Source organism: Candidatus Oscillochloris fontis, assembly GCF_004138135.1.
GTDB classification, from domain to species: Bacteria; Chloroflexota; Chloroflexia; order Chloroflexales; family Chloroflexaceae; genus Oscillochloris; species Oscillochloris fontis.
In genome coordinates this window covers 1-57,154 of the sequence record NZ_RYFD01000020.1, presented here as the reverse complement: position 1 = coordinate 57,154, position 57,154 = coordinate 1, and the positions used below count along the sequence as shown (strand labels likewise).

Sequence of the window (57,154 nt, the reverse complement as noted above, 5' to 3'; positions counted from 1 at the left end):
CTATGGAAACCGTCAAGGCGTGGATGAGCGCACCAGCCATCATCGCCCGTGACACGGAGACCTTGCCGCGCGCCCGTGAACTACTCATCGCCGCCGGAATCCGTCGCTTGCCGGTGGTAAATGCCACCGGAAATCTGGTAGGAATCGTCACAGAAGGGGACATCAACCGCGTTTCTGATTCGCCCGAACGGGACGACCAAGCCTATAATCTCTACTATCGCGTCCACGACCTCCCTTTACGTGAGGTGATGCGCCGTCCGGTCATCACCGTCACCCCGGACACACCGCTCCACGAGGCAGCACACCTATTGTTAGCCTGGCGGATCAGCGGGTTCCCGGTGGTGAGTGAAGGGCGAATCGTGGGCGTGATTACTGCGTCGGATATGTTGCGGCACATTATCTGGGAGACGGGCGATGCCGAGTCGGAGTTTCTCAAGGCCCAATCGGCAAGTGTTGGTTAGTGTTGGGGTGTGCTGAGTTCCAATGAGGCAGCTCTGCAACGGAGGTTCAAGATGTATCGGCATATTCTGGTTCCACTGGATGGTTCACCATTAGCCGAGCAAGTATTACCGCATGTCCATGGATTGGCCGCCAACGAAGGCACCACCAAGATCACGCTCCTGCGTGCGGTGCCACCCGTCTTTACGACGAGCGTGGACTACAGCGGGCTGATGGCGAGTGATATTTCGGATAGTATGGTGACGTTAGAACGTGAGGCCGAGACCTACCTAGAGGGAGTGGCGGAGACCTTCCGCAACGAGGGCTACACGGTGGAGACCGAGGTCAGCGCAATGCCAGCGGCAGAGGCCATTCTGGACTATGCAGAGAGCCATGAAGCCGATTTGATTGCGATTGCGACTCACGGGCGGAGTGGGATTAGCCGCTTCGTCTTTGGCAGTGTGACCCAGAAGGTAGTACAGATGGCACCCGTGCCGGTATTGGTGATGCGCCCGAAGGCGACTGAGTAGGAAAGCGGCACGCTGGAGGACGCGAATAAGGCAGTTTATCCGCAGTTTATCCGCAGATTACGCAGATTACGCAGATTATTTTTTCTATAATAATCTGCGTAATCTGCGTAATCTGCGGACACTCTTGGAGATCAACCCCAGCGTTGGCTTCGGCAAGCTCAGCCAACGCAGAATCATGTAGGCACTTGCGACAGAACCTCGCAGCCATCCTCGGTAATAATCGCCAGATCCTCAATCCGCACCCCGCCCCAATCATCCAGGTAGATCCCCGGCTCAATACTCACCACGTTGCCTGCCCGCAGACGCGGACCACTCGCTTCGTGGCCCGGTTTGGCGCGGCGCAACGAGGGGCCTTCGTGGATGTCGAGGCCGACGCCGTGGCCGAGGCTATGCCGGAAGGCATCAGCATATCCGGCGGCAGCGATATGATCACGGGCGATAGCATCGGCGGCGTTGCAACGCAGGCCAGCGCGGAGGGCGGCAATCGCCCGCTGCTGCGCCTCAAGCACAATCGCATAGATCTTCTGGAAGGTGGCGTCGGGGCTGCCCAACGTAATCGTGCGGGTCATATCAGCGTGGTAGCCATCCACGCGGGCACCCATATCAATAGTGATCGGGCGACCCTCACCGAGCGGCGCATCGCCAGGATGGGCATGGGGCAACGCACTATTCAGGCCCGCAGCGACAATGATCGGGAAGGCGAGCGCCTCGGCCCCGCGCTCACGCATGGCGACTTCGAGCATCCACGCCACTTGGCGCTCGGTCATGTCGGGGCGTAGGTGGGGCAACACCGCCAAGAAGGCCGCATCGGTCACTTCAACCGCACGCCGCAGCGTCGCCAACTCGTCGGCATCCTTCACTTCACGTAGCGCCTCGACCAAACCATCAACCGGCTCAAGTTCAACCGGGGTATCAAAAAATGACTTGGAGAGCGCGTAGTGCTCGGCCACACTGACGTGGGCGGCTTCAAACCCAACCAAGTCCAGGTTCAAATCACTGACCGTCTGAGTCAACAGCATATGCAGGCTACGCTCCGGCGCGGCTGTCTCGTGCAGCGTAAACGCAGGAGCCTCACGCGCCGCCTGGATGGTATAGCGCCCATCAGTAAAGAGCAGGGCGTGCTCAGGGGTAATCAGCAGGGTACCACTACTGCCCGTAAAGCCACTCAGGTAGCGGCGGTTGGCCGCAGCACTGACGAGCAGGGCGGGAAGGTTACGTTCGGCCATTGCAGCACGTAGCAGAGAGAGACGCTGTTGGAGCATGGGGAGATCCTTGTTTTGGTTCCCCGATCATTCCGTAGGGGCGAAGCATCGCCCACCAACCCCGTTGGTGTTCCCTAGATTATATAGCAAGCGATGCTTCGCCCCTACAGAGCGCCGTAGGATAAGATTTAGGGCTGGAAGGGATCAGCCTCAGGCACCGTGGCCTCATCCACATCGCCGGAGACCGGATCAACGCCAGTGGTCAGCGTACCATCAGCCAGAGCCTGCTGGATCTCCAGGATGCGTGCCTTGACCGCATCGGGGATGGCTGCTTCAGCATCGTGGTAGGGCGCAAAACCGACACCATCGTTGGCAGCTTCGTAGAGCGCAATACCATTGCCCTCGAAGGTACCCTCAACCACCGCCCTGATCTGATCATAGACGGCGACATTCACCCGCTTGATCGCGCTGGTCAGGATCTTGTCGGCACCCGGAGCGCTGCCACCCACGAAGGTAGTGACATACTCGTCCTGGTCAACACCGATCACGAAGGCACCCTTCTCAGCGGCAGCCTTGATGCCACCCGAACCGGAGGGACCACCGGCACCGAAGACCACATCGGCACCCTCACCGATAAACTGCTCGGCGGTCGAAGCGCCCAGGGCCGGCTCGATGAAGCTGGGCAGGTAGACACCCAGCAGGGTGATGTCGGGGTTGACATACATAGCCCCGTTATCAAACCCGTTCTTGAACTTCTTGACCGGAGGGATCTCCTGGCCAGCCACGATAGCAATCGTGCCCGACTCGCTCATCATCGCAGCCAGAGCACCGGCAAGGAAGCCCGACTGATCCTCACGGAACTGGAGACCAACTAGGTTGTCGGTAACTGTGCCTGGCTCGTAGTACTGGTCAACCCCGATGAAGATGATGTCAGGATTGGCCTCAGCCGCTGCCTTGGTGGCATCCTGGATCAGGAAGCCGACGGTGATGATCACATCGAACTTCTCATCAACGAAGGTCTGGATGTTCTTCTCGTAGTCAGACTGGGCCTGAGTCTCGATGTACTTGAACTCCAGGCCGAACTCATCGGCAGCCTGCTGAGCACCCTCATAGGCAAACTGGTTGAAGGTACCATCGTTGACCTTGCCCAAGTCGGTAACGAGGGCGATCCGCAACGCGGTGGGCGCGGCAGTTTCGGTGACCTCAGCGGTGGCCTCGGTCGGAGCGGCGGTTGCAACCTCAGTAGCGGCCTCAGCCGTCGGAGCGACGGTCGCTACAGGAGCGTCGGTGGCGGCAGCCACCGGAGCGGTGGTAGCCGCCGGAGCGGTCGGGGCGCTGCCACAGGCAGCGAGCATTGGCACCATCAGAACGAAGAGTGCCAGGACGGTCGCAAGAGACTTGCGCATGGTGGATGTGCCTCCTTTGTTCAGGACAATCCAGGGAAATCTGGCGTGAACAGAGTCACGCATAGCGAGGAATTATAGCATAGATACTACTGATGCGGCCTTGCCCTAGTTCATGGCCTAGGGCAAGGCCGCATCATTGGGGCTGTGCCCCAAACCTCGTTTTTGTTGTTGTTTGGCGGCTGCGCCGCCAAACAACAACAAAAACGATCTGCGGAGGCGGCAAGCCGCCCATAGACATGAACTTTAGGGCTACCGCCCTAAAAACCACGCTTGGGGCTGCGCCCCAAACCCGCTTTTTTCTCGTATGTTGGCGGCGAAGCTGCCCCCGAACCTCCACCGCCGGAGGCGAAGATCATCTATACCAATGATGCGGCCTTGCCACCACCCTTGCGCGCCGCACGCACGATGGCGTTGAGAAAGGTGGATTTGAGCGGGGTAATCGCATTGATCGCGGTGGTCATGGGGGTGCGTTCGAGTACCTGAAGGACGCGGGCGAGTGCCTCGTAGCCCCAACCTTCCAGGTTATCGAGCAGCAGATCGCCCAGTTTGCCGCGCTCTATCGCCATGGCCACGATGCGTTCAAAGGTGGTTTCGGGCGTGAAGACGCGCCGCTCGCGGGGCTGCATGGTGAGGGCACCGTGAGTGCATGCAGCATAACAAACGCCACAACCCAGGCAGAGATCGGCATCGCGCACGACCCACTTGCGTCTGCGGCCATCCAGTTCGCTCTGGTTGATCTGAAGGGCATTAACCGGGCATACCTTAATGCAGCGCCCACACCCCCGGCAGAGTTGGGGGTCAATCATAGCAATCCAGTTGGAGGTAACAATCGCCTTACGCAGATCGAAGCGCCGGATGGCATTGAGCATCCCACACGAGCAGCTACAGCAGTTGCAGATGTAGCTGACATTGCGCTGCACGTTATCGCCGGTCTGGACGAGGCCCGCCGCCTTGGACTGGTTGAGGATCTGCATGGCCTCGGTGCGGCTGATGGACTCGGCAATCCCTTGGCGTACCAGCACGCGGGCGCCCATATTCAGGCTCAGGCATGTACGCATGGGGTGATCGCAGGCATGGCCGGCATGCTGAGCATGGTTGCGGCAGGCACACAGCGAAACGGCGTGTTCGGTAGCATGTTCGACAATGTGCGAGGCGCGTTCCCAATCCAGAATCTCGGCATGATCGCCCACCGGCAGCGCCTCTTCGTGAACCAGTGCGCGTCCGATCTGGGTCTGACCAGAAAAGACCGCGTGAGCGAAGTCTTCACGCTCGAAGAAGTACTCATCAAAGAGTTGCGCCAATTCAGCCACGGGGGCATCTTCGCGCACGCGCATAAAGGTAAACTCGAAGAAACCGATCACGACCGGGGCCAGCGCAATATAGCGACGACCATCATGCTCAATATCAAAGAGCAGACCGCGTTCGGCCATACTCGCCACCATCTCACCCAGACGATCCTCAGCGATCTCGGTACGGCGGGCCAATTTACGCAGCGAGATGAAGGTTGTCGGGATACGGCGGGCCAGATCGGCTTCGGCGGGCGAGAAGAGCAGTTGCAAGATGCGCAGGAAGGTGGGCGAGTCGGGCGCACCGGTCACATTCCGGTCAAGACGTTGTTGGAGCAACTCGTAGGGTTGGGGCAGATTGATCGTCCGGGGGGCCATAGAGACCTCCATTCTGTGGAGGCAGGAAGAACCTGCCCCCCAAACCGTCGCCTACTTCCGACTAGACACGCTCAATATAATCGCCAGTGCGCGTATCAATCTTGAGTACATCACCCTCATTGACAAAGCCCGGCACCTGAATGACCGCGCCGGTCTCCAATGTAGCCGCCTTGGTCACATTGGTAGCGGTATCACCGCGCACCGCGATGGTCGTCTCAGTGACAGCCAGCATGACAAAGATGGGCAACTCAACCCCCAGCAGCACTTCGCGATCAGAGTCATAGACAAGATCAGCGTTCTCATTCTCTTTGAGGAAGCGCGCTCCGTCGCCAACCGCAGCCGAACTGACCTGGATCTGATCGAAGGTGTTGTTATCCATGAAGATAAAATCTTCACCTTCGCGGTAGAGGAACTGCATGGGGCGGCGCTCAATACGCACAATTTCGATGTCCGAACCGGCGCGCACGCGATCCTCAATCACCTTCCCATTGTTCAGGTTCTTGAGTTTCATACGCACGAAGGCACGCCAGTTGCCGGGGGCAACGTGCTGGAATTCAACCACCTGATACAAATCATTGTTGTAGCGCAGCACAATCCCGGTGCGCAGATCGGACGTAGTTCCCGAAGCCATGGTCCAAAACTCCTTGTGTATACCTATCACAGGCCATTTGATCAGGGGTGAGCCTATGCGGCCCCGCCCACAGAACATGATCGTAGGGCTGGGTGGTGGCCCAGCTATCGCTACCACTATAGTGGCGATTGACGATCTCGGCAAGTTGGTGGGTGAGCATGTGGTGGCTTCGACAAGCTCAGCCACCGCGCCGCTGGCGTTGGCTGAGCCTGTCGAAGCCAAGCGTAGCAGTATTACCCATGCCAGAATAATCCTGCTATGATAGAGATAGAGAAGTTATGGCACATGTTGGGGTAGCTGATGGAATGGCGTGAGTGGGCCACCTTGCTGATCGTTGCCGTCACCATTGGTGGGATTGCAGTGGGGCGTTGGCCATGGTTGCGGGCGGATCGCACGGGGATTACCCTGATCGGGGCGACGTTGCTGTTGGGCATCGGGGCGTTGAGCCTAGAGGAGGCGTATGCCGGAGTTGATATAGGTACGATCATCCTACTCTTCAGTATGATGGTCATCAATAGTAATCTCTATCTGGCTGGGTTTTTCGGGGTGGTAACACGCCATGTCGTGCGCACAGCGCGTGGCCCGCGCACGCTGCTGGCACTGATCATTCTCGCCTCTGGGGTGCTCTCGGCGCTCTTTCTGAATGATACGATTGTCCTGATGCTGACGCCGATCATTTTGGATACGACTCGCGCTCTTAAACGCAGCCCCTTGCCCTACCTGTTGGGGCTGGCAACCGCCGCAAATGTTGGCTCAATGGCAACGATTACCGGTAATCCGCAGAATATTATCATTGGGGGTCTTTCACATATCAGGTATGTCGAGTTCGTACAGCACCTCGGCCTACCCGCGCTGCTCAGTCTGGGCATCTGCTGGCTGGTGATTGTGCTGGTCTACCGCGAGGAGATGCGCGGCCCGGCCTTCAGGGTGCCCGATATGGTGCGTACCGCGACCTTGCGCCCACTGCTGAGGAAGAGTATGCTGGTCATCAGCGCAATGTTGCTGCTCTTTCTCCTGGGGGTACCGATCCCACTGGCGGCATTGTTGGCCGCCGCAACCCTGATGACAACACGACGCCTGCGCCCGGATCGAGTCTGGAAGAGTATTGACTGGACACTCCTGCTCTTCTTTGCCGCGCTCTTTGTGGTGACGCATGCACTGGAGACCCAACAACTGAGTGAGCGTCTGTTTGAGATACTGGCCCCGCTGGCCCAAGCGGGTCTGATTCCTTTCGGGTTGGTGACGGTGGTACTCTCCAACCTGATCAGCAATGTGCCAGCGGTCTTACTCCTGCAAGGGTTGGTGCCCGCCTTTGCCGAAACCCAACGGGCGTGGTTCATGTTGGCCGCAACAGCCACTCTGGCGGGAAATCTGACCCTGCTCGGTTCGGTGGCCAATCTGATTATGGCCGAACTTGCCGGGCGCTGGGGCGTCCGAATTACCTTTTTTGACTATGTGCGCGTCGGCATGCCGGTGACAATTTTGAGCCTCATGGTGACGATGCTGCTCATTTGAGCATGGAGTGGACCTATGATTGATCATCTCAGGCAGGTGCAACTCATTCAGGGTGGGATGGGTGTGTATGTTTCCAATTGGCGACTGGCGCGAGCCGTCGCGATGGCCCGCGAGGAGGTAACGGCGGGGACGGTATCGGGTACGGCGCTCGATATTGTGTATGTGCGGCTCCTCCAGCTTGGTGATCCGGGCGGGCATATCCGGCGCGGGTTGGCGGCCCTCGATGCCCAGTTTGGGGTCACTATGGGGCAGCGGATTTTGGAGCGCTATTTCATTGAAGGTGGGAAGGCCGCCGATGCACGCTTTGCCCCCGCGCCAATTATCAACGTGCGCACGGAGAATGGGAGTACCCAGATTCCCGCAACGAGCGGCGAGAATACGATCATCCCGCTCGTGATTGACCCAGAGATCATCGAGTTGCAGATCGCCACCGGCTTTGTTGAGGTCTGGTTGGCCAAGCAGGGCCACCAGGGGACGATCCTGATCAATTTTCTTAACAAAGTTGAATTGCCGCTGCTCTACATTATGTACGGGGCGATGTTGGCCGAGGTGGACGGGATCGTGGTGGGGGCGGGAAACCCCGAAGGGCTACCGGCGATCTGTAGCCGCCTCGCGCAGCACGAGCCGGTGAGCCGCGAGTTGGCGGTGCTCTACCAGGGCAGTGGCGAACACTTCAGCCTGCCCTTCGACCCGCGCCAGGTGTGTGGGGGGGCGCTGGCCCAGCGCCCGCTGAAGCGCCCAGCGTTCCTTGCTATCGTCACGCGCCACGACTTGGCCCAGGCGTTAGCGGCAAGTGGTACCGAGCCACCTGACGGCATGATCATCGAGAACCACACCGCCGGGGGCCACAACGCAAACCCGACTGGCCCGCTGCACCGCGACGAGATCGGTCAGCCGATCTATGGCCCCGACGACATCGCTGATCTCGCTGTGTTGCGCGAAATCGGGCTGCCCTTCTGGTTGGCGGGTGGCTATGGCAACCACGACCAACTGCGGGCGGCACAGGCGACTGGGGCGGTGGGGATTCAGGCGGGATCGATCTTCGCGTTGTGCGAGGAGTCAGGGCTGCGCCCGGAGTACCGCACGGCGCTCATGGATGCGCTGCGCGCCGGGATGGACGATAGCCAACTGGTACGCACCACGCTGGTCTCACCCACTGGCTTCGCCTTCAAAGTGGCCCAGATCGCGGGCACCCTATCCGACGAAGAGGTCTTTGCGCATCGCCCACGCATCTGCGACATCGGGTTACTGCAACAGATCGGCCTGAGCGCCCCCGATGGATCGGGGACACGCACGATCTTCCAGCGCTGCGCCGCCGGGCCAGTCGCGGGCTATGTGAGCAAACGCGGGCTGGCGCGCAACACCGAAGAGCGGCGCTGTCTGTGTAATGGCCTGCTGGCCTGTGTGGGCCTGGGGCAAGTCAAACCCATGGCAGGTGGGGTATTCGAGGAGCCTGCGGTCGTCACTTTGGGCGATCATCTGGACGGGGTGCGGCGGTTGTCGCGGAATGGCCAGATGCGCTACTGGGCGCATGATGCAGTGGCGGATATTCTGGGGGATGTAGTATGAGTATGGACATCCAGCAACTGACCGCTGTGATCAACCAGTTTGTGACCGACAAGGGTTGGTATGCGGAGGGCAGCCGTTACCCGCAGACGCCGCGTAATATTGCGGTTTCGGTGGCGGTCGAGGCGGCGGAGATCCTGGAGCACTTTCAGTTTGGGGATGCACCGAAAGACCCGCAGGCCATCGCCGGGGAGTTGGCGGATGTGGCCAACTACCTGTTTCAATTGGCCTATTTGTTGGAGATTGATCTGGAGCAGGCGATTCTGGAGAAGTTGCAGGTGAATTACGGGCGGGAGTGGGTGTAGAGACGCAAGATGTTGCGTCTCACGCCCACGAGACGCAAGATGTTGCGTCTCACGCCCACGAGACGCAAGATGTTGCGTCTCACGCCCACGAGACGCAAGATGTTGCGTCTCACGCCCACGAGACGCAAGATGTTGCGTCTCTACGTGTACCCGATTACGCCCGATCCGCCAGTGCGGCCACGCCGGGGAGCACCTTGCCTTCGAGCAGTTCGAGCGAAGCCCCGCCGCCGGTGGAGACGTGCGACATCTTGTCGGCAAACCCGGCCTGCTCAATAGCGGCCACCGAGTCACCGCCGCCGATGATCGTGATTGCGCCGTGGGCAGAGGCATCGGCCATGGCCTGGGCCACCGCGAAGGTGCCCTGGGCAAACGGAGCCATCTCGAAGACCCCCATCGGCCCGTTCCAGATCACGGTCTTGGCGGCCACAACCTCGGCGGCATAGAGCTTAGCCGACTCGGGGCCAATGTCGAGCATCTGCCAGCCGTCGGGAATGGCGTCTACCGGCACGACTTGGGTATTGGCGCTGGCGCTGAAGGCATCGGCCAGCACGGCATCCACCGGCAACATCAGGCGTGTGCCTGCGGTTTCGGCCTTGGCCATTAGATCGCGGGCCAGATCGAGGCTATCCGGCTCAACCAGCGACGTGCCCAACGACTTGCCCTGGGCCATCAGGAAGGTGTTGGCCATCCCGCCACCGATCAGCAGCGTATTGACCTTGCCGAGCAGATTCTCGATCACGCCGATCTTGTCGCTAATCTTGGCCCCACCGATGATGGTGACAAAGGGGCGCTCTGGGTTCTCCAAAGCCCCGCCGATGAAGGCCAGTTCCTTTTCGAGCAGGAAGCCCGCCACACCCTCCAGGTGGTGCGCGACCCCCTCGGTGCTGGCGTTAGCGCGGTGGGCCGCGCCGAAGGCATCGTTAATGAAGATGTCGCCGAGGCGCGCCAGTTCAGCGGCCATGTCGGGGTCGTTCTTCTCTTCACGCGGATCGAAGCGGGTATTCTCCAACATCAACACTTGGCCAGGGCGCAGCGAGGCAGCCGCCGCCTCAGCGGCGGGGCCGGTGATCGCCTCGGTCTTCTTGACCTCGGTAGCTTCGGGCAGCAACTCGAAGAGCCGCTCGACCACCGGGCGCATACTGTACTTGGGGTTGATCTTGCCCTTCGGGCGGCCCAAGTGCGACATCAGCACCACGCTGGCGCCTTCTTCCAAAAGATAGCGGATAGTTGGGAGGGCCGCACGAATACGGGTGTCGTCGGTGATCGCGCCATGCTCATCCTGGGGAACGTTAAAATCAACCCGCACCAACGCCCGTTTACCAGCCCACGCGACATCGCGAATAGTCTTCTTTGCCATAGGGGATCGCTCTCCTCACTTCGGTATCATCCCATGTCTGGTATTGTAGCATAGGCAGGAAGCCAATCCGGTGGAGGTTCGGGGGCAGATGCGCCGCCCTCGCAAATCTGTTTTTGGAAAAACAGGAATTTGGGGCGTAGGCGAGCGCGTATAAAATTTTGCAGATTTACATCTAAATATGAATCTGTAAAAAAAGTATGATTGGTTATTGTGCTGTGATACCATACAAGCATTTATCTCCCTTCTACACAAGGATCGGCGTATGCGCAAGTTCATCCCGCACATCCCCACACTCCTCGTCATGGTGCTCTTATTTGGAGTCAGCCAGGTGCTCGCCCGCCCGCAGCCCAACGCCACCCCCACGGCCCTGCCGAGCGCCTTTACCTACCAGGGCCAGTTGTTGGATGCGGGTCAACCGACGGATGGCAGCTACGACCTCACCTTTCGGCTCTATGATGCGCTGAGTGATGGCAAGCAGATCGGGGGTGCCGTGGCGCTCACCGGGGTTGCGGTGAGCCAGGGTATCTTCACGGTACAACTCGATTTTGGACCCGGCGCGTTCACGGATGCCCGGTACTTGGAGATCCAGGTCGGTACGACCACCCTCAGCCCACGCCAGCCGATCACGCCCGCGCCCGCCGCGCTCTACGCGGCGAGTGTGCCGTGGAGTGGGGTATCGGGGGTGCCCGCCGATCTCGCCGATGGGGACAACGTTGGGATGACCAGCGTCAGTTGGGGTGACATTAGCAATCGTCCTGCCGGGTTGGATGATGGCGACCAAGACACCACCACCATCCCATGGGCCAATCTGACCGACGTGCCCACCGATCTCGCTGATGGGGATAACGTTGGGATGACCAGTGTCAGTTGGAGTGACATTACCAATATCCCCACTGATCTTGCCGATGGCGACCAAGACACCACCACCATCCCATGGGCCAATCTGACCGGCGTGCCCACCGATCTCGCCGATGGGGACAACGTTGGGATGACCAGTGTCAGTTGGAGTGACATTACCAATATCCCCACTGATCTTGCTGATGGAGACCAAGACACCACCACCATCCCATGGGCCAATCTGACCGGCGTGCCCACCGATCTCGCCGATGGAGACAACGTTGGGATGACCAGCGTCAGTTGGGGTGACATTAGCAATCGTCCTGCCGGGTTGGATGATGGCGACCAAGACACCACCACCATTCCATGGGCCAATCTGACCGGCGTGCCCACCGATCTCGCCGATGGGGACAACGACACTACCTACAGTGCCGGGGTTGGCATGACCCTAAACGGCACCACCTTCAATGTTCACTACGCCCAGGTGATTGTCGTGGCCCAGAGCGGCGGCGACTACACCAGCATTCAGGCCGCGCTCGACAGTATTACCGATGCGGGTGTCGGCAAGCCCTACCTGGTCTACGTTGCACCGGGGGTGTATGAAGAACGGGTGACGATGAAAGCCTACGTGACCATCGAGGGGGCTGGGGAGGGGGCGACGATTATTCGTTGGAGTGGTGGGAGTACAAATCCTTTATCTGAAAGCGGAAGCGCTACGTTGGAGGGAGCGAATAATGCCACACTGCGCCACCTCAGCGTCGAGAGTATTGCTGGGGCGGGGACAGCGTATGCAGTCGGAATTCATAACAACTCCGTTGCCCCTACCATCAGCAACGTGACCGTTACGGTCTCTGGGGGAAATTTCAACTACGGAATCCACAATATATCCTCATCCTCCCCTACCATCAGTAATGTAACCATCACGATCCCCTCAGGTAGCGTGAGTGTCGGCATCTTCAACTACGCCGCCTCTCCCACCATCAGCAACGTGACCGTCGCGGCATCTGGGGAAATAAATAGCTACGGCATCGTCAGTTACTACTCCACCCCCACCATCAGCAACGTGACCGTCACCGCGTATGGGGGTACAAATAACTACGGTATCTCCAACACCAACGCCTCTCCCACCATCAGCAACGTGACCGTCACCGCCTCTGGGGGTACAAATAACTACGGCATTTTCAACATATTCGACTCTTCTCCCACGATCACCAACGTGACCGTTACGGCCTCTGGGGGAACATATAGCTACGGCATCCAGAACAACTTCTCCGCCTCCCCTACAATCCGCGACTCAGCAATCACTGGGAGTACGAATAGCGTGTATAACGACAACAGCACAGCGAAAGTCGCATATAGCATGCTGAATGGTCCGCTCTCTACAGGTATGACCTGCATTGGCAACTATAATGTGAACTTTGCATCGGTGACGTGCCCATAGGAGGGAAGTATGCAGCATCTTTATCTTCCACTGCGCCACTGGCTCGTCGCTGCCATACTGGTGCTGGTCTTGTTCGCCGGGGCGCTCGCGGCATCGGCTGGGGGCGACTTCACCCTGGTACGCTGGTCGTCCGATGGGGGCGGCGGGGCGAGTACGGGCGGCCAGTATACGCTGGTGGGCACCATCGGCCAGCCGGATGCCAGTACGTTCGCGAGTAGTGGCGGTGATTTCCAGGTGGTGGGTGGGTTCTGGGCAGGCAAGAGTGGCGTGTATCGGAACTTTTTGCCACTGGTTGCGCGGTGAGTGTATGGTGCAAGGAATAGGTAGGGGCGCATCGTGATGCGCCCCTACGCACGCATGGACGGTTCCGTGCAAACGTTACGTGACACCCAAGCACTCCACCCCCAACCACAAAAATAGATTCTTGCGCTATACTCTCGCATACAGCCATTTGTACCATGTTTAAGGAGCGATACCATGTCTCAGGCCACCATCGGCGTGATCGGCGGAAGTGGGCTTTATGCGATGGAGGGACTCACCGATGTGGAGGAGGTACGCCTCACGACTCCCTTCGGTGATCCGAGTGACGCCTTCATCATCGGAACCCTGGCGGGTCAACGGGTTGCCTTTCTGCCGCGACACGGACGTGGTCACCGCATCAACCCCTCTGAGTTGCCGAGCCGGGCGAATATCCACGCCTTCAAGCAGCTTGGCATCCGGGCGCTGATCTCGGTCAGTGCGGTCGGTTCGCTACGCGAGGAGTACGCCCCTGGTCATGTGGTTATCCCCAACCAACTCTTTGATCGTACCAAGGGCGGGCGACCCAGCACCTTCTTTGAGCAGGGGATTGTGGCCCACATTGCCTTCGACAAGCCCTTCTGCCCAGTGCTGACCAGCATTCTGTACGATGCCGCCGTAACAGCCGGCGCGACGGTGCATATGGGTGGCACAATGGTGGTGATGGAGGGGCCGGCCTTTTCGACCCTCGCCGAGAGCGAGGAGAACCGCCGCCGGGGCCATGATCTGATCGGGATGACCGCGCTACCAGAGGCCAAGTTGGCCCGCGAGGCGGAGATCGCCTACGGGACGCTGGCGATGGTCACCGATTATGACGCCTGGCACCCCGGCCATGACGCGGTGACAGTAGATGCGGTGGTGGCGGTGTTGCACGCTAACGCCACGCTCTCGCAGCAGATCGTTGCGCAGGCAGTGGCGCGCATTAGTGCGGACTTCAGCAGCGCGGCGCATAGTGCGCTGGCGACGGCGATCATCACCGACCGCAGCCGTATCGCGCCAGAGGTGAAGGAACGACTCGCGCTGATTGCGGGAAAGTATCTATGATAGCGTGACTGTTGAGCATCGGTTCTCACCCCCCAGCCCCTCTCCCACTGCGTGGGAGAGGGGGAATCGAACGCATCTCTCGGCGGAATGCCCCCTCTCCCGCGTGCGGGAGAGGGGCCGGGGGTGAGGGCCATCCGGCGGCAAGGTGTCAAGTGAATAGGGCGCGTCACCACGCGCCCCTATCTGATAATCGGTGAAGAGATATGGCAAACGAGATCCGTATCATTCCAGTTCGTGGCCTCCCAGAGATTGGCCCCGGCGACGACCTCGCGGCGCTGATTTTAGCTGCGCTTGCGCATGACAATCTGGTGTTGGAAGCGGGCGATATTCTGGTCGTTACGCAGAAGATCGTCTCGAAGGCTGAAGGGCGGCTGATTGACCCGGCAAGCGTCGAGCCATCTGCGTTTGCCCACCAGATCGCCGCGCAGGCGCGCAAAGATGCCCACTTTCAGGAGGTGGTGCTGCGCGAAAGCCGCCGCATCGTCAAGATGGCCAACGGGGTTCTGATTACCGAGACCCACCACGGCCAGATCTGCGCCAATAGCGGTGTGGACGAGTCGAATGTGTCCGGAGGCCGCATCGTCTGCCTGTTGCCCGAAGATCCCGACCATAGCGCGGCACAGTTACGTCACCAGATCGCCCAACGCAGCGGTGTTACCCTCGCCGTGATCATCTCGGACACCTTTGGCCGCCCGTGGCGCGATGGCCAAGTGAACGTGGCGATTGGGGTGGCCGGGATGCAGCCGATGAGCGACTTTGCGGGCATTGATGACCCGCACGGGTACACGATGCATGCCACGCTGATCGCCGTCGTGGACGAGATTGCTGGGGCAGCCGAGTTAGTGATGGGTAAGATTGATGGCGTGCCGGTGGCGCTAGTGCGCGGCTATGCCTATACGCCTAGTGAACGAGCGACATCGCGCCAACTACTGCGCGACCCGCGCATGGATCTCTTCCGTTGATGGATCTGATGCAGGCCATCCGTGGGCAGCGCTCGGTGCGCACATTCCGCCCCGATGCGGTCAGTTCGGCGCACCTCACAACGCTGATCGAGGCAGCAGGCTGGGCACCCTCGCCGCATGGCCGTCAACCCTGGCGCTTTGTCATTCTCACCCAACCCGACGTGAAGCAGCACCTAGCCGAAGCTATGGGTACCACGTGGCGCAACCATCTGGCCCAGGATGGCCAGGATGCTGCCAGCATTGAACGGCGCTACCAGCGTTCGCTGCAACGTATCACCCAGGCTCCGGCGATCATCATTGCTTGTCTCTACCTCGACGATCTCGATTCCTACCCCGACCCTGAACGGCAGGCCGCTGAGACCACCATGGCAATCCAGAGTCTCGGTTGTGCGATCCAGAATATGCTTCTGGCTGCCTACGCCCTCGGTTTGGGTACGGGCTGGATGTGTGCCCCGCTCTTCTGCCCACACGAAGTGCGCACCACCCTCAACCTCCACGCAAGCCTGCACCCGCACGCCCTGATCCCCGTCGGCTACCCGGCTCACGAACCGACTCGCAAATCACACCTCAGCGTAGAAGCGCTTGTGGTAGAGTGGAAATAGTAGTCGTAGCTGTATCGTTTGCTGAAGAGGTGCCGTATGTCCGACGAAGCCCTTTCGGCCCGGATGGCTGCCCAGATTGCTACTTGGCAGGCTACGGGTGACCGCCGCTCGATCTTCCTCTCGTGCTACGCGATGATGACCAGCAATATGTTTGCGGGTGTCACCACGGGCCGTTTTGCCGACCGGGTGTGGGTTGACCAACTCATCCACAACTTCGCCGACTACTATTTTGTGGCGCTCGACGCCTATGAGGCCCAGCACCCCCACCTGCCGGAGGTGTGGCGGTTGGCCTACGACATGGCGCGTCAGCCGGAGACGCCTGTGGTGCAGAGTCTCTTGCTGGGGGTGAATGCACACATCAACCACGATTTGGTACTGGTGCTGGCCGACATGCTGGAGCCGGAGTGGGCGGATCTGGCGCAGAGTAAACGCGAGGAACGCCACCGCGACTACTGCGAGGTCAATGCAGTGATTGCCGAGACCACCGACCGGGTGCAGGATGAGGTGGTGGAGCCATACGCCCGGCTGATGAACCTGATTGATGTAGTGTGCGGGCCGCTGGATGAGTGGTGTACGGCGAAGTTGCTGCGCAACTGGCGCGCTGATGTCTGGGAGCAGGCAATCAGGATCGTCGAGAATCCCGATCAGACAGAACGCCAAACATTGCGCCAGCAGGCCGATGCGCGGGCGTTGCGCCGGATCGAGTTGCTGCGCGATAGTGGGGATGTGGGGGCGCGGGTGTTTGGTTACCCGTTGCGTTGGTTGGGGCGTTTGCGGATGTTATGACCGGCGTAGCGTAGCGACGCAATATCTTGCGTAGCGACGCAATATCTTGCGTCTCTACCTACCGCAACCCCGCCCGCCGCATGGCCGCCGCCAAGGGGTTATCATCCTCGTCATCAGGGGCGGTCTCTTCCGAGCTACTCGCATAGAGCGAGGAGGTTGGGCGTGGCTCGACATCCTCCTCTGGTTCCTCGTCATCGGCGGCCCAATCGAGGTGCAGGTTTTCTGCCCCCACGATGGCGATGATCTCGTCAACCGTGAAGCAGCGCAGATCAATCCGCTCAGCATCGGGTGGGGTGTTGAGATCCTCCACCAGGCGCAGGATGGGTAATGACTCCAGCACCTCGCTGAGCAACTCCGGGCGGCGGCGGGGTGGCCGCTCACTCGCCATCAGCGCCTCGACCTCGGCCACATTCGCCGGGATTCCGGTATCCACCAGCAGAATTGTCACCCGCACATGGTGGCGTAGCAACTTGAGGATCTGGCGTGTCTCTTGGAGTTGGCCAACCGCCCGCCGCAGCGCACTGGCGGTACGGCTGGCTTTGAACTCAAAGGCCCAGATCTCCTGATCTTCCACCGCAAGCGCATCTACCTCACGGTACTTGACCATAGCGCGTTTGTTGCGCCGCTCCTCATACTCAATGATGCGCCGCTCGTCCAGTTCGACCTGGGGGGCCAGCCAATCACGCAGCGCCGCCTCAGCCTCGCCACCAAAGAGATCGCGCTGGCGGGGTGGACGGATGGCCTTATTGTTCTTGCGTTGCAGCTTAAAACCATCCACATACGCACGGTAACGCCGGTCGTCGGTGGTGATTAAGCGCGGGCGTGCATAGCTAATCATGACATGCCCAGTTCCACTGAGCGGCGATAGGCGGCCCAGATCGCATCGGCCAGCACGGTACGAAGCCCCCCGCGCTCCAGTTCGCTCAGCGCGGCGCTCGTGGTGCCTCCCGGCGAGGTGACAGCATTGCGCAGTTCTGCCAGGTGTTTACCACTCTGCTGGGCATAGCGCGCCGACCCCAGCATCGTTTGGATCACCAGTTCCTCCGCCACGCGACGGGTCAACCCCATATGCACCCCCGCGTCAACCATGGCCTCCATCATCAGGAAGAAGTAGGCCGGACCGGAGCCATTCAGCGCGGTAGACATATCCAGGTAGGTCTCGTTATCCACAAAGATCTGGTGGCCCAAGGCACTCAGCACCGTGCGCGCCCAAGCGCGCTGGCGCTCGTCCACCTCGGCATGCGCCGTCCAAACCGTCATACCCTCGCCGATCATGGCCGGAGTATTGGGCATACTGCGCACCACCACGGAGTGTTCGAGCGCCTCGGTGAAGGTCTGGATAGTCGCCCCAGCCACAATCGAGATCACCAGCGCATCGGAGCGCAACATCCCACGTAGGGGTTGAAGCACGGCTTTGAGGTGTTGCGGCTTGACCGCAAAGATCACGATCTGACCCCACTGCGCCGCCGCCAGATTGTCCTGGCTGGTATGGATAGCGTAACGGGCCTGAACCTCGCGGAGCCGGTTCTCGTAGGGATCAGTGGCGAGGATTTGATCAGGAGCGACCAATTCTCGGCGGAGCAAGCCACCGATGATCGCCTCGCCCATCGCGCCCGGCCCGATCACTGCAATACGGAGATCTTTAAGCATAGATGATGTTGTTTGTCTAGAAGCTATTCCTGCGGCGACAATAGCACGCAGTTGCGGGGATGTCAATGCGCCCAGGGGCGAAGCATCGCCCTCCAACCTCGTTCGGGTTCCCCTGTCACATGGAGAGCGATGCTTCGCCCCTACTAGGTAGGTGGCCCCTGGGCGATGCGTTGGCGTACTGCTGCTAGTCCGGCGGGAGTGTTGGGTATCTCCCACAGCGTCTCGATCCACCACGTGGCTCCGGCTTCGATCCACGGGGCCACCTGCTCAATCGCTCTACCCTGATCATCGCCCACTGTTTGGCCTTCAACCACAATATCGAAATGGGTCGGCAAGGTACGCTGCTCTGCCACATAGTCCACCATCGCACGCAGTTCCTCCGGGGTAGCTTGACGAGTCTTACCGTCAAGACCCAGAACCGAGGGCAACAGACCATCATAGCGCAAGACCCGTTGCATAGACTTCTCACTCGGCCAAACACCTACGATCCAGATTGGGATGCGCGGTTGCTGAATAGGCGGTGGGGGAGGGTTGAAGTTGCTAGGAGTAATCGTGTAATGTTTGCCCTGGAAACGGAAGGGCTGCCCAGCCCAAAGCCCGGTCAGAATCGCCAGACCCTCATCGGTCAATTCGGCACGCACTTTACGATCAATCACCTCGCCGAAGGCGGCGTAGCCTGTATCCGGCGCACCGAGGCCCACCGCAAGGTTCACCCGCCCATCGGAGAGATTGTCGAGCGTTGCCGTCTCACTCGCCAACTTCCAGGGGCGCATGCGCGCAATCGGCGAGAGCATCGTACCCAGCCGGATATGCTGCGTCACCATGGCTGCTGCTGCGAGTGCAACCCATGCATCTACACCCCAGACCGGCTCCCAGACAAAGATACCATCCCAGCCGGCTTCTTCAGCCGCCAGCGCGGCCTGAGCAATGGTGCGTGCATCGCCGAAAGGCATCACAAAGCCATAGCGCATAAGATACTCCCTCTCTATAGGCGCACGTTGTGACGCGCGCCTACCCCTCCAACAGATCCTGGGCCTGCTGCGGCCAATCCGGGTTATAGCGCAGCGTATGATCCAGCGCAACCAGATCAATACTCCCATCGCGGATCAGACTATCAGCAACATAATGATCGCCCTGCACCCCAAAACCAATCACCGGCACCTCCGGAGTCACCCGTTTGATACCATTAACCAGTGGCACGGCCCAACCGGGGAAACGCGCTAAGTTAAGCGCATCCTCAGCCGCCACCGTCACATCAAGCATCCGCACCCCCGCCGCGATCACCCGGCGGGCCACCACCCGCGCATCTTGCATGCCCATCCCCCCGGCGCAGAACTCCTCGGCAGGCAGACGGAAACCCACAATAAAGCGCGGGCCAATCCAGGTGCGGATAGCTTCGATCACCTCTAGGGCCAAACGCATCCGTCCAGCCAAGTCGCCACCATACACATCGTTGCGGCGATTACGACTAGGGGAGATGAGATTGTGCAAGATACCACCATCGGCTGATGAGAGCAGCACCCCATCGGCCCCGGCACAGTAGGCGCGCCATGCGGCCAGAATGAACTGTTCTCGCAGGGAGATGAGGGCCGCACTCGACAGCGACTCACTCTGCGTATAGCACTCCAAACTGAAGAAGAGCCGGGTATGGTGGGCGTGTAACGCTACGGCAAGTTGGTGCAAGCGGGGCACAAAGGCATCAGCATACAGCCCCAGATGGGCAACACCTTCGCTCAGCGGTGGTGGGGCCACAAGCAATGGTTCGCTAAGAATCAGCCCGACACCACCCTGAGCGCGACGGGCATAGTAGGCAAGCAGGTCTGCACTCACGAAGCCATCAGCCGTCGCAAAACCACTCGGCGTTGGGGCCATCACAATGCGATTGGCGAGCGTTTTACCCGCGATGATCAGCGAACTGAGAAGATCGGCCATACCACTCCACCTATGATGGATGTTGATCCAAGGCGACGAACGCCGCCCCAATCGCCTGCGAAAGTTCCCCCAGAGTTGCCGAAAGGATGCGCATGGATCTGCGCTGGCTTAGCTAAAGTGTAGAGTGCGGCATAGCGATCACCTTGCCTGAGCCAAGCCACATAGACTCACTACATGCTAATCGTATGATACACGATATAGTCCAGCGTAACCTCAACACAGGTTGATACGGTATAAAGAACGAGCCAGAATCATATCGCCCAACACCATCACTATGCCAACCAACAACACCCGTTACTATCTCGGCTTCAACCTCATCCCCGGTGTCGGGCCAGCACGACTGGCGCGCCTGATCGAGGAGTGTGGTTCACTTGAGGCGGCTTGGTCTGCCGACGAACTAGCGATGGCCATGGCCGGGCTGGATAAGCGCACCAGCGCAGCTCTGTGTGCTGGTCGTCAGCGAATCAACCTCGATCATGAACTGGAGCGCGTGGAGCGGGCGGGGGTCACGCTGCTGAGTATTGATGACCCGGCATACCCACATCTGCTGCGCAACATCCCGGCTGCGCCGCCGCTGATCTATGTACGCGGCAGCATCGAGTTTCACAACACCTGGACAGTGGCAGTGGTTGGGACACGTTCACCCACCAGTTATGGGCGCGAGGTGGCGCAGCGCCTCAGCTACGATCTAGCACAGAATGGCATTACAGTGGTGAGTGGCTTAGCGCTGGGGGTAGACAGCATTGCGCACCAGGCAACGCTCGATGCGGAGGGGCGCACGCTGGCGGTGCTAGGGAGTGGGGTTGATCAGCCCTACCCGGAGCGCAACCGCGATCTCGCGGCGCGCATTGTCAAACATGGCGCACTGATCAGCGACTACCCATTAGGCACACGCCCGGTGGCGATGAACTTCCCAGCGCGTAACCGTCTGATCAGCGGCCTCAGCCTAGCCACCCTCGTCATCGAGGCCGGTGAGCGCAGCGGGGCACTGATCACGGTTGACTTCGCGCTGGAGCAAGGCCGCGATGTCTTTGCGGTGCCTGGGCACATCTTCTCACGCCAAAGCATCGGCACCCACCGGCTCATCCGCGATGGTGCCAGCCTCGCCACTTGCGCCGCCGATATTCTAGAGAGCCTCAACCTGACGGTAGCCGCCGTTCAGCAAGAGGCGCGCAGCGAACTCCCCACCGACCCCATTGAGGCCAAGGTGCTCGATCTGCTCACCTACGAACCCCAACCGATTGACGAGATTGGGCGAGCAGTTGCGATGCAGGCGGGCGAAGTCGCGGCCACCCTCGCAGTACTAGAGCTAAAGGGGTTAGTTCGCCAAGCCGGCCCGATGGAGTATGTACGTCGGTAGCGACGCAATATCTTGCGTCGCTACCGATCAAACGCCGCCTCAACCCGCCCGGAAAGCGCATCGGCCAACATCCGTTTGGTGCGGGCAATCAGAGGCGGGAAGGCATCGGGGCTAAAGAAACCAATATTCACATTCTCGTGGCCTGATTGGCGCAACTCACCACCAACAATCCGTGCCGCAAAGAGAACCGCAATAATCTGGGCCTGATCGCCGTTGGGGTAGCTCCAATGGAAATCGGGGCCAGCATAGATCCCGATCAGGCGCTCGGCTTGCAGACTCAGCCCAGTCTCCTCCGCTACCTCACGGGCCAAGCCCTGCACCGGTGTCTCATCAAGGCTGATCGTCCCACCCGGTAGATCCCAGAGCATCACATCGGCACGGCGACAGAGTAACACGTCGCCGCACTCATTCTGCACAAACCCACATGAGCGCACCTGCATAATCCGCTGGTGACCAACATAGGAACGCAACCAACGGGTATATTTGATCGTCATTTAATAACTCCTTACACAATGAATTGTTCGGTGGGGGTTTGGGTGCGAATTTACTGCCCCCAAAGATCTTTTTTGTTATTTTTTGGCGACGAAGCCACCAAAAAATAACAAAAAAGAGAATTAGGTATCAGACCTTCTCTTTTTCATAGATTCGATCCAAACGAATAAGTTCCCGACTATAGATTGTCACGGCAAAATGATCAATCTCGTTGACATCACGCAAGGCCCGATAGCCCTTGAGTAAGAAGGTGTGTCCGGCCTCAAACCCGGCGAGGCGCGCAAAGAGACCCGAACTTTCCAGCGCCATCCCCAATAGGTGTGAACGTGAAAGTTGGTAGACATTCATCAGACAACTACGGATCAACTCCAACTGGTGCATCCGCAGATCATAGTTATCTGCTTCACGGTAGACTTGCTCATAGATTGCTTCATCAAACGTGATCGGGACGCCGAGGGCAATCAAGCGGCGCGTCAAATCATCATCGAGATCAGCCGTAAGGCTAATCAACTCCAGGATCTGCTCAATATCGTGCAGATGGACACCCGGCACAATATGGAGAAAGTGCTGAAGTCGGCGCGCATCATTATCGCGTTGACTAAAGTCACGTGGACCATACATCTCTTCAAAGAAGAACTCACCCACCGGCCCGTACATCGGAATGGCGGCCAGATCGCTAAAATCTCGGCGCAACCGACCCGACTGAAAAACTTGCAAGGCGATACGATACTGGAGAAACGTCTTCATAGACCCAAATCTATTCGATACGGTTGAGTTGATCGCGGGCACGGGTGGCCCATTCACCAGCGCCATCAGCCAAGATGACCGTTTGGTAGACGCCAATGGCCTCATCACGGTGTCCCAAGTCTTCCGCAGCGAGGCCGAGGTAATAGAGCGCTTCGGTATAGTTCGGATTGAGATCAACGGCCTGCTTGAAGGCCGTATGGGCCTGTTCGATCTGGGTACGTGCATAGTAGGCGCGCCCCATCCAGTAGTGGGCTTCAGGAAAATTGGATTGCAGCATGACCGCACGCCGCAGATCGCTGATGGCTTTATCATACTTCTCAGCACTGATGAGCAGCAGCGAGCGTCGGTAATAGGTCTCAGAAATCTGGCTACTCGCACGGATCGAGGCATCATAGGCAGCCAGTGCCTGATCAGTTCGGCCATACTCTTGGAGCAGTTTACCCTTAAAGAGCAGAGCCTCGGCATAATCGGCACGCTGAGTAAGACTCTGATCAACGGTGAGGAGCGCGGCAGCAGGATCGCCCTGGGCATACTGGAGTTGGGCGAGACCCAAGAGCGCTTCGGGGAAGGTCGGACGAATCTCCAGCGCACGTTGGTAGGCGTTCATGGCGCGATCCAGCGCCCCGATGCGCAACAGCCCCTCGGCCAACCAGAACTGCACGTCGGCATCTTGAGCACCTCCTGGGAGATTGGCGGAGGTCTCGAAGTAGCCGAGTGCCACCCCCCACTGGCCCTCACCAACCGCGACCCGCCCGATACCGAGTTGGGCACTGAGCATCTGCGGGTTGATCTGCAAGGCTTCAGTATAGTGTTGACGGGCGAGGCTCAGATCCGGTTTACGCAACGCCACATCTCCCAACAGCACCAATGCTTGGGCGCGCAGATCCACCGCCAGCAGATCCGCTGGTGGATCAGTACGAATAAGCACGTTCGTGGCCGAATCTTCTGCCGACTGGAGCCGATTGGTAGTGAGGTACGCAGTGGCCAACTTGAGATGCGGCAAGGCGTTATCGGGTTCGAGGCGCACGGCTCTACTATAGGCATTGATCGCTTGGTTAGGGTTCTGATTCTTCAGTGCGGTATCACCAATCAGGATGAGCGTATTGAGGTCATCAACCCCCTGATCAAGGGCGATCCCATACTCCTTATCAGCGCGGTCGGGTTGCGCCAGTGGCCCCTCATAGAGGCGCGCCAACGCCAAACGGGCAGCGATATTACGATCATCAAAGCGCAGGGCATCACGCAGAGATTGTTCCGCCGCCTTGAGATCGCCGAGCGCTGCGAGTCGCTCGCCCAATTCAAAGGCCGCCACACTACTCTTAGGATCAATCCGCAGTGCATCGCGGTACGCCTGAATAGATGCCTCAGGTCGGCCAGCATCGTTATAGAGGCGACCAAGCTCAATCGCCGCCGCCGGGCTGGTCACACTGAGTGGCAAGAGCACCTGTTCAGCTTCAACATAGCCACTCGGCCCGCTCAGACGCAACGCCTGCGCCAGCGGAATAGCCGCAGCCGGACCGGGGCGCTGGGAACTCACGCTGCGCCACTGGCTGATGGCTTCATTTAGATCGCCGCGTTGCTGAGCAATCCGCGCCAACTCGATCCGCGCCGGGAAGAAGGCCGCATCGCGTTCGATGGCCATGTGCAACAGGGCTAACGCCGTATTTACATCACCACGATCATTGGCAATCATCGCCTTACCAAAATAGCCCTCCGGGCGTTGCGGGATGAGTTGCAGCACCTGATCATAGAGGCGATCCGCATCATTCAGGTTATCGGCCACGCGATAGGCCCGCGCTTTGGCCAGCAGAATAGGCGGACGGTTGGGGGTACGCTGATCGAGGGTCTCCAGCAAACGCAAGCCCTCATCGGTATGGTTGGTGCGGCCAAAGAGTGCGCCGAGACCACCAGTAGGCTTATCGGCACGGGTACGCGCCAACTCAATCGCCAGCAGCGCCAAATGGTAGCGCTGACGGCGCGCATCACTCTCGGCACGTTCAGCCTGCCCGGTCGCGACCTGACCAGCACTCAGATCGGTGGCGCTATCCGAGGCTGAACGCTGGTTCCAACGCGCCGCGACATAGTCACTGGACTCAATCGCACTCCGCAACTGATTGTACTGGCTCTCGACATCAGCTTCGGGCAGAGCGAGCGCAACTTCCAACTCCCACATCAACGGCCCCTGGGCCGCCACACTGCGAGCGAGGCCAAGCATTGCGCGTTCTTCATTGATCGCCGCACGCAGGCGTTGTTCAAGCATCACTCGATAGAGTTGGGGCACCTCACGCACATCAAGTTTGATCTGACGTTCGGCGGCCACCAGCAGATCCTCAGCGCTACCCAGGCGACCACTCTCGCGGTAGGCATTGGCGAGCGAGATCAGCAATGTGGCATTGGTAGGCAAAAGATTACGCGCCTGTTCCAACTCAACCGCCGCGTCACTCGGTCGCTGATCCTGAAGCGCGAGCATCCCCAAGTTATAGCGCAATGCACCGAGATCCTGGCCATCAAGCAAGCGCACCGCATCGGCAAACGCATTGAGCACACCGGGATCACCGGCATCCAGCAGAATTGCACCCAGATTATTGGCCAACAGTGCCTGCTCCGGCGAAGGCAGACTCAAGGCAAGGCGGTAGGCATCAGATGCCGGACCATAGCTCCCACGCGCCCAGAGCACATTACCCAACAAGGCTTGGGGCAGTGGCGTGCGCAGCGCCGGATAATCATTCATCAGCCGGTCAATCGTCGCTGCGGCGCGATCCGGATAGCCCTGACTATAGTCAAAGAGCGCCGCCACAAAGCCAGGAAGAACCGCTTGACCATTAATCGGCTCGCTCGTCAGGATGGCGCGTTGGGGCAGCGCAAAGCGGCCCTGATAGCTCTCCCAGCCATTAGGCGCATAGGCACCATTGGGCGTATAGACCAGATTAGGCTGCAACGACTGACTATCGAGCAATGCGCCGGGTTCAACCTGGCCCCAGATCAGCAGATCACTCTGAGCCGCATTGGCCAAGGCCACTGCGTGTAGATCATCGGTAGGACGCTGGTCAATCAACCGCACCTCGATCCGAGCATCAACCTGCTGGATCACCTGTTGCGCCAACTCAACCGCGACATTGCGCCCGGTCTGGCCATCCCCTCCATCATCAAAGGGTGCAATCAACACCACAAAGCGATCAATACTACGTTGTTGGTTCAAGAAAAACCAAGCGCCAACTGCGATCAAGAGTACAGGGAGCGCAATGAGCACGACCCAGCGCAGCGACAAGCGCCGACGGGGCTGATCAGTGTGCCCTTTCTTCTCGCGGAGCCAGCGCACAAAGAAGAAGAGCGCAGTAGCGAACAGAAAGAGGGTGAGAGCGACGAGGAAGGGTAGGAGCAGCTGCGGATCCATAAATGGCTCCTCGTAGGCTTGGCCAGGCGTGATCCAGACAGCTTATTGTAAGCGATTTTAGACAGAGAGCAAAATCCTTGGGGCTGCGCCCCGCACCCCCACCGGAGGTGACTTTGCACATGCCCTGGCTGCGCCCCAAACAATACCAACTAAAGATCTTCGGGGAGGACTGTGCCGCCCAAGGACGTTGCCCATGCCGTCGCTACGGCTCAAACGCATGAAAGACATCCCCATCAACCACATAGTAGCCATACGGCAGACTCTTGGCCTGTCCTTTCATCTCGGCAGCACGTTGGCCAAGTTCATCTGGGCCAGCAAACTGCTCGTAACGATTCGTGACGCCACCGATAGAGAATGTGGTAATCGGGAATTGACGATAGATCCCGTGGCGATCCACCCCTTCAAGGTAGCCGCGTTCGAGATCATCCGGATCGTAGAGATCGCGTACCTGGGTAGCAAAGTCGGTCAAGATCGAGCGGCATATTGAACTGATCCGCTCTGGGATAGTAATGACGGCGAAATCATCACCACCGATATGGCCAACAAAATCATGTTCACCAATTCGGGTAACACAAGTAACAATACTCTCAGCGGCGAGACGTATAACGCGATCCCCACGCGCAAAGCCATAGATATCGTTAAACGGCTTAAAGTTATTCAGATCCGCATAGAGCAGAACAAACGGCTCTTCGCGACGCAGACGGAAGCGCAATTCCTCAGCAATGAGCACATTACCAGCTAACCCCGTCAGCGGGCTACGTACCGGCTTACGGGTGGCACGACGCAGTTGGCCCCGCACACGGGCGATCAACTCCGCAGTATTAAAGGGCTTGATCACATAATCATCGGCACCACTATCAAAGCCGTGAACCAAATCCTTTGGTTCACCGCGTGCCGTCAGCATAATCGCCGGAATATGTGCTGTTCGCGTATCGTTGCGCAACTGACGCAACGCCTCATAGCCATCCATATCCGGCATCATCACATCAATAAGAATCAGGTGGGGCATGACGACCTGAGCGCGTTGGATCAGATCGCTACCATTACCGACCAACTCGATACGGTAGCCAATACTACGCAGCAGGATCATCAACACCTGACGAATCGAATCGTCATCATCAGCGATCAGGATGGTCTGATTCGCAGCCGGGATGTCGCTAGAATCCATAGAGTATACTGACCAGTCAGAAGGTGTCACCTAAAAATGATACGCTGAAGTATTCATTGGCGTAGCATCCTACTCAGGATGGCGAAATAGCACCTTCATCTGGCCGTGGGCGGCGGCAAAGGCTTGCAGGCCGTCGCGAAGCGGATATTCAGCACTGATCAGAGGAGCGGTGGCGATTAGGCCACGCTCAAGCAGGCGCAGTGCGGGGGCAAATGGGCCGCAGCGTGAGCCAATCAGTTGGATTTCGTCAATCACCAGCATGGTTAGATTGATCTGCGAGGCGGCCTCGAAGGTACTCTTTAGAATTAAGCGACCCCGTGGGCGGAGCAACTGGCGCGCCGTGGCCAAGCCCTTCGGATTGCCTGTGCAGTCTACCACGACATCAAATCTATCGGTAGCCGTTATATCCTGACTATGACGACAGGTAATACCCTGCTCAGTATAGAGTGACCAGCGCTCAGGATGGCGGCCCACCAAGGTCAGATCACAACCAGTAAGGCGTAGCACCTGAACAATCATTGCGCCCAATTTACCATCGCCGACAACCGCCACCCGCTCAGTCGGGCGAATATGGCTCTGTTCAACTATCTCCAATGCAGCGGCGAGAGGTTCGGCAAAGACAGCCGCTTCATCGGGGACAGTAGAAGGAACGCTGTGCAGACAGTGAATTGGCAACGAGAAGAGTTCCGCCATCACTCCATCACGGCGATCAATCCCCAAGGTAGTACGATTCGGGCAATGGGTAGGGTCGCCGCGCAGACACGTAGGGCAGGTCGTGCATGAGGCATTGATCTCACCCACCACCCGGCGTCCGATCCATGACTGATCATGGCAGGCAACGACCGTCCCAACAAACTCATGGCCAAGCACCCCGCAAAAGCCCATATAGCCACGGGTAATCTCGATATCAGTATTGCATAGCCCGGTCACATGGGGGCGAATGATCGCCTCACCGGGGCGGAGTTCGGGGGCGGGGTAATTTTGGATCAGTTTGAGGGTTCCATCAAAAATGAGGGCCTGCATGATTGGTTCTTCTCCGTTGTGGGTTTGTGCGCAGCATGCCGAGCGCTACGTGTTCTGCGATTATACTATAGTGGTTTGTTGAGATGCAATAAGACCCTACACAGTAATTGTTCACACTTGGGGTAAAAGTTCACGCGAAGCCGCGAAGCCGCGAAGGTTTTGTTATAGACATTGCGCCTTGGCGTCTTTGCATCAAAACCTGGATGCTAGGAGAAGTGTGAACGGTTACCCGACACAATCATTATCATGCTATAGAGGAGTTGTGGGCAATGCGTATTGTATTTATGGGCAGCCCCGCCTTTGCGGTGCATCCGCTAGAAGCACTAGTAGCGGCGGGGCATGAGGTGGTCGGAGTGGTGACGCAGCCAGATCGCCCAGCGGGGCGGCAGCGCCAACTCACCCCACTGCCGGTGAAGGTAGCGGCGCAACGCTTGGGTTTGGCGATCCTCCAGCCGCCGACGTTGCGTGATCCTGCGGTGGTGGCGGCGTTAGCCGCCCTTCAGCCTGATGTGGGGGTGGTGGCGGCATATGGCGAGATTTTGCGCTCTAACGTACTAGAGATTCCGCCGCTAGGCTACTTGAACATTCACCCCTCGCTGTTGCCGCTACATCGCGGGCCAACCCCGGTATCGGGGGCGATCCTGGCGGGAGAACAACAGACCGGGGTGACGATCATGCGACTGGATCGCGGGATGGATAGTGGTCCAATCTTACGTCAAGTGGTGGTCGAACTAGCCCCAGATGCCTACGCTGGCCCACTCACCGATCAACTCTTCATCCTGGGGGCACGGCTACTGGTCGAGGTGCTCACGGCCTATGCAGCCGGTCAGATCGTACCACAAACCCAGGCGCATGCGCGGGCCAGTCTGACCCGGATGTTGAAGAAGGAGGATGGCCTGGTAGATTGGCAGCACACGGCGATCCAGATCGAGCGAATGATCCGCGCCTACGATCCGTGGCCGGGTGCGCAGACAACTTGGCGTGGTCAGGGGCTACGGCTGCTACGTGCAAGCGTGGTGGATGGTGCAAAAGCAGGAGCCACGCCGGGGCAATTGATCGGCCAGAGTGGGCAGCGCTGCCCACTGGTGGCAACCGGAGATGGGGTGGTAGAACTGCGTGAAGTGCAACCCGCCGGAAAGCGCCCAATGGAAGGGGCAGCATGGCTGGCGGGGCTACGCGAACGTGCGGGATGTTTTGGTACCTGATATTGACGCAACCGTGTGAGTAACCGTATAATTCGCCATATTCCAACCGGCACGAAGGGAGAACTTGATGCCCTACTTCAAAGATGAAGCCGAACTTCGCTCAATCATTGGGATGCTCTATGATCGAGTCAAAGTAGATGCCAAAATCGCCCCACGCATCCGCGATGGTAAAATCATTGTACAATTTCGCTATACCGAGCCATACGGGGTAGTGACGATCAATGCGTCCGCGCCGCCCACGCAAGACAACGCCTTCTACGATGTGGATTGGGGCGAAACTCCCAACCTCAAACCGCATGTCGAAATGAAAATGAAGGCCGATGTGGCGCACCAGTTCTGGCATGGCAAGGTGAATCTGATGATGGCACTCACCCGAGGTCAGATCATCGCTAAGGGGCCGATTCCTAAGATTCTCAAGCTCCTTCCCGCCGTCGAACCAGTCTATGCAATCTATCCAGAGATGCTACGCGAGATCGGGCGAGCTGATCTGATTATCTCCTAATGCCCAGTAACAACGAGATGTACGCGCTCGGAGCCAGTGATGCCGAGCACGATGATCTAAACACCTTCTACTACCAACACTACTACTACTACCGCAAAGGCTACGACACGGCCCGCCGCCAACTGCGCGGTGGGCTTCTGGCGTCGCGTCCAAGGTGGTTATTGCCGCTCGTCTCGTTTGTCGGGGGGGCGGTCACGCTGCTGCTGCTGATTCTGCTCATCTCCTGGTTACGCCCCGCGTCGCCGGTAGCTGAACAACCGAGTAACCTCCCCAGCCCGATCAGCACACTAGAGGATGCCGCAACGCCCACGCCCACGGACATCCCCACGATCATCCCGACGCCCACACCAACGCTACGGGTGGGCGGGCGCGCTGAGGTGATCAACCTGAATGGCTCAACCCTGCGGGTACGTGATAAACCGAGCCTTGCGACAGATACCCAAATAGTGGGCCGTATTCCCCAGGGCAGCCAGATTCAGATCCTCGAAGGACCACGCCAAGTGGATGGTCTGGTCTGGTGGCGGATCAGTGACCAAGCGGTGGAGGGATGGGTGGTCGAGCGTGATGCCGAGGGAGTTGTGTTCCTCCAACCGCGATAGGATAGGATAGAGACGCAAGATGTTGCGTCTCTGGAGACGCGAGGTGTTACGTCTCTGGAGACGCAAGATGTTGCGTCTCTGGAGACGCGAGGTGTTGCGTCTCTGGAGACGCGAGGTGTTACGTCTCTGGAGACGCGAGGTGTTGCGTCTCTGGAGACGCGAGGTGTTACGTCTCTGGAGACGCAAGATGTTGCGTCTCTGGAGACGCGAGGTGTTGCGTCTCTGGAGACGCAAGATGTTGCGTCTCTGGAGACGCAAGATGTTACGTCTCTACCGATACGGCCCGCGCTGTTCCGGGGGCAAGAGCGCCGCTATCTGGCGCATCATTGCGGTAGTATGGCGCTCCATGACATCGGCGGGGTACTTGCCAGTCTCGCTGGGAGGGATGAAGAGTGGTTTGCCGATACGCACCAGCACCGGGCGGCGTAGGCAGGTACCCTTCAGGCCATGTTCGGTGCCCATAATTGCAATCGGCACAATCGGCACCCCGGCCTGGATCGCCATGCGCACCGCCCCACTACGGCCCTCTTGAAGTACCCCATTCTGGCTACGATGGCCCTCTGGGAAGACCAGCAACGTATCCCCGGCACGCAGCGCATCAATCGCGGTATTGAGCGCAGCCATGTCGCGGCGCCCACGGTTGATCGGAATGACATGCATGGTACGGTAAAACCACGCTGGAATCGGTTGCTCAAAGATCTCGGCCTTGCCTAGCCACGAAAGACGGTACGAGAAGGGCAGCATCGCCCCAATCGCCGGAATGTCGAGGCCATTCACATGATTCATCGCCATCACCATCCCACCCGACTCTCTGGGTGGAAGGTTCTCCCATCCCTCAACCCGCCAGCGCCACCAACCAATCAGGCGAAAGAAGTGGATGGAGATATAGAGGATGCCATACATCAACGTGCGCACCAACAGCCTCCCTTAGTGATGATCTTGATCTAGCCCTGCGATTATACCAGAGCCTCGCCTGCTACCCTAAGCCAACATGGTATAATCACCCCATCACAACGCTGCACTCAGAGGAGACTGCGCATATGGATCGAACAATTCGCGTCCTCGTTGCTAAGCCCGGCCTTGATGGGCATGACCGTGGTGCTAAGGTGATCGCCCGCGCTCTGCGCGATGCCGGTATGGAGGTGATCTACACTGGCCTCCAGCAGACTCCGCAGATGATCGTTGAGGCAGCACTCCAAGAGGATGTTGATGTCATTGGCCTCTCTATCCTCTCAGGTGCACATATGACCCTGCTGCCCAAGGTGTCGCAGTTGTTACGCGAACAGCAGATGGATGATGTGCTCGTGGTGGCCGGCGGGATCATCTCTGATGATGATGCGGCAACACTGAAGAACGTGCATGGGATTGCCCAGGTCTTTGGCCCCGGAACTAACACCAACGATATTGTCGCCTATATCCGCGCCAATGCCGGGGTGGCCCGCGACTAATATGCACATCCCTGATCTTCTTCCACGTCTGCTCCAAGGTGATCGTCGGGCGTTAGCCCGTGCCATCTCGTTGGCTGAACAGGGAGGCTCCCGCGCCCGCGATCTGCTGGCCGGAGCCTACCCGCATGCGGGTCGTGCCCATACGATTGGAATTACCGGGCCTCCCGGTGCCGGGAAGAGTACGTTGGTGAATGCGCTGGCGCTTGAACTGCGCCGCCAGAAGCGCACGGTGGGGATTGTGGCGGTTGATCCGACCTCGCCCTTTAGTGGCGGAGCTGTCTTGGGAGATCGCATCCGTATGCAGCCACTCGGCGGCGATGCGGGGGTCTTCATTCGCAGCATGGGCAGCCGGGGCCGCTTAGGTGGTCTCTCGCGGGCTACCGCCGATGCGATTGCGCTGATTGATGCGGCAGGTTTTGATGTGGTACTGATCGAGACGGTCGGTGCCGGCCAGGGTGAGGTGGATATTGCCCGCACTGCGCAGACAACCATCGTGGTGGAAGTCCCTGGCATGGGCGATGATGTACAGAGCATCAAGGCCGGGGTGCTCGAAATCGCCGACATCTTTGTGGTCAATAAGGCTGACCGCGAAGGTGCCGACAAAACCTTGCGCCAGTTGCGTTCGATGTTACACCTGGGTGGTCCGCCGGAGGATGGTTGGGAACCCCCGGTGTTGGCCTCGGTCGCTAGTAATGGCCAGGGTATCCCGGAGATTATCGCCGATGCTGACCGCCACGCCGAACATCTGCGTGGTGCGGGCTTCGCCGATGCTCACGCCCGCACGGCGGCTGAGGGTGAGTTGCGCGCCGCCGTGCAAGAACTGGTGGTTGAGCGCCTGCGTGGTGCGGCCTGGGATGCGTTGGTAGCGAAGATTGCGGCTCGCCAGGGCGATCCCTATTCGGCAGCGGAAGAGTTGATCAATTCGTTGTGATGGCGGCGGCGTAGAGACGCAATATCTTGCGTCGTTACGTTGTGATGGCGGCGGCGTAGAGACGCAATATCTTGCGTCGTTACGTTGTGATGGCGGCGGCGTAGAGACGCAATATCTTGCGTCTCTACGCCGCCCTAACCCCAACGCCGAAGAACAAACAATCAGGAGCGCATCCTTGAGGAACTTGCTCGGCGAACGGCTAGGCCGCTACGAGATCCAAGCTGAGTTGGGCCGTGGTGGGATGGCCCGGGTCTACCGTGCGCTGGATACGCTACTCCAACGTCCGGTGGCGATCAAGGTGCTGGCGGCGCAATTGAGTATGGATGCCGAGTTTGTGCGCCGCTTTGAGCGTGAGGCGCGCACCGCCGCTGCGCTACGCCATCCCAATATCATCACGATCTATGATGTGGGTGAAGTGCAGGGTCTGTACTTCATTGCGATGGAGTTGATCACTGGGCGGAGCCTGCATAGCATCCTCACCGAGCAATCGGCGCTGGGGCTTGGTTATGCGATCAGTTTGCTCGACCCGATTGCGCGGGCGCTCGATTTTGCCCACTCGCAGGGTGCTGTCCACCGCGATGTGAAGCCACATAACATTATGGTGGATACGCAGGGGCGGGTGGTGCTGGCTGATTTTGGGATTGCCCAAACCCCCGATGCGGATAACGAACGCCTGACGCGCACGGGGGTCTTTATGGGTACCCCGGAGTATATCTCGCCCGAACAGGCCGAGGCACGCCGGGTTGATGGCCAGAGTGATCTCTATTCCTTAGGGGTGGTGGCCTACGAGATCATTACCGGGCGGGTGCCCTTTTCGGGCGCAACCCCCCAGTTGATCGTCTCGCACGCCCAACTTCCACCGCCGCCACCTACCAGTGTGGTCGCGCATCTGCCCAGTGAGTTGGATCTGGTGTTGGCGCGTGCCCTAGCCAAACGGCCCCAGGGCCGTTACCCCAATGGCAGCGCGATGGTTGATGCACTACGTGAGGTGGCGCAACGCTACGGCACCCCCATCGCAGCCCGCGAGCAACTCGCGGCGCTGGTTGATGCTGGCGTGGCCACCGAGCAGACCCTTCCGCAAGCTGCGCCCCAGGTGGTGCGCCCGGCCCCGGAACCGCGCCTAGCCCCGGAGCCGCGCCTAGCCCCGGAGCCGCGCCCGGCCCCGGAACCGCGCCTAGCCCCGGAGCCGCGTCCGGCCCCAGTTCCGCGCCCACTGCCTGACCATGCGCCCGTGCAGAGTGCGAGTGCACTGCCGGTGTTGATCATTGGTGGTGTCTTGGTTGTGATCACGTTGCTGCTTCTCTTTTTTGTCGCCCAGCGTTTTGCCGGTGGTAGCCCGCCCATGCCCACCGTAACCAGTAGTGTTCCAAGCCCGACAATTGCGATCCCGCTGGGTTCACCAACGTCAACACCGACACCAAGCCCCACGGCGGTACCGACCGTCACGCCCAGCCCCACGTTAACGCCAGAGCCACCCAGCCCCACGCCGGTACCGCCACCACCGGTCTTCTTCACCGAGGTGCCGCCCACCGAGACGCTCGTGCCGCCCACCGAGACGCTCGTGCCGCCCACCGAGACGCTCGTGCCGCCCACCGAGACGCTCGTGCCGCCCACCGAGACGCTCGTGCCGCCCACCGAGACGCTCGTGCCTACACCTACCGTGTAGGGGCGAAGCATCGCCCAGCAAGTGGCATGGGAAACACGGACTCTATTGGAGGGCGATGCTTCGCCCCTACAATGCATCAACCATGTACATCTCCTTCCTGATCATCGCCCATGCCCCCTACCTCCGCCGCGCCGGTCGCCAACCGAGTGGGGAGGAGCCACTGCACGAGATGATCGCCCAGGGCTTGATTCCGCTGATTGATCTGCTGAGTGACTTCCAGCGCAGTGGCCTCAAGCCGCAGGTGGCACTGGCATGTTCGCCCCTGTTGATCGAGCAACTGGCCGATCCGGTACTTCAGAAGCACTTTATCCTCTGGATGGAAGAACGCCTCGAACGGCGTAGCGAGGAATTACACCGCTTTGAGAGCGAAAATGATGCCCACAGTAGCTACCTCGCACGCTTCTACCTGGAGTGGGGGCGCCAGAAGTTACAGACCTTCACCAGCCGCTACAATCGCAACTTGATACAGCGCCTGCGCGATCTGGTGAGCGCACAAATGGTGGAACCGCTGGCTGTGCCTGCCACCCATGCCTATTTACCCTTGTTGGGGCGCGAAGAGTCGGTGCGGGCGCAAATTGAACAGGGCATCCTGCATACCTCACGCACGCTGGGGCGACCCGATGGGATCTGGTTGCCGGGTGGGGGCTGGCGTCCGGGAATCGAGCAGGTGATCAGTGATGTGGGCATCAACTACATGGTGGTTGATCCGAGTTGTATGCCCAGCGAAACCGAACAGCGCCCGATCAATCTGCTCAAGTACCGACTGGCGGCGCTTGCCCCCGATGAGAGCCTCGCTCAGCATATCTGGACGCCCGAACTGGGCTATGTGGGTGATCCGCTCTACCGTAGCCCCGATGAGCCGGGGGGCTATGCGGCAATTGGCCTGCGTAGCCCGCAACCCTACGATCCCTACCACGCTCTGCGGCGCGCTCAGGAGCACGCGACCCACTTTGTTCAGTTGTTACTGGCTGAACATGAACGCCGTGCCCCTGATGATCTCGCGCTGGTGCTGCTTGATGTGGCCATGATTGGGCAAACCTGGTTCGAGGGTACCACCTGGCTTCAGGCGGTGTTGATGCTGTGTGCCACCCATCCGGCGCTGCACCTGACCACGCCCGCAGCATACCTGCGCACCCAGACTACCCGGCAACAATCGAACCTCCAGGCAGGTTCGTGGGCCGAAACCTGCAACGCCAACTGGCAGACAGCCACCACCGATGAATATTGGCGTGCCATCCACCACGCTGAAGCGATGATGGTGGCGATTGCGAGTGAGTTTCCGAGTGCGGAAGAGGATCAGGAGCGGGTACTTAATCAGGCCGCGCGCGAACTGATGTTGGCGCAGACCAGCGATTGGCCTGAGGCGCTGGTCGCTACCGGGGTGGCCGGGGAGCAACGCGAGCGCTGGCAGATCTACCTGGGGCGCTTCGAGCGGCTGATCGAGATTGCCCGCCAACCTCAGATGAGCCCGACTGACTTCTTCTTGCTCGATCAGCTTGAGGAGTTGGATGGGCCGTTTCCGAATTTGAATTATCGCATCTTTGCGTCGTGATGAACCGGTAGAGCCGTAGAGACGCAAGCTGTTGCGTCTCTACGGCTCTAACATGGTTCGGATGGCCGGAGCGGCAGCGGCAAGCGCGGCGGGTAGGTTGTCGCCGCGCAGGATGGCTTGGCCCAACACCGAACTCTTGAAGAGCAACAATTCGCGTTCGATCTCGCTGCCCATCGTCACATCGCGCTGGATCACCCCGTCGCGGATGGTGATCACGCGCTGGGCGGCGGCGGCGACCTCGGTGTTGTGGGTGACGAGTACCAGGGTCAGGCCGCGCTCCTGATTCAAGCGACTGAAGAGCGCCATAATCTCGGCGGTATTGGCCGTATCGAGGTTGCCGGTGGGTTCATCGGCCAGGACGATAGCCGGTTCGTTGGCCAATGCCCGCGCAATCGCCACGCGCTGGCGTTCACCACCCGACATCTGGCTGGGCAGGTGGTCGGCGCGGTTGCCCAGGCCAACCAGCGCTAACAACTCCAACGCCCGTGCCCGCCGTGCCCGCCCACGCATGGGCTGCTCGTACATCGGCACCTCCACATTCTCGGCGGCGGTGAGGGTGGGCAGTAGGTTATGGCTCTGAAAGACGAAGCCGATGGTCTTGCCGCGAAAGCGATCAAGGTTGCGCACCTGCGCCAGCGGTGTGCCATCAATGATCACCTCGCCCGACGTGGGTGTATCGAGCGCACCGATCAGGTTGAGTAGGGTTGATTTGCCCGATCCCGATGGGCCGATGATGGCTAGGATCTCCCCGGCGGCGACCTGGAGATCGACACCTTTGAGGGCATGCACGGGCACCCGTTCGCCAAAGACACGGGTGAGGTTGCGGGTTTCGAGGACAATCGGGTTACTCATAGCGCAATGCCTCCAAGGGGCTGAGCCGTACTGCGCGCAGTGCGGGTACCAGGCTGCCCACGATCCCCAAACCAAAGGCCATCCCAGCCCCCAGGATGAAGGTCGCCAGTGTATACTGCGGTTCCAGCATATCGCCATAACTAGGCGCGAAGCCAATCAGCCAGTTCAGCGTGACCCCGATCCCCGCCCCGGCGAGGCTACTCACTGCACACAGCGCCAGCGCCTCACCGATCACGGTGGACAGAATGCGCCGCCGCCCCCAGCCTAGCGCCCGCAACACCCCGATCTCCTGGGTGCGTTCAAAGACGCTCATCATCATCACGTTCATCATGACGATGCCACCGACCAGAACCATCATCCCGATCAGCCCGTTCATCATGGCGGTGGTGGTGGCAAAATCCTGCATACGCTCGGTCAGATCGGCGGTCGGGCTGACCATCAGTTCTGGGTAACGCGCCTCTAAGCGCTGCGCCACAACCTCGGCTTGGCTGCTGTCGTGCAGCACGATACCAACAAACGAGACCTGGCGCTGTTTGCCGAAGATGCGTTGGGCATCGCGCAGCGGAATGACCGCCCCGGCATCCTCAAAGGCCGCGCCGGTCTCATAGATACCGACAATCTCGAAGTTGGTGCCACTCAGGCGCAGGTCATCACCGATCCCTTTGTCAAGGCTATTGGCGGCCATGCGGCCCAGGATCATCTCGCCGGGGCGTTGCAGCGGGCGCCCCGCCTGCACCGCATAGTGTTTGGCGTACTCCTCACGCGGATCGAGGCCATAGACGATGAAGAAGGGCAAGCCCGGCACCGTCGTGGTGCCAAAAACAAGGCTGGAGAGGCTCTTCACGGCTGGATCGAGGCGCAGTTGGGAGACGGTGCGCTCATCAATCGAGGAGAACATCGCGTCGGAGGCATTGGCCTGCTCGACAATAATATCGGCCTGGCCAGCACTGAGCAGGTTGGTGATCATCGCCTTGGAACCCTCAACAATCCCACTTAGGGCGATCACAAAGCCAACCCCCAAGCCCAGACCGAGCACGCTCATGAAAGTGCGGGCGGGGCGGCGCAGCAGGTTGCGCACGGCATTGATGCGCACCACCCGGTTGAGCAGGCGGGTGATGGGGCCGAGCCGCACCGCTGCGCCACTTTCGGCGCGCATGGCCTCCAAGGGTGCGAGGCGGGCAGCGCGCCATGCCGGGTAGCCGCCGCCAACCATACCGAGGACGAGGGCGATCACAAATGCCTGCAACGCCATATCGGCCTGCATGCCCTGGGTGAGCAGCCCCGCCAGTGCGGTGGATTGACCGGCTAAGCCAATCAGGGCCGCGCCAAGTAGCAGCCCTAGCACCCCGCCGACGAGCGATTGGGCCAACGATTCGCCCAGGATCATGCGTACCACCCGGCGGCGCCGCCAGCCCAATGCCCGCAGCACGCCAATCTCGCGGGTACGCTCAAAGACGCTCATGAGCATTGCATTCATCATGCCCAGGCCACCCACGAGAATTGCAAACAGCCCCAGCACCCAGCCCATGGCACGGTACATATCGAGCATCTGATCCTGCGCGTTGGCCTCACCAGAGCGCGTTACGCCCAGCGCATCCCAGCGTGCCAGAATCGCCTCGCGCACCGGCTCGCGCATGGCGGGGTTATCCAGTTTCAGTTTGAAGTAACTGACCTGACGGCGCTTATCGAAGGTGCGCTGGGCATCTTCTAGGTGAATCACCGCGCCATTATCTTCAATACTCAACCCGGTCTCATAGATACCCACCACCCGGTAGCTCATCTCGTTGATGCGGAACTTATCGCCAATCGTCTTCTGCATATTCTCGGCGCTCTGGCGACCCAACATCACCTCGCGCTTGCTGAGCACCTGACGACCAGCGATCAATTTATAGCGTTTGATCGCAAAGCTACGCGGATCTTCACCCGCCACCAGGAAGTAGGGCGAATCGGCCACCGGCACCATCCCCACCGCCGTCCCAGCCACCTCGGCGACGCCGCGCATCTGACGAATTTCGATCCCCACCTGCTCATCAATCGTGCCGATCATGACCATGATCGCGTCCTTCTGGCTGACCAGCAGATCGGCATCGGAGGAGGCGCTACTCGTCCCGAAGCCATCGGCCATACCATTGCCGAAGGCCGAGAGAATGACCACCGCCGCGACTCCCACAGCAATGCCGAGGGTCGTGAGGATGGTGCGTAGTTTGCGTCGCCAGAGATTCTTGAGGCTGAGCATAGGGGGGCCGCCTTCGGATGCAAAAACTCAAATCTGAGCAGAGCCTTTTTTTGACGCCAAGGCGCAAAGACGCAAAGGTTGTGATGCGTTATTGAAGGCTTTGCGCCTTGGCGTCTTTGCGTCAATGCTAGTACCCAATCGCCACGGTGGCGGTCATATTCCAGCGCAGCCGCGCATCCCAGGTAGTCGGTTTAATCACCACGGTATAGATCACATCGCCCTGGTAGCTACTAGCGAGACTCTTAATCTCCGTCACCGTACCCTCCAGGGTCAGATCGGGAATTGCATCAAAGCTGAGCGTCACCGGCGCACCGACAACAACATTGACAATATCCAATTCGGTGAGGTCGCTAGTCTCAATCTTCCAGACACTGGTATCAGCCAGGATGATGGCGGGTTCACTCGGTGTCACCTCACCCAACTTCAGATTGATCGCCACCACCGTTCCAGCAAAGGGTGCCTTGAGGGTAGCACGATCCAGCGCCAATTGCGCCTGCTGCACCGCAACCTCGGCGAGTTGCACCTGCGCCGCCGCGACGGCCAGATCCACCTCACGCGGACCAGCCTGAGTCTGGTTGAGATTAGCCTGGGCCTGCTGAATGACCGCCTGAGCGGCGCTCAATTCACCACCCCGCGCCTCACCGGTCAGGTGCGCCAAATTGGCCTGCGCCGCTGCCACCCGCGCCCGCGCACCGGCAATCTGATCAGCATCAGCGCCGGTGAGGAGCAGATCGAGGCTGGCCTGAGCCTGCGCCACCCGTGATTGAGCACTCGCCACACCGCTCTGTTCAGCCTGCTGGGCCTGCTCCACAGCCAACTGCGCCTGAGCCAATTGCGCCTCGGCACTCTGCACCGCACGCAGCGCCGCCTCTTCGGCATCGCGCTGGCTCTGGGGAAGATCGGGGTCATCACGTTCAGCCTCGCGGTTCTGCCAGTAGATGTTGCTATAGGCATCTTGGGCATCGCGCAACTGATTGGCCGCCTGTGTCAGTTGCAATTCAGCCTGACCCTTGGCCGCCGAGAGCGCATCGCGCTGGGTCTGGAGATCGGCCTGCGCCTGAGCGAGCGCCGCTTGCGCCTGCGTCACCGCCTCGTTCTTGGGGCCAGCGAGGAGCTGGTTCAATTCGGCCTGTGCCTGAGCGAGACTCGCCCGCGCCGCCGCCAGATCACTCTGGGTGACACTGCCCGCAACCTGGCGTGCGGTAGCTTGCGCCTGGGCCAAGGCCGCCTCAGCCGCTGCCACAACATCCGGCGAGGCACCGGTAGCCAACTGGGCATAGAGCGCCTGGGCGTGGGTCAAACTGGCCTGGGCCTGTTCCACCCCCAACTGAAGCTCGGCGCTATCCAGACGTGCCAGCGGATCCCCGACGGCGACCGTATCCCCCTCGTGGACGAGGATCTCACCGACAAGGCCGGGGGCGAGGAAGCGCAACTCGGTACTTGTAAACGGCAACACCCGCCCATCGGCGAGCACCTGAGGCGTCTCTGGTTCCAGATCCACCAGCGGTGTGGGAGTCGGTTCGGCAGCACCAAAACCAGCACAGCCACTCAGTAAGAGGCTGGCCAACGGAACGATCCAGAGGCGGGTATTTGGCATGGTGAACATAGGTCATGCCTTTTTGTAGAAAAGAGACCATACACGTTAGACAATGTTTCAGAAGGGTCAAATCAGCGTGACCGTTGTGCATCGGCCCTCCCCCCCTAGCCCCCTCTCCCACTGCGTGGGAGAGGGGGCATCGAACGCATCGCGCTGCGGAATCACCCCTCTCCCGCGTGTGTTTAAGGGCGGACAGAAAATTCATGCTTAAGCCTGTTTGTCGCATCACATTGCGCGCTCGTCTCCCCTCTCCCGCCTGCGGAAGAGGGGCCGGGGGTGAGAGCCCAAACGTATCTTCATTCCATCATTGTATGGACGCCGAAATGATTCGCAATGTTGCAGCAAGATTTAGGTGAGTAAAAATAATTTTTGAGGCTAACCCAATAATGTATGGTAGAGATCGAGCGTCTGACGAGCAACAATCGGCCAATCGAAGGTGGTACGCACGATGCGGGCACTCTCTTCGCCCCAGATGGGCCACTGCGCACACGCATGCAGGGCATTGCGGATGGCCGCGCTGAGGGCGGCAACATCACCGGGGGGCACCAGAAAGCCGTTGCGCCCGGTGAAGACCTTGTCGGGGATGCCACCGATGCCGCTGGCGATGATCGGTTTGCGGTGGATCATGGCCTCTAAGGTGACGAGGGAACTGCCTTCGTAGAGGGTGGGATGGATCACCAGATCCACCTCTTCATACAGACTATGCAGTTCGGCATCATCGAGACGCCCGACAAAGGTAACGTGGTCGGCGATCCCGGCGCTACGGGCGGCTTCTTCTAACGCCTGACGCTCCTTGCCGTGGCCCACCAGGAGCCAGCGCCACTGGAGTGGGAGGAGATCGCGCAACTGGCTCAGCGCCGTAATCAGGATGTGGAAGCCCTTGTTGCGCTCCAGCCGCCCGACACTGAGGAAGACCGGCTGGGCATGATCAAGGCCGAAACGCTCGCGCAGCGCACGCCGCAAGACCGGTTGCACCAGCCCTTCACACTCGACCACATCAATTGCCGAAGGCACCACCGCCACCTGCTGCGGAGCCACCCGCAAATAGCGCGGCAGATCGTCCTGGGTGCAGGCATCAGTGGCGATGGCGCGGTCGGCAGCGCGGTGGCCATAGGCATACATGGCGCGGAAGGGCGCATAGGCCAACCACTTACGCCAATCGGGGGTGCGGAACTCCTCCATACCGTGCGGGTTGGCCACGAAGGGCACCCGACGCAGCAGCGGGTCACGCTGGCGGATGGCGGCATAGCCGGTGGCGCACAAGCCCTGGCTATGCACCACATCGAACATGCCCTGGCGCACAGCCGCCGCAGTGCGCAGACCGAGTTGCCAGGTATACCAGGGATAATTGATCTGGCGCCCGATGATACCATTCGGCGGCAAGAGCGGCGAGGTATAGTCGTAGCGTAGCGGATGCACCTGCCACAACCCATCGGCCAGCGCGGGGATCTCCTGGGGGGTGGGCGCGTGACCATCGGGGGTCGGCTGGACATAGAGCATCCCTGCAACGCCCAGGCGGGCGAGGTGGGTCACCAAGTGGCCGACGTGGCGTTCAATACCGCCAAAGCCGTGCAGCGGGTAGACGACGCGCGCCAGCATGGCGACGCGAATTGGTTGGGTAGCAGGTGTCATGCCGAGATGATACCATGCCTTGACACGCGGGCACATTTCCGCTACAATACGTGCCGTCCGCGCCAATGTAGCTCAGTTGGTAGAGCAGCTGTTTCGTAAACAGCAGGTCCGGGGTTCGAGCCCCCGCATTGGCTCCACTCGTTACGGCACTGCAACACGGAGGGCCAGGATCATCCTAGTGATGGTTCTGGCCCTCAGGCTTTACCCTACACCCCCACCAGCACACCAACCAGAAATGCCAGCAACCCCAGCGAACCGCTCAGGTAGAGGCCCCGCATGGCACGGCGACCTGCGGTGGGTGTCTGGCTGCGCAGAAGCCGGATGACAAAAAAGCCGATCAGCAGGTCGGTGATGAGGATCGGAATACGGTAGGCCAACCCCAACGCACCCCACGGAAAGAGCGTCAATAGCACCACAAAACCAAAGAGGGCCGCAGAGATCCGCAGGGCAGTCGCTCGCCCATAGAGCAAGGCCAGCGAATGCGAGGCGCGTTGCCGATCACCTTCGGCGTCCATCGCATCGCCAGCGATCTCTTCTGCCAAATCAAAGACGAGCGCGATCAATGCGAACGTCCAAACGGTGGTGTTCCAGGGGTGGCCCACGATGATGCCACCGAGAACAAAGGTAATGCCCACTGATAGCGCCACGATGAGGTTGCCCCACAGGCCCGCCGCCTTCAGCCGCCAGTTGTAGAGGAAACCGAGCAGCCAGATGATCAGGCTCAACCCGAAGGCCAGCAAGCCGAACGCAGATGCGGCAGCCAGACCGAGAAGCGCCGTGATGAGGCCGAGCACCATCACCTCGAATGGCGTCAAAATCCCGGCGGGTAGCGGACGTTGCGGTGCATTGATCCGATCCACCTCAAGGTCAAAATAGTCGTTGGTGATCAGCGCAGAGCCGGAGAGCAAGAATCCGCAGGCAAAACCGAATCCAAGCGCAGGCAGCGGGGGCATTGCACCCAGGGCCAGAACCTCGCCGAGCAAAACGCACACACCGGCGGCGGTGGGTAGTTCAGGCCGAAAGATCTGGAAGATGCCCTGGGCTTTCTGGGTGAGGCTAATGGAGGGGGGCATGAATTTGCTCCCTGGCTAAAAGCGCACAATCTTCTAGCCAGGGATGATAGACTATTCGATGAGATTGCACAACCCAGATGGCTCTCGGCGGTGAACCCCAACACCTGTAGCAACACTCAACACTGAGCCATATCTTCATCAATATCAACGTGGGTCACGATTGCCGCCTTGAGCACGTTATCCAGCAGCACCATCGTCGTAACTGGCCCGGTGCCCCCCGGTACCGGCGTGATCGCCCCGGCCACCTCGAAGGCACTCGCGTAGTCCACGTCACCACAGATGGTATTATCGGAGCGCACGTTAATCCCGAAGTCAATCACCGTCGCACCCGGCTTGAGCATCTCCCCCGTCACCAGCCCGATCTTCCCGGCGGCAGTCACCACAACATCAGCGCGCCGCACCTTATCGGCGAGGTTGCGCGTGGCGCGGTGGCAGATCTCGACCGTCGCTTCGGCGTTGAGCAGCATGGTAGACATCGGACCACCCACGATGGCGCTGCGCCCGATCACCACCGCATCGCGTCCGGCAAGTTCGATCCCGTAGCGTTCGAGAATCAGCATGCCACCGGCGGGTGTATTCGGCACCAAGCTGGGCTTGTTCTGATTGAGCAGACCCACGTTGATCGGGTGGACACCATCAATATCTTTGCGGTGATCAAGCTGTGCTACGGCTGCGGCACTGTCATATTTGATCGGCAAGGGCATCTGGATGATAATGCCATCCACATTCAGATCGGCACTGAAGGTATAGATCGCGCTCTCAAGTTCGCGCTGGGTGGCGGTGTGGTGGAGCAGGTAGTACTTGAAGTTCATCCCCACTCGGTTACACGAGATTTGTAGGCTGCGCACATAGCGCTCGGCTGAACGATCACCATAGACGTGGATGACCCCCAACGTGGGGGTGTGGTGGTGTTGCGCCACATACGCCGCGACCCGCAAACTTAGATCTTCGCGCATCTCACGGGCCAGCGCCCGGCCATCCAGTACCATAGCAGCCATAGTCCATCCTTTTTTATAGGTTGTGTGCAGCGGTAGAGACGGCCCGGCGGGCCGTCTCTACCGCCAATTTATTCCTCTTGTATATCTATTATATAGTCAAATAGCGTTATGTTAGGGTGAAATTTATGCCACTTTGTGCCCCAATGGGGAGGCTGCCCGTCACAAAAGTTGACGATCCGCGCATCGCGGGGTATAGTACCGGACACATCTTCGGTACCTGTACGCAATAGGGTCGAAGAGATGCGACCGACATCCGAGAAGCTGCCGCCGCTGCCCCCTGCGCCCCTCTATTGCGCGGGGGCTTTTTGTAACTCATCACTCGCAGGGCGAGCGTTGGCGCGCCCACTACGGAGGAACCTGAATGAGCATCGAGTGGGAAGATAAGTTCGCCCGTGAGGGTCTGACGTTTGATGATGTGCTCCTCATCCCGGCTGAGTCGGGGGTGCTGCCCGCTCAGGTTGATGTGAGTACGTGGCTCACCCGCAAGGTGCGCATGAACATTCCGATTGTGAGCGCGGCGATGGATACGGTCTCCGAGCATCGCCTCGCCATTGCGCTGGCGCGTGAGGGTGGGATCGGTTTTATTCATAAGAATATGTCTATCGAGGCTCAGGCCGAGATGGTGCGTAAGGTGAAGCGCTCTGAGAGTGGGATGATTACCGACCCGATCACCTTGCCGCCCGATAAGACGGTCGGGGATGCGCTTGACCTCATGGCGGAGTACCGCATCAGTGGCGTGCCGATCTGTACCGGCGATAATGATCTGGTTGGTATTCTCACCAACCGCGATCTGCGCTTTGAGACGGATCGTTCGCGCCCGATCAGCGAACTGATGACGAGTAAGAATCTGGTCACGGTGCCGGAGGGTACGACGCTTGAACAGGCCAAGGCGGTGCTCAATCGCCATCGCATCGAGAAGGTGTTGGTGGTGAATAGTCGGGGGAAGCTCAGCGGCATGATTACGGTCAAGGACATCATGAAGCAGATTGAGCACCCCAACGCCTGTAAGGATGAGCAGGGTCGCCTGCGGGTAGGGGCGGCGGTAGGTGCGGGTGGCGATTTTATTGAACGTGCCGCCGCGCTCGCCCGTGCTGGCGCAGATGTGCTCACGATTGACACCGCCCACGGGCATTCCAAAGGGGTTCTCGATGCGGTGTTGCGGCTGCGCGAGACCTTCCCTGATATGCAGCTTATTGCCGGGAATGTCTCGACCGCGAGTGCCACAATTGCACTGATCGAGCGCGGCGTGGATGGGGTCAAGGTCGGCCAAGGCCCCGGCTCGATCTGTACGACTCGCGTGGTGACTGGCTCCGGCATGCCCCAGATTACCGCCGTGATGGATTGTGCCCGCGCCGCCGAGCGCCATGGGGTTCCGATCATTGCCGATGGTGGGATCAAGTACTCCGGCGACATCCCCAAGGCGATTGGAGCCGGGGCGCATAGTGTGATGATCGGGTCGCTCTTTGCCGGTACCGAAGAAAGCCCCGGTGAGACGATCCTCTATGAAGGACGTAGCTACAAGTCCTACCGTGGCATGGGCAGCATCGGGGCGATGCGCAAGGGATCGGGCGACCGCTACTTCCAGGGTGGCGAGGGCAAGAAGCTGGTGGCGGAGGGGATCGAGGGCATGGTGGCCTACAAAGGCCCTCTGGGCGATACGGTCTTCCAGTTGGTTGGTGGGCTACGCGCCGGTATGGGCTATGTGGGGGCGAAGGATGTTGAGGCGCTGCGCAGTGAAGCGCGCTTCATCCGCATCACCATGGCCGGGCAGATCGAAAGCCACCCCCACGACGTGACGATTACCAAAGAGGCTCCCAACTACGAGCGCCGCTGATTGTCGGGGTGCGGGTGGCTTGCTGCTGGCCCGCACCTCTTCCTGAAACTATGACAACCACCACACTCCCCGTAGGCTTTTCCGACATGTTGGAGGTGATGCGCACTGGCCACGAGCGTATTCTGGCCGCTCTGGCCGAGCACGGGGTTCATTATGAACCCTACCCGGAGCGTATCCCCGATCCGCGCCCAACCGGACGTGCTGCCGCCCGCGCCTATCCGATGCAGGGTGTCCTCAAGTACCACGGCCTCAGCGATTGGCATTACCGCATCGCCTACCTGCCTTCGATCTCGCTCAATAATAGTGCCGCCCACACCACCACCTATGTCGAATTTGACCCCGATCTGGAGGCCGACTGCGCCGAGATTGGTGGGATCACCGCCACTGGCCGCGATCTGGATCGGGTGGTGCAGACGCTCAATGCGGTACGCGAACTCACCGGCTGCCAGACTCGTGCCCGCGTGATGTCACGCAACGTGCTTCAGTCGCGGGTGGCGGGCAAGGGCTTAGGCACCAGCGCCTCGGCGAGTGCGGCGCTGGCCGCTGCGGCGTTGGCCGCCCTCTATGGCCCCGAACTGGCCAGCAACCGGCGCTTCCTGAGTTGCTTCGCCCGCCTCCTGGCCGGATCGGGCTGCCGCAGTGCCGCTGGCGGCCTCGCGCTCTGGTTGAGCTACCCCAGCCTCAGCCACGCCGACAGCTTCGCCGTGCGTTTGGACGGTGAAGGCCAGATGGAACATGTCAGCCTGGTGACGGTGCCGATTGACTCGAGCATCGGCCTGAAGACCGAGTCGGCGCACCATGACGCGCCAGAGAGTAGCCTCTTCCGCAGTTGGATGCAGAGCCGCTCCGACGAGATTATCGAGTGTCTAGCGGCGATTCGCGGTGGGGACTGGCGCACGGTGGGGCAGTTGGCCGAGATGGACAGCATGCGCCTCCACGGTATCACCATGTCGGGCAGCCGCGAGAACAAACTGGTCGGCTGGGAGCCGGAGAATATCACGCTCTTCCGCATGTGCAACGATCTGCGCGAGCGGGGAATACCGGTCTACGCCTCGACCGACACCGGGCCGACGGTGGTCTTCATCACCCACCGCGACCACGAGGATGCACTGGTGGCAGCGATCCAGGGGCTGGGCCTGGGTCTCGAAACGATCCGGGGGAAGATCGCGGGGCCTGCTAACCTGATTGACCCCGATGAGGCGTTAGCGGAGATTGGGGTCAACCCCTAACCCGATGATTCGTTGTTGTTGTGTGGCGGCTTTGCCGCCACACAACAACAACGAATCCCTACTTATTAAATCGGAAATGACAAATATCGCCATCCTGGACGATATAGGTCTTGCCCTCAAGGCGCACCGTCCCCACCTTCTTCGCCTCGGTCATCCCCCCGGCACTGATCAGATCGGTATAGGCGACCGTCTCAGCCCGAATGAAGCCGCGCTGAATATCGGAGTGGATGGTACCCGCCGCCTCAACCGCCGGAGTATTGCGGCGGATCGGCCATGCGCGCACCTCATCCTCGCCTGCGGTCAGGAAACTGATCAAGCCGAGCAGTTCGTAGGAGCGCTGGATGACCACATCACGCGCCGGGGCACTAATACCCAGATCGGCCATAAAGGACTCGGTATCGGCATCATCGAGCTGCGCCAACTCGGCCTCGATCTTGCCGCACAACGCCACCACCGCACTATGGCGGAAGGGGTACTCAATACTGGGCGGGTTATTGATCGCATCCTCACCCACATTCAGCGCGATCAACATCGGCTTGGCCGTGAGGAACTGGAAGCCGCGAATCATGCGCTCCTCCTCCTCACTCATCTCCACATTGCGGATCGGCGTCTCGGCCTCCAACGCCGCCTGGAGACGCACCAGCAAATCGCGCTCGGCGAGGCGTAACTCCTTATCCTTGGTGGCCATCTTGGTAATCTCGGCATTCAGGCGTACCAGACGCTTCTCGATGATCGCCAGATCCGAGAAGGAGAGCTCCAGATCCACCGTCGCCACGTCACGCACAGGATTAACCGAGCCATTCGGATGCGCCACCGCCTCATCGGCAAAGGCGCGTACCACATGCACCAACGCATCGGCAGTACCGAGATAGTTGAGCAACGCCGGGGGCAACCCGCCGCCCTGGCCATCCCCACCACTAATCCCGGCCACATCCACATACTGCACATCGGCATAGGTCACTTTGCGCGGCTTAAACATCTGCGCCAGCACCTCAAGCCGCTGATCGGGCACCTTCACCATCGCCAGATTAGGCTCCATCTGCCCCGAAGAGAAGGCGGCGGTCTCAATGGTACTACGGGTCAGCGCGTTAAAGACGGTGGTCTTTCCGCTGTTCGCCAACCCAATGATTGCAAGTTTCATGGTTCTTTCTCGTTCGCATACGGCACACTGAAGCGCCAGTATACTCTGGGCGCGGCACTGGTGCAAGGTGGGGAGGGAGGTAACTGTTCACACTTGGGGTAAAAGAAACGCTATTGTTCACGCAAAGGCGCGAAGGTTTTATTGAAGGCTTTGCGTCTTGGCGTCTTTGCGTCAAAACCTGGAGGCTAGGAGAAGTGTGAATAGTTACGGAGGGAGGGAATAGGGCATGGGCAAAGTAAAGTCTGGCACCACCATTGGATAGCAATCGTTCACTGTGGTATCATTATACGGTATTCAGGCAATGAGAACGATCAAGAATACCAGCGATGATCCAAGCCATACACGATAAAATACTCCGCAACGCCTATGAATTTTCTGAACATGCCCTAACTCAAAGCATTCTCCGGTCTATTACGCTTCAAGAACTGAAAGAAGCGATAGCAACCGCAGAAATTATCGAGGATTATCCGTATGATAAATATGGTCCGAGTGTCTTATTGCTCGGTTTTACCGCCCACCACCGACCAATCCATATTCAATGTAGTTACCCGTCACGTCCACTCCTGAAAATTATCACCATGTATGAGCCAGATCCTCGGCGATGGGAGCACAACCGCATACGGAGGGGAGCGAAATGATACCATTTGATTGGAATGAGCCATTCGAGGTTCAAGAAGTTACCTATATTCTTGAGCTTGGCGATGAAATCATTGTTATTGAACACGTTCCTGCACGGGTCAATACCGAAACAGGTGAACGATTATTTGCGCCTGAAACCGTGGAGCGTATTCATGTGCTTCTTCAATCACGGGCTACCCCAAAGAAGATCATGCGTGCGCCTGTTTTTGATTTTGCTGCGTAATATGCTGGAATCAGCATAGCACGCTATCTCTCTGCGCTCCTCCGCGTTCTCTGTGGTGAACCAGATTAACCGCAGAGGACACAGAGGTACGCAGAGGACGAACAGAGATAGGTAGTCATCAGTCGTACATTTGATCACGATGCAAGGCTACATCAGGGATAGGCGGAGCTACTGGTCGCTCAAGCGCAGCCCAGTGCCGCGCAGCCTCAGCCCGCTCTTGCGGGGTTGCGATCTGCCAAAACGGCAGATCGGTTATCGGATGTAATACCAGAGTCTTGCCTTGCACTTCGAGCACAAAGCGGGTGCGCGGCTTCACAAATGTTAGCAGGTCGCTTGGTAGCTGAATGATGCCTCGCTCATCAATCTCAACAATGTCGCTCATCGTTCAACCTCCGTGCAAAGTTCGTACATACCACGTATCGCGCCTGAATGTATGCTGGAATCAGTATAGCACGCTCGCTATGGAACACCTTACACCTCACCATACCCATATTTGGTATGCGCCTCGATCAGCGCGATCTCGTCCGGCGTTAGGTCGAAGAGGTGGTACACCCGTGCATTCAGTTCGCGCTCCCCGGCGATGATCGCGGCGCTGTGTTGGCGGTGTGCCGCACACTGGAGGCTCAGCCATTCTTCCCACTCGTCGCGCTCTTTTAGCGCAATGTCGCGCTTAAAGACCTTCTGCACTTCGCTGCGGAAACCGGCGAAATCCAAATCCCACCACGCAGTTAGGCGCTGGTTGAGCTTCTTCCCGCCCCCCAGGTCGCTGCTGATGCGCTTGCGTACCCGCCGGTGCAGGGCGTAGCGCACTTTGGCCGCCTCACTGATGCGCAGCGCCAGTGCGCCGATGGCTTCGCGTTCGGCTGCCGGGGCGTCGGGGATGGGGAGTGGGCGCATGTACTGATCAATGAGGCGATAACGTGTTACTCCAGCACGTTCACCAAGACTTGCCGCAGTATGTGATATGAGAAACCATGCACACCGCGATGATAGATACCCAAGTATCCAAGGATCATCAACGGTTGCAATATAGCCGGTGTTGACTAGATAGGTGTTGCTAGTGTCCCAAGAAAATCTTGGGAATTTGGCAATATCGGGCCAATAGATACGTGGTTTTGTAAACACATCATAGTAACTACAAGCACGCAACTCCCACCAATAATCGCCCTTATCACTACGCGCCGTTGCCTCAGCCGCAAACGGCTCAAGATATGCCGCAATGGATGGGTAGCGTTCACACAGCTTTGTCCATGCGGTAGCTTCATCTAACCCTGGCCCAAAGGTGGTTTCCGTCCATTGGGCTGGGAAGAGAATCAACCAACGCCCCTCATCTTCCTGATACCACGGACGCAGATCTTCACCTTGCAGCAGCGGTTTAATAATCTCCTCAGATCGCGGGTCATCCTTCACGATCTGTTCGCGTTGGCTACTGTCAATAATAAAGACATCATTTGCACCCGTCTTGATCCCGTAGTAGATTCTTCCATCTACACATGTTTCTAAGGGTATTCCCTGCTCTGTCAGCTTCAGAAACACCCGCCGCAGATCATCCCCACCAATCTGCCAGCCACTATCCGACTGATCATCAATCCGCACCGGAGCCAGCTTAGCCGCCACTTGGTCGGCAAATTCCTTGACACCTTCGCCCCGGCTAAAGGTGGCCACTTGAGCGATATGCTCGGCAGGCGGTGCGATCTTGCGCACCAACGGGATGGCCGGATAGACATCGGGCGCATCGGTAAAGATACGGTTATCGCCCAGATCAATCAGTTGCTCAATCGTCACCGTTTCGCGCAAGAAGGCCCGCAGCGGGGTAGCGTAGTTGGCGCGCAGCCAGGAGTTACTACTGATATACCCCAACACCCCACCCGCCCGCAGCAACTTAATCCCCTGGTGGAAGAAGTAGACAAAGAGATCGGCGGTACCGCTATAGGTGGCGGCGAAGGCGTGTTCAAAATAGATCTTGAGCGGGCTGAGTTCTTCCTGGCGCACGTAGGGCGGGTTGCCAAAGACCACATCAAAGCCCGCCGCATCACCCAACGGATGGCCGTGGCGGTCGTAGAAGATTTCGGGAAACTCCAGATCCCAGTGGAAGAAGCGTTGACGTTGGCGCAACGCAACTAGATCGGCCAACGGGCGCTCAAAGGCGGGGGTAGCGAACGTCCCGTTCTCGCGCTGGCTGGCATACTCGGCCAATGAACGCCACAGGCTGCGATCTGGAGCCAACCCAAACCCGGATGCCGTTACCAGATCGGCCTGCACCGCAAAGCGCTCGGTCAAGCCCGCCCGCACCTGCTCATAGATGCGCTCCTGCTCCTTGACATCATCCACGGTGCGCCCGGCGCTGCCCTCGATCAGCCACATACTACCCACCGCGCTCATCATCGCCCCGGCAAACGCCGGGTCATCCAGCAGGCTGAGTTGGCCATTCTCGGCAGCGGCAACCTGCTTGCGGCGCTTATTCGGCTTGGGTGCAAGCGCATGCGTCAACTCGGTGGCCCGCGTTCCTACCAGGGCATTGCCACAGCGCAGGTGGTGATCGAGGAACGAGAGCGGACGCCCCTTGGCCGCCGTGGCGAGCCACAGCGAGAGTTTAGCCAGATCCACCGCCAGCGGATTGAGATCCACCCCGTAGATACAGTTCTGGGCCACGCGGCGCTTCCAGTAGGCCAGATCGGCCTCGTCACCCGCCTCGGCGGGCGGCAGCACCCCCAGATCAACCAAGGAGCGCGCCATATACTCGGTCGCTGCCACCAGGAAGTGGCCACTGCCCATGGCCGGATCAACACAGTTGACCCCCAGCACCGCCGCGATCTGCTCCGCATCGCCCTGCTTGCCGCGCAGCGCGGCATCAAGCGCCGGGGCGAGGGTCTGTTCAACAATATACTGCACCACAAAATCGGGCGTATAGTAGGAACCAGTGCGATGGCGTTCGCCCTTCGCATTGACCAACTCGATACTCAGGCCATCCGCGCCGCGCTCCACCGGCACCAGATGATATTCGAGCAAGCCCTCATAGATCGTGCCCAAGTGGCGCTCGGCGAGGTCGCGGTAATCAATAAACTCGTGCAACCCCGTCTGCGGATTGAGTACCCGCGCCAACTTCTCCAACGCCCGCTGAAGTTGGGCATCACCGACCGTATAGCGATCCAGAAACGCATGGCGTTGGGGATCAAACAGCCCGCCATTAAACGTCGCCACCTTGAGCGGCGGGCTACCCAGATTGATGATCGTAAAGAGATCATTCAGCCGCGCCCAGGTCTGCCCGGTATCGGCCAGCAGCGTCATTCCGCTATTCAGACGGCGCACCACTTCGCGTACCAGCGCATAGAGACTATACTGCTCGCGATACGCAAGGCTCTCGCGCAGCGGCAACAACTCACGCGCCTCGGCATAGAGGATAAAGAGCAGCCGATAGAGGACAATCAGGCTATGCGCGTAGATCTGGGCCAGATGCTCGGCGGTCGGCTCCAGGCGGTTTCGTGGATAATCGAGCAACCCCTGGGCGATATGGCGCAGCGCATCAAAGACCTGCAACTTGAGCGATTCGGAGAGGCCGCGTGCATAATCCACACTCTCGCGCAGCATCGCAGCGAGCGTCAGTGTCTCCGGCAGGGCCGGAGCAAAGGCAGCGCGGCGGAAGAAGGCATAGAAATAGAGGAACGCCTCTGGATCATTCGCCTCGGCCAGATCCTTCAGATCAACCTCATAGAAGCGATCCTGGCGCTCGACCGACTCGTGGTGGTAGAGCCGCCAACATCGCCCATTGGTCAGGATACCCCAGGCCACTCTGGTATGGCGCATATAGAACGCCATCTGATCGGATGGCACGCGATTGATCTCATCATGCTCACCCTGGCTAGAGACATCAAGGCGGCGCTCCCAATACTTGGCATCACCCACCGCAAACGCCGCCCCCAGATCCTCCGCCATCACGACCCGGTTCTTATTCGCCAGCAGCGCCGCCTGATCGGTATAGAAGAGATAATCGGGCTTTTTGGTGCCCTTGGGGGTACGCAGGCTCGCCTGCACCTCAAACGTATGGCCGAGCAGTTCCAGCACCGGGCGCACCACCTCACGCTCGGTCTGGCTTTCATTAGAAGAAGGCGTAAAAGCGGCCAAGATCGCCCGCACCTGCGCCAACACCGGCGTCGCCTCAGCAATCAGATCGCGCCACGCATCACGGCGCGGCAACGTCTCATTGAGGTAACGGTCGGCAAAGAGTTGGCGATTGGCGTGGTGCTGTACCAGCGCCAGCGGTAATTGGGATGCGGACATAGAAAAAGACCCTTATACACCAGAGGATAATGGAGGGCAGTATAGCATGTGTTGGATAAATACGGGTTTCAGCGGGAAGAAGTGCTATACTGCCACCTGTACCATACAGTGACTAAAATGGGAAAGGAGGTATGCAGAAGATGACTCTCCAAGAGATGCTGATCGAAATCCCGCGACTTACAACTCGCGAGCAACTACTGCTGCTCGATACCCTAAGCCGTGCGCTGAATGCCGAATTCAGCAAAATAGATGTCTCGCCAAATACCATACATGAAAGCGCAGTGGATCGGTTGTATGGGGCTTTTAATCCTACCCATCAGGAGCTTAGCAACGAAGAGGTTGATCGGATTCGCTTTGAGGCAATGATGGAAAAACACTCGTGATACGTGTACTTATTGACACGAATGTGTTACTCGATCTTTTGTTAGCACGTGAGCCATTTGCGACTGATGCACGTGCAATATGGATTGCCTGTGAGGAAGGACGCTGTATTGGCTTTGTTGCAGCGATCAGCGTCACAACCATCTGGTATATCGGTCGTAAGCAGATAGGACTCAGTGCTGCTCGACAACATATCGCACATATTCTGACCACACTCCGTGTGGCTCCAGTAGATGCTTCGGTGCTCAATGTAGCCCAAGCTAGTTCGATTGTAGATTTTGAAGATGCTGTCCAGGCATCTTCCGCTGCTGCTCTAGGCATAGAGATGATCGTCACCCGTAACGGTGGTGATTTTGCAGGCACGTCACTCAAAGTACTGACCCCGGCCCAGTTTTTGCATTATCTGACGTAAATACCTGCTCATACACCGCCAACAAGCGCTGCTGGGCGTGCTGCCATGTCAGGCTACTGCGCACGCGCATTGCCGCCCGCTGGCCCATCGCGACGGCTCGCGCCGGGTCATCCAGCAGGCTGAGGATAGAGCGCGCCAGATCGCGGGGGTTGCCGGGAATAGCGAGCAGACCCTCGACATCCTCACGCAGCAACTCGCGCACCACCGGCAGGTTAGCGGCCACCAGCGGACGCGCCGCCGCCATATACTCGATCACCTTGATCGGGCAACAGCCCTGAGTGACATTGCGGTCATTCGGCTCAAGCGGAGCCACACACACGTCGGCGCTGGCGATCAGATCGGCCACCTCGGCGTGCGGCACGGGTTCCTCAACCTGCACCGCCTCACTCACCCCCAACTTGGCCGCGAGCTTGGCGAGGGCGCGGCGCTGACGCGAGCGCCCCGAACCGACAATCCGCAGCCGCACCGGGCGCACCGCCAGCACCATGGGCAAGGCGGCGATCAGCGTATGGAGCCCCTGCCAATCGGCAAGCGTGCCGATATAGAGCAGCGTCGGGAGATCGCCCTGCAAGGGTGGGGGAACATCGGCAAGTGGCGTGGCCCCATTCGGGATGACGCGCAGCCGCGCCGGATCAGCGCCGAGGCTGGCCAAGAAGGTTGCCGTCACCGCCGCCGGGGTGATCAACAGATCACTCTGGCGAATCAGCATAGCCTCTTGCGCCCGCAGTTGGGCGATCAGCGCCGCCGCCGCACTACTCCCATCGGCGAGGCCGGGGTAGTGGTACTTCAACTCAATACTCGGCAACCCATTGACCTCAAAGAGCGTGCGGTAGCCATACTGAGGCTGGGCATGCAGCGCCGCCAACCCGCCCCAGATCGAGCGGAAATGCACCAGATCGTAGGTGTGGGTCGCAAGATGCGCCGCCACCGCTGCATCAAAAAGCGTCGCCCGACGTAACATACTTAGCGCCGGATCGAGTGCCACACGCAACAGCCGCGCACCGGCATGGTGATCCTGGGCTGGCAAGTGGGCATCGCCGGGGGTCAAGAGATCGACCTGATAACCCGCGATTGCCAAAGCCTGCACAAACGCGGTAATATGCGTGCTAGAGCCTTTGGGGCTCGGCACCACATCGAAGGCTGTGTAGAGGATATGTTTCACGAGGCGTATTGTAGCGGAGAAGAGAACCGATGACAACCGGACACCTCATTCCCCCGATCTCGATCAACCAGCGCCCTGACCACCTCGATCCGCATATTGCCCGCATCGCCAGCTACGCCCAAGAGAATGCCGTTGTGGTGCAAGCCGATGCAGCCCTGCGCAAACAACTCACCCGCGAGCAATCCATATTCATTGGGCTGATCATCGTTCTCGGCTTCGGTGGCTTCTTGATCGGCATCAACATCCACATGATCTTCTTCTTCATCACCATCATTGGCGAAGGCTTTATGATGTGGTATGCAGGCAAGATCGGCAAACAACTCCGCGCCCTCGAAGAACACCCGCCCAGCGACCTAAGCGGGCGCTGTGCACTCGCCACATGGCTCTTGAGCGACCTCAAGCATGATCTGTCGCGGCAGCGGCGCATGGTGGGAGTGATTGACCTCAACCCGACCGAAGATCCGGCCAACCTGATCCGCACCGCGCCGGGTCTTAGCAACACCATCGTCAACTACTATTTGCGGCGCTGGCTTGATCTTGAAGTGCGCCTGATTGACGGCAACGAACTGCGCCTACGCATCAGCGAGCGGGTCAAGGTACGCCCAGGCCACAACCGACGCGGCAGCATTTCGGGCAAAACCAAATGGAAACCGGTGAAGCGCAGCCAGCAACAGCGGGTAACACTACGTCTGCGACTCAACCCAGCGCACTACAACAGCGCCGCGACGCGCCTGCCGGCGACACCCTGGAAAGCGGGGCCACTCCTGGTACGCTGGGCCACCCAACAGGGCGATGAGATCCGGCTCATGGCCGAGGTAGAGGCAGCGCACCTCACCCCAGAGATGCTGGTGGCGATGCTTCAGGCGATCTACCAACGTATTGCGCGAAGGTAGTGCGCTCCGCTCTGGTGGGGGTTCGGGGGCGGCAAGCCGCCCCCGCAGATCTTTATTTTGTTGTTGTTTGGCGGCGAAGCCGCCAAACAACAACAAACATTTTGGGGCGCAGCCCCAAGAACTTTGCCCATGCCAAAAACCCCACGGGCGCCGGCATTCCTGCCGACGCCCGTGGGGGTGCATCTTCCCAATCGAGTGTGGTTGTGCGGGGTTGTGACACCCCAGATGATAGGTTGATAGGCCTATCCCTAGAAAGGAGGTGATCCAGCCGCAGCTTCCGCTACGGCTACCTTGTTACGACTTCGTCCCAGTCGCGACCCCT

General features: G+C 59.4%; 52 protein-coding genes, 1 tRNA gene and 1 rRNA gene. 28 read left to right on the top strand and 26 right to left on the bottom strand.

Translation table 11 applies throughout. From position 1 onward, the window contains the following. Positions 1-2 precede the first annotated feature (2 nt). Together EKD03_RS09570 and EKD03_RS09565 are read left to right on the top strand one after the other, a co-directional pair. Entirely contained in the window at positions 3-461 is a 459-nt protein-coding gene (locus tag EKD03_RS09570) for a CBS domain-containing protein (RefSeq protein WP_129629972.1), read from the top strand. A gap of 51 nt (positions 462-512) precedes the next feature. Further along, positions 513-968 carry a universal stress protein gene (locus EKD03_RS09565; protein WP_129629970.1) on the top strand — a complete coding sequence of 152 codons (456 nt, stop codon included), beginning with the start codon at positions 513-515 and terminating at the stop codon, positions 966-968. Between the two features lie 173 nt (positions 969-1,141). Here the strand turns inward: EKD03_RS09565 and EKD03_RS09560 are convergent, their stop codons facing one another. The 4 genes from EKD03_RS09560 to efp all read right to left on the bottom strand — a co-directional run bounded on the left by EKD03_RS09560 (position 1,142) and on the right by efp (position 5,871). After that, positions 1,142-2,230, bottom strand: coding sequence for a M24 family metallopeptidase (locus EKD03_RS09560; protein WP_129629968.1), 1,089 nt, complete (start codon positions 2,228-2,230; stop codon positions 1,142-1,144). 128 nt (positions 2,231-2,358) lie between these two features. Then, positions 2,359-3,576 (bottom strand): BMP family lipoprotein, encoded by a 1,218-nt coding sequence (locus EKD03_RS09555; protein WP_129629966.1) that lies wholly within the window; start codon positions 3,574-3,576, stop codon positions 2,359-2,361. 356 nt (positions 3,577-3,932) lie between these two features. After that, positions 3,933-5,240, bottom strand: coding sequence for a 4Fe-4S dicluster domain-containing protein (locus EKD03_RS09550; protein ID WP_238613467.1), 1,308 nt, complete (start codon positions 5,238-5,240; stop codon positions 3,933-3,935). A 61-nt stretch (positions 5,241-5,301) separates the two neighbouring features. Further along, positions 5,302-5,871: an elongation factor P gene (efp, locus tag EKD03_RS09545; RefSeq protein ID WP_129629962.1), complete on the bottom strand. Its 570-nt coding sequence runs from the start codon at positions 5,869-5,871 to the stop codon at positions 5,302-5,304. Between the two features lie 55 nt (positions 5,872-5,926). Between efp and EKD03_RS09540 the strand changes: the two genes are divergently transcribed. Genes EKD03_RS09540 through EKD03_RS09525 form a run of 4 tightly spaced genes read left to right on the top strand, consistent with a single transcriptional unit; the run spans position 5,927 to position 9,257 of the window. After that, positions 5,927-6,133 carry a hypothetical protein gene (locus EKD03_RS09540; protein WP_129629960.1) on the top strand — a complete coding sequence of 69 codons (207 nt, stop codon included), beginning with the start codon at positions 5,927-5,929 and terminating at the stop codon, positions 6,131-6,133. 38 nt (positions 6,134-6,171) lie between these two features. After that, positions 6,172-7,386, top strand: a complete 1,215-nt coding sequence (locus EKD03_RS09535) for an anion transporter (protein ID WP_129629958.1) — start codon at positions 6,172-6,174, stop codon at positions 7,384-7,386. A gap of 15 nt (positions 7,387-7,401) precedes the next feature. Further along, positions 7,402-8,955: a nitronate monooxygenase gene (locus EKD03_RS09530; RefSeq protein WP_129629956.1), complete on the top strand. Its 1,554-nt coding sequence runs from the start codon at positions 7,402-7,404 to the stop codon at positions 8,953-8,955. Beyond that, positions 8,952-9,257, top strand: a complete 306-nt coding sequence (locus EKD03_RS09525) for a nucleotide pyrophosphohydrolase (protein ID WP_129629954.1) — start codon at positions 8,952-8,954, stop codon at positions 9,255-9,257. The genes EKD03_RS09530 and EKD03_RS09525 overlap by 4 nt, the downstream gene beginning before the upstream one ends. Before the next feature lie 154 nt (positions 9,258-9,411). On the opposite strand, the gene EKD03_RS09520 is transcribed toward EKD03_RS09525, so the two are convergent. Beyond that, positions 9,412-10,614 carry a phosphoglycerate kinase gene (locus tag EKD03_RS09520; RefSeq protein ID WP_129629951.1) on the bottom strand — a complete coding sequence of 401 codons (1,203 nt, stop codon included), beginning with the start codon at positions 10,612-10,614 and terminating at the stop codon, positions 9,412-9,414. A 262-nt stretch (positions 10,615-10,876) separates the two neighbouring features. On the opposite strand from EKD03_RS09520, the gene EKD03_RS09510 reads away from it, so the two are divergent. The 6 genes from EKD03_RS09510 to EKD03_RS09485 all read left to right on the top strand — a co-directional run bounded on the left by EKD03_RS09510 (position 10,877) and on the right by EKD03_RS09485 (position 16,583). Beyond that, entirely contained in the window at positions 10,877-12,892 is a 2,016-nt protein-coding gene (locus EKD03_RS09510; RefSeq protein ID WP_238613466.1) for a hypothetical protein, read from the top strand. 9 nt (positions 12,893-12,901) lie between these two features. Then, entirely contained in the window at positions 12,902-13,195 is a 294-nt protein-coding gene (locus tag EKD03_RS09505; protein ID WP_129629950.1) for a hypothetical protein, read from the top strand. A gap of 174 nt (positions 13,196-13,369) precedes the next feature. Then, positions 13,370-14,233, top strand: a complete 864-nt coding sequence (gene mtnP / locus EKD03_RS09500) for an S-methyl-5'-thioadenosine phosphorylase (protein WP_129629948.1) — start codon at positions 13,370-13,372, stop codon at positions 14,231-14,233. Between the two features lie 203 nt (positions 14,234-14,436). After that, a complete protein-coding gene (gene cofE, locus EKD03_RS09495; protein WP_129629946.1) occupies positions 14,437-15,195 on the top strand; it encodes a coenzyme F420-0:L-glutamate ligase in 759 nt (252 codons plus the stop codon). Beyond that, complete coding sequence (locus tag EKD03_RS09490; RefSeq protein WP_129629944.1) at positions 15,195-15,797, top strand: nitroreductase family protein; 603 nt, start codon at positions 15,195-15,197, stop codon at positions 15,795-15,797. The genes cofE and EKD03_RS09490 overlap by 1 nt, the downstream gene beginning before the upstream one ends. Before the next feature lie 36 nt (positions 15,798-15,833). After that, positions 15,834-16,583 carry a DUF5995 family protein gene (locus tag EKD03_RS09485; RefSeq protein ID WP_238613465.1) on the top strand — a complete coding sequence of 250 codons (750 nt, stop codon included), beginning with the start codon at positions 15,834-15,836 and terminating at the stop codon, positions 16,581-16,583. A gap of 58 nt (positions 16,584-16,641) precedes the next feature. On the opposite strand, the gene EKD03_RS09480 is transcribed toward EKD03_RS09485, so the two are convergent. From EKD03_RS09480 to EKD03_RS09465, 4 genes are all read right to left on the bottom strand, one after another. Beyond that, a complete protein-coding gene (locus EKD03_RS09480) occupies positions 16,642-17,421 on the bottom strand; it encodes a hypothetical protein (protein ID WP_129629942.1) in 780 nt (259 codons plus the stop codon). Further along, positions 17,418-18,233 (bottom strand): pyrroline-5-carboxylate reductase, encoded by an 816-nt coding sequence (gene proC / locus EKD03_RS09475; RefSeq protein WP_129629940.1) that lies wholly within the window; start codon positions 18,231-18,233, stop codon positions 17,418-17,420. Before proC ends, EKD03_RS09480 begins: the two co-directional genes overlap by 4 nt. A 143-nt stretch (positions 18,234-18,376) precedes the next feature. Then, a complete protein-coding gene (locus EKD03_RS09470; protein WP_129629938.1) occupies positions 18,377-19,204 on the bottom strand; it encodes an LLM class flavin-dependent oxidoreductase in 828 nt (275 codons plus the stop codon). 40 nt (positions 19,205-19,244) lie between these two features. Then, positions 19,245-20,165 (bottom strand): oxidoreductase, encoded by a 921-nt coding sequence (locus tag EKD03_RS09465; RefSeq protein ID WP_129629936.1) that lies wholly within the window; start codon positions 20,163-20,165, stop codon positions 19,245-19,247. A gap of 274 nt (positions 20,166-20,439) precedes the next feature. Between EKD03_RS09465 and dprA the strand changes: the two genes are divergently transcribed. After that, entirely contained in the window at positions 20,440-21,525 is a 1,086-nt protein-coding gene (dprA, locus tag EKD03_RS09460; protein WP_129629934.1) for a DNA-processing protein DprA, read from the top strand. 20 nt (positions 21,526-21,545) lie between these two features. Here the strand turns inward: dprA and EKD03_RS09455 are convergent, their stop codons facing one another. The 5 genes from EKD03_RS09455 to EKD03_RS09435 form a co-directional block, all read right to left on the bottom strand. Beyond that, complete coding sequence (locus EKD03_RS09455) at positions 21,546-22,019, bottom strand: NUDIX domain-containing protein (RefSeq protein ID WP_129629932.1); 474 nt, start codon at positions 22,017-22,019, stop codon at positions 21,546-21,548. Positions 22,020-22,146: 127 nt separating this feature from the next. Beyond that, positions 22,147-22,764 carry an FFLEELY motif protein gene (locus tag EKD03_RS09450; protein WP_129629924.1) on the bottom strand — a complete coding sequence of 206 codons (618 nt, stop codon included), beginning with the start codon at positions 22,762-22,764 and terminating at the stop codon, positions 22,147-22,149. Positions 22,765-22,774: 10 nt separating this feature from the next. Beyond that, positions 22,775-26,158, bottom strand: a complete 3,384-nt coding sequence (locus tag EKD03_RS09445; RefSeq protein ID WP_129629923.1) for a tetratricopeptide repeat protein — start codon at positions 26,156-26,158, stop codon at positions 22,775-22,777. 202 nt (positions 26,159-26,360) lie between these two features. Continuing rightward, complete coding sequence (locus EKD03_RS09440; RefSeq protein WP_129629921.1) at positions 26,361-27,326, bottom strand: GGDEF domain-containing response regulator; 966 nt, start codon at positions 27,324-27,326, stop codon at positions 26,361-26,363. Between the two features lie 69 nt (positions 27,327-27,395). Further along, the gene (locus EKD03_RS09435; RefSeq protein WP_129629919.1) at positions 27,396-28,349 is read right to left on the bottom strand and encodes an MDR/zinc-dependent alcohol dehydrogenase-like family protein; all 954 of its coding nucleotides are present in this window, start codon (positions 28,347-28,349) and stop codon (positions 27,396-27,398) included. A 269-nt stretch (positions 28,350-28,618) separates the two neighbouring features. Between EKD03_RS09435 and fmt the strand changes: the two genes are divergently transcribed. The 3 genes from fmt to EKD03_RS09420 all read left to right on the top strand — a co-directional run bounded on the left by fmt (position 28,619) and on the right by EKD03_RS09420 (position 30,655). Further along, the gene (gene fmt / locus EKD03_RS09430; RefSeq protein ID WP_129629917.1) at positions 28,619-29,554 is read left to right on the top strand and encodes a methionyl-tRNA formyltransferase; all 936 of its coding nucleotides are present in this window, start codon (positions 28,619-28,621) and stop codon (positions 29,552-29,554) included. A gap of 67 nt (positions 29,555-29,621) precedes the next feature. Next, the gene (locus EKD03_RS09425; RefSeq protein WP_129629915.1) at positions 29,622-30,056 is read left to right on the top strand and encodes a hypothetical protein; all 435 of its coding nucleotides are present in this window, start codon (positions 29,622-29,624) and stop codon (positions 30,054-30,056) included. Then, positions 30,056-30,655 carry an SH3 domain-containing protein gene (locus EKD03_RS09420; RefSeq protein ID WP_129629913.1) on the top strand — a complete coding sequence of 200 codons (600 nt, stop codon included), beginning with the start codon at positions 30,056-30,058 and terminating at the stop codon, positions 30,653-30,655. Before EKD03_RS09425 ends, EKD03_RS09420 begins: the two co-directional genes overlap by 1 nt. A gap of 270 nt (positions 30,656-30,925) precedes the next feature. Here EKD03_RS09420 and EKD03_RS09415 read toward each other — a convergent pair whose 3' ends face one another. Further along, entirely contained in the window at positions 30,926-31,570 is a 645-nt protein-coding gene (locus tag EKD03_RS09415; RefSeq protein ID WP_129629911.1) for a lysophospholipid acyltransferase family protein, read from the bottom strand. Positions 31,571-31,695: 125 nt separating this feature from the next. On the opposite strand from EKD03_RS09415, the gene EKD03_RS09410 reads away from it, so the two are divergent. The 4 genes from EKD03_RS09410 to EKD03_RS09395 all read left to right on the top strand — a co-directional run bounded on the left by EKD03_RS09410 (position 31,696) and on the right by EKD03_RS09395 (position 36,252). Next, a complete protein-coding gene (locus tag EKD03_RS09410; RefSeq protein WP_129629909.1) occupies positions 31,696-32,103 on the top strand; it encodes a cobalamin B12-binding domain-containing protein in 408 nt (135 codons plus the stop codon). A gap of 1 nt (position 32,104) precedes the next feature. Next, on the top strand, positions 32,105-33,034 hold the full coding sequence (gene meaB / locus EKD03_RS09405; RefSeq protein ID WP_129629908.1) for a methylmalonyl Co-A mutase-associated GTPase MeaB: 930 nt from the start codon (positions 32,105-32,107) through the stop codon (positions 33,032-33,034). A gap of 175 nt (positions 33,035-33,209) precedes the next feature. Continuing rightward, entirely contained in the window at positions 33,210-34,700 is a 1,491-nt protein-coding gene (locus EKD03_RS09400; protein WP_129629906.1) for a serine/threonine-protein kinase, read from the top strand. A gap of 55 nt (positions 34,701-34,755) precedes the next feature. Next, positions 34,756-36,252 carry a 1,4-alpha-glucan branching protein domain-containing protein gene (locus EKD03_RS09395; RefSeq protein WP_129629904.1) on the top strand — a complete coding sequence of 499 codons (1,497 nt, stop codon included), beginning with the start codon at positions 34,756-34,758 and terminating at the stop codon, positions 36,250-36,252. Positions 36,253-36,291: 39 nt separating this feature from the next. On the opposite strand, the gene EKD03_RS09390 is transcribed toward EKD03_RS09395, so the two are convergent. The 4 genes from EKD03_RS09390 to EKD03_RS09375 all read right to left on the bottom strand — a co-directional run bounded on the left by EKD03_RS09390 (position 36,292) and on the right by EKD03_RS09375 (position 42,569). Continuing rightward, a complete protein-coding gene (locus EKD03_RS09390; RefSeq protein WP_129629902.1) occupies positions 36,292-37,104 on the bottom strand; it encodes an ABC transporter ATP-binding protein in 813 nt (270 codons plus the stop codon). Next, positions 37,097-39,340: an ABC transporter permease gene (locus tag EKD03_RS09385; RefSeq protein WP_129629900.1), complete on the bottom strand. Its 2,244-nt coding sequence runs from the start codon at positions 39,338-39,340 to the stop codon at positions 37,097-37,099. Before EKD03_RS09385 ends, EKD03_RS09390 begins: the two co-directional genes overlap by 8 nt. 127 nt (positions 39,341-39,467) lie before the next feature. After that, on the bottom strand, positions 39,468-40,946 hold the full coding sequence (locus tag EKD03_RS09380; protein WP_238613464.1) for an HlyD family secretion protein: 1,479 nt from the start codon (positions 40,944-40,946) through the stop codon (positions 39,468-39,470). A 366-nt stretch (positions 40,947-41,312) separates the two neighbouring features. Continuing rightward, positions 41,313-42,569, bottom strand: a complete 1,257-nt coding sequence (locus tag EKD03_RS09375; RefSeq protein WP_238613463.1) for a glycosyltransferase family 4 protein — start codon at positions 42,567-42,569, stop codon at positions 41,313-41,315. 61 nt (positions 42,570-42,630) lie between these two features. On the opposite strand from EKD03_RS09375, the gene EKD03_RS09370 reads away from it, so the two are divergent. Next, a tRNA-Thr gene (locus EKD03_RS09370) sits at positions 42,631-42,706 on the top strand. A 69-nt stretch (positions 42,707-42,775) separates the two neighbouring features. Here EKD03_RS09370 and EKD03_RS09365 read toward each other — a convergent pair. After that, positions 42,776-43,642, bottom strand: a complete 867-nt coding sequence (locus EKD03_RS09365) for a UbiA family prenyltransferase (RefSeq protein WP_129629896.1) — start codon at positions 43,640-43,642, stop codon at positions 42,776-42,778. Between the two features lie 116 nt (positions 43,643-43,758). Continuing rightward, positions 43,759-44,640 carry a bifunctional 5,10-methylenetetrahydrofolate dehydrogenase/5,10-methenyltetrahydrofolate cyclohydrolase gene (locus EKD03_RS09360; protein ID WP_129629894.1) on the bottom strand — a complete coding sequence of 294 codons (882 nt, stop codon included), beginning with the start codon at positions 44,638-44,640 and terminating at the stop codon, positions 43,759-43,761. A 361-nt stretch (positions 44,641-45,001) separates the two neighbouring features. Here EKD03_RS09360 and guaB point away from each other — a divergent pair, with 361 nt between their 5' ends. Together guaB and EKD03_RS09350 are read left to right on the top strand one after the other, a co-directional pair. Next, positions 45,002-46,474 (top strand): IMP dehydrogenase, encoded by a 1,473-nt coding sequence (gene guaB / locus EKD03_RS09355; RefSeq protein ID WP_129629892.1) that lies wholly within the window; start codon positions 45,002-45,004, stop codon positions 46,472-46,474. Positions 46,475-46,524: 50 nt separating this feature from the next. After that, positions 46,525-47,703 (top strand): diphosphomevalonate decarboxylase, encoded by a 1,179-nt coding sequence (locus EKD03_RS09350; protein ID WP_129629890.1) that lies wholly within the window; start codon positions 46,525-46,527, stop codon positions 47,701-47,703. 58 nt (positions 47,704-47,761) lie between these two features. On the opposite strand, the gene ychF is transcribed toward EKD03_RS09350, so the two are convergent. After that, entirely contained in the window at positions 47,762-48,844 is a 1,083-nt protein-coding gene (gene ychF / locus EKD03_RS09345) for a redox-regulated ATPase YchF (protein ID WP_129629888.1), read from the bottom strand. A gap of 326 nt (positions 48,845-49,170) precedes the next feature. On the opposite strand from ychF, the gene EKD03_RS09340 reads away from it, so the two are divergent. Beyond that, the gene (locus EKD03_RS09340) at positions 49,171-49,482 is read left to right on the top strand and encodes a DUF4258 domain-containing protein (protein WP_129629886.1); all 312 of its coding nucleotides are present in this window, start codon (positions 49,171-49,173) and stop codon (positions 49,480-49,482) included. Then, positions 49,479-49,706: a hypothetical protein gene (locus EKD03_RS09335; RefSeq protein ID WP_129629884.1), complete on the top strand. Its 228-nt coding sequence runs from the start codon at positions 49,479-49,481 to the stop codon at positions 49,704-49,706. The genes EKD03_RS09340 and EKD03_RS09335 overlap by 4 nt, the downstream gene beginning before the upstream one ends. 118 nt (positions 49,707-49,824) lie before the next feature. Here EKD03_RS09335 and EKD03_RS09330 read toward each other — a convergent pair whose 3' ends face one another. Beyond that, complete coding sequence (locus EKD03_RS09330) at positions 49,825-50,088, bottom strand: hypothetical protein (RefSeq protein WP_129629882.1); 264 nt, start codon at positions 50,086-50,088, stop codon at positions 49,825-49,827. Between the two features lie 89 nt (positions 50,089-50,177). Beyond that, a complete protein-coding gene (locus tag EKD03_RS09325; protein ID WP_129629880.1) occupies positions 50,178-53,984 on the bottom strand; it encodes an Eco57I restriction-modification methylase domain-containing protein in 3,807 nt (1,268 codons plus the stop codon). Between the two features lie 131 nt (positions 53,985-54,115). On the opposite strand from EKD03_RS09325, the gene EKD03_RS09320 reads away from it, so the two are divergent. Both EKD03_RS09320 and EKD03_RS09315 read left to right on the top strand, forming a co-directional pair. Beyond that, complete coding sequence (locus EKD03_RS09320) at positions 54,116-54,367, top strand: hypothetical protein (RefSeq protein WP_129629878.1); 252 nt, start codon at positions 54,116-54,118, stop codon at positions 54,365-54,367. Then, the gene (locus EKD03_RS09315) at positions 54,364-54,777 is read left to right on the top strand and encodes a type II toxin-antitoxin system VapC family toxin (RefSeq protein WP_129629877.1); all 414 of its coding nucleotides are present in this window, start codon (positions 54,364-54,366) and stop codon (positions 54,775-54,777) included. The genes EKD03_RS09320 and EKD03_RS09315 overlap by 4 nt, the downstream gene beginning before the upstream one ends. Here EKD03_RS09315 and EKD03_RS09310 read toward each other — a convergent pair. Further along, on the bottom strand, positions 54,734-55,906 hold the full coding sequence (locus tag EKD03_RS09310; RefSeq protein ID WP_274542408.1) for a glycosyltransferase family 4 protein: 1,173 nt from the start codon (positions 55,904-55,906) through the stop codon (positions 54,734-54,736). The genes EKD03_RS09315 and EKD03_RS09310 overlap by 44 nt on opposite strands. Before the next feature lie 62 nt (positions 55,907-55,968). On the opposite strand from EKD03_RS09310, the gene EKD03_RS09305 reads away from it, so the two are divergent. Continuing rightward, positions 55,969-56,832 carry a hypothetical protein gene (locus EKD03_RS09305; protein ID WP_129629873.1) on the top strand — a complete coding sequence of 288 codons (864 nt, stop codon included), beginning with the start codon at positions 55,969-55,971 and terminating at the stop codon, positions 56,830-56,832. A gap of 252 nt (positions 56,833-57,084) precedes the next feature. On the opposite strand, the gene EKD03_RS09300 is transcribed toward EKD03_RS09305, so the two are convergent. Further along, positions 57,085-57,154: ribosomal RNA gene (locus EKD03_RS09300) — 16S ribosomal RNA — on the bottom strand; the annotation flags it as partial.

Excerpts from the sequence above, each read along its gene's own strand:
- EKD03_RS09535 (WP_129629958.1), top strand. The coding sequence starts at position 6,172 with ATGGAATGGCGTGAGTGGGCCACCTTGCTGATCGTTGCCGTCACCATT.
- EKD03_RS09375 (WP_238613463.1), bottom strand. The coding sequence starts at position 42,569 with ATGACACCTGCTACCCAACCAATTCGCGTCGCCATGCTGGCGCGCGTC.
- EKD03_RS09455 (WP_129629932.1), bottom strand. The coding sequence starts at position 22,019 with ATGACGATCAAATATACCCGTTGGTTGCGTTCCTATGTTGGTCACCAG.
- EKD03_RS09410 (WP_129629909.1), top strand. The coding sequence starts at position 31,696 with ATGGATCGAACAATTCGCGTCCTCGTTGCTAAGCCCGGCCTTGATGGG.
- EKD03_RS09470 (WP_129629938.1), bottom strand. The coding sequence starts at position 19,204 with ATGCGCTATGGCTTTGTGATGCCTTTCGGCGATGCACGCACCATTGCT.
- EKD03_RS09505 (WP_129629950.1), top strand. The coding sequence starts at position 12,902 with ATGCAGCATCTTTATCTTCCACTGCGCCACTGGCTCGTCGCTGCCATA.
- EKD03_RS09385 (WP_129629900.1), bottom strand. The coding sequence starts at position 39,340 with ATGCTCAGCCTCAAGAATCTCTGGCGACGCAAACTACGCACCATCCTC.
- EKD03_RS09480 (WP_129629942.1), bottom strand. The coding sequence starts at position 17,421 with ATGATTAGCTATGCACGCCCGCGCTTAATCACCACCGACGACCGGCGT.
- EKD03_RS09390 (WP_129629902.1), bottom strand. The coding sequence starts at position 37,104 with ATGAGTAACCCGATTGTCCTCGAAACCCGCAACCTCACCCGTGTCTTT.
- EKD03_RS09435 (WP_129629919.1), bottom strand. The coding sequence starts at position 28,349 with ATGCAGGCCCTCATTTTTGATGGAACCCTCAAACTGATCCAAAATTAC.
- EKD03_RS09365 (WP_129629896.1), bottom strand. The coding sequence starts at position 43,642 with ATGCCCCCCTCCATTAGCCTCACCCAGAAAGCCCAGGGCATCTTCCAG.
- EKD03_RS09340 (WP_129629886.1), top strand. The coding sequence starts at position 49,171 with ATGATCCAAGCCATACACGATAAAATACTCCGCAACGCCTATGAATTT.
- EKD03_RS09525 (WP_129629954.1), top strand. The coding sequence starts at position 8,952 with ATGAGTATGGACATCCAGCAACTGACCGCTGTGATCAACCAGTTTGTG.
- EKD03_RS09450 (WP_129629924.1), bottom strand. The coding sequence starts at position 22,764 with ATGAAGACGTTTCTCCAGTATCGTATCGCCTTGCAAGTTTTTCAGTCG.
- EKD03_RS09325 (WP_129629880.1), bottom strand. The coding sequence starts at position 53,984 with ATGTCCGCATCCCAATTACCGCTGGCGCTGGTACAGCACCACGCCAAT.
- EKD03_RS09350 (WP_129629890.1), top strand. The coding sequence starts at position 46,525 with ATGACAACCACCACACTCCCCGTAGGCTTTTCCGACATGTTGGAGGTG.
- EKD03_RS09530 (WP_129629956.1), top strand. The coding sequence starts at position 7,402 with ATGATTGATCATCTCAGGCAGGTGCAACTCATTCAGGGTGGGATGGGT.
- EKD03_RS09570 (WP_129629972.1), top strand. The coding sequence starts at position 3 with ATGGAAACCGTCAAGGCGTGGATGAGCGCACCAGCCATCATCGCCCGT.
- EKD03_RS09510 (WP_238613466.1), top strand. The coding sequence starts at position 10,877 with ATGCGCAAGTTCATCCCGCACATCCCCACACTCCTCGTCATGGTGCTC.
- EKD03_RS09445 (WP_129629923.1), bottom strand. The coding sequence starts at position 26,158 with ATGGATCCGCAGCTGCTCCTACCCTTCCTCGTCGCTCTCACCCTCTTT.
- EKD03_RS09335 (WP_129629884.1), top strand. The coding sequence starts at position 49,479 with ATGATACCATTTGATTGGAATGAGCCATTCGAGGTTCAAGAAGTTACC.
- EKD03_RS09420 (WP_129629913.1), top strand. The coding sequence starts at position 30,056 with ATGCCCAGTAACAACGAGATGTACGCGCTCGGAGCCAGTGATGCCGAG.
- EKD03_RS09330 (WP_129629882.1), bottom strand. The coding sequence starts at position 50,088 with ATGAGCGACATTGTTGAGATTGATGAGCGAGGCATCATTCAGCTACCA.
- EKD03_RS09485 (WP_238613465.1), top strand. The coding sequence starts at position 15,834 with ATGTCCGACGAAGCCCTTTCGGCCCGGATGGCTGCCCAGATTGCTACT.
- EKD03_RS09395 (WP_129629904.1), top strand. The coding sequence starts at position 34,756 with ATGCTTCGCCCCTACAATGCATCAACCATGTACATCTCCTTCCTGATC.
- EKD03_RS09555 (WP_129629966.1), bottom strand. The coding sequence starts at position 3,576 with ATGCGCAAGTCTCTTGCGACCGTCCTGGCACTCTTCGTTCTGATGGTG.
- guaB (WP_129629892.1), top strand. The coding sequence starts at position 45,002 with ATGAGCATCGAGTGGGAAGATAAGTTCGCCCGTGAGGGTCTGACGTTT.
- cofE (WP_129629946.1), top strand. The coding sequence starts at position 14,437 with ATGGCAAACGAGATCCGTATCATTCCAGTTCGTGGCCTCCCAGAGATT.
- efp (WP_129629962.1), bottom strand. The coding sequence starts at position 5,871 with ATGGCTTCGGGAACTACGTCCGATCTGCGCACCGGGATTGTGCTGCGC.
- EKD03_RS09520 (WP_129629951.1), bottom strand. The coding sequence starts at position 10,614 with ATGGCAAAGAAGACTATTCGCGATGTCGCGTGGGCTGGTAAACGGGCG.
- EKD03_RS09550 (WP_238613467.1), bottom strand. The coding sequence starts at position 5,240 with ATGGCCCCCCGGACGATCAATCTGCCCCAACCCTACGAGTTGCTCCAA.
- mtnP (WP_129629948.1), top strand. The coding sequence starts at position 13,370 with ATGTCTCAGGCCACCATCGGCGTGATCGGCGGAAGTGGGCTTTATGCG.
- EKD03_RS09490 (WP_129629944.1), top strand. The coding sequence starts at position 15,195 with ATGGATCTGATGCAGGCCATCCGTGGGCAGCGCTCGGTGCGCACATTC.
- EKD03_RS09425 (WP_129629915.1), top strand. The coding sequence starts at position 29,622 with ATGCCCTACTTCAAAGATGAAGCCGAACTTCGCTCAATCATTGGGATG.
- EKD03_RS09360 (WP_129629894.1), bottom strand. The coding sequence starts at position 44,640 with ATGGCTGCTATGGTACTGGATGGCCGGGCGCTGGCCCGTGAGATGCGC.
- EKD03_RS09305 (WP_129629873.1), top strand. The coding sequence starts at position 55,969 with ATGACAACCGGACACCTCATTCCCCCGATCTCGATCAACCAGCGCCCT.
- EKD03_RS09465 (WP_129629936.1), bottom strand. The coding sequence starts at position 20,165 with ATGGCCGATCTTCTCAGTTCGCTGATCATCGCGGGTAAAACGCTCGCC.
- EKD03_RS09565 (WP_129629970.1), top strand. The coding sequence starts at position 513 with ATGTATCGGCATATTCTGGTTCCACTGGATGGTTCACCATTAGCCGAG.
- EKD03_RS09320 (WP_129629878.1), top strand. The coding sequence starts at position 54,116 with ATGCAGAAGATGACTCTCCAAGAGATGCTGATCGAAATCCCGCGACTT.
- EKD03_RS09560 (WP_129629968.1), bottom strand. The coding sequence starts at position 2,230 with ATGCTCCAACAGCGTCTCTCTCTGCTACGTGCTGCAATGGCCGAACGT.
- EKD03_RS09380 (WP_238613464.1), bottom strand. The coding sequence starts at position 40,946 with ATGTTCACCATGCCAAATACCCGCCTCTGGATCGTTCCGTTGGCCAGC.
- EKD03_RS09540 (WP_129629960.1), top strand. The coding sequence starts at position 5,927 with ATGCGGCCCCGCCCACAGAACATGATCGTAGGGCTGGGTGGTGGCCCA.
- EKD03_RS09440 (WP_129629921.1), bottom strand. The coding sequence starts at position 27,326 with ATGGATTCTAGCGACATCCCGGCTGCGAATCAGACCATCCTGATCGCT.
- ychF (WP_129629888.1), bottom strand. The coding sequence starts at position 48,844 with ATGAAACTTGCAATCATTGGGTTGGCGAACAGCGGAAAGACCACCGTC.
- meaB (WP_129629908.1), top strand. The coding sequence starts at position 32,105 with ATGCACATCCCTGATCTTCTTCCACGTCTGCTCCAAGGTGATCGTCGG.
- proC (WP_129629940.1), bottom strand. The coding sequence starts at position 18,233 with ATGCTTAAAGATCTCCGTATTGCAGTGATCGGGCCGGGCGCGATGGGC.
- dprA (WP_129629934.1), top strand. The coding sequence starts at position 20,440 with ATGCCAACCAACAACACCCGTTACTATCTCGGCTTCAACCTCATCCCC.
- fmt (WP_129629917.1), top strand. The coding sequence starts at position 28,619 with ATGCGTATTGTATTTATGGGCAGCCCCGCCTTTGCGGTGCATCCGCTA.